The organism is Mesorhizobium sp. A556, assembly GCF_054489545.1.
In genome coordinates this window covers 227444-282189 of record NZ_JBTMXA010000005.1, presented here as the reverse complement: position 1 = coordinate 282189, position 54746 = coordinate 227444, and the positions used below count along the sequence as shown (strand labels likewise).

Sequence of the window (54746 nt, the reverse complement as noted above, 5' to 3'; positions counted from 1 at the left end):
TCATGTTCTGGGGTGACCGCTGGGGTTCGCTGCGCGATCCGTTCGGCGTCGACTGGGCCATGAACGCCCCCCTGAATGCCGCCTGAAACCCAACCGAAGGAGACAACAATGGCCTATGTCGATGGTTTCGTCGTTCCCGTTTCGAAGGCAAAGCTCGATGCCTACAAGGATCTCGCCCATCTGGCCGGCACGGTCTGGAAGGAACATGGCGCACTGGCTTATGTGGAATGCATCGGCGACGATGTTCCCTATGGCGAACTGACCTCGTTTCCGCGTTCCGTGCAGGCCAAGGACGACGAGGTCGTCGCCTTTTCCTGGATCGTCTACGAATCGCGTGAGAGCCGCGACGCCGTCATGGCCAAGGTCATGGCCGATCCCCGCATGCAGCCCGGCATGGAAAACATGCCGTTCGACGGCAAGCGCATGATCTTCGGCGGCTTCAAGCCGTTCATGGGGCTGTAGCGGACGGCAGCCCTCACCCCAGCCGGTCGATCAACGGTTTCAGCTTGTCGCCATAGCGTTTCCAGAGATCGACCGAGCCCTGATACATCGGCTGGCGCACTTGCGCCGCCGACGCGGTGCGTACCGCGCGATCGCTTTCGTGGAAATTCAGGCAGGCATCGCTCCACGGCAGGCCGAGATAGGCGATCAGCGCGCGCGTCTGCCCTTCCTGGTCGGCAACGAAATCCTCGTAGCGCACATCGTGCACCACGCCCGGCAGCACGGCATGCCAATGCGCCATCATGTCCGCATAGATATTGTGGAAATCGGCCAGTTCGCCAAGATCGTAGCTGTAGAGATGGCCGTCGCCACGGAAGAACGTCTTGTAGATCGACAGGCACGTCGCCACCGGGTTACGCGCGCAATGGACGATCCTGGCCTTGGGCAGCATCATATGAAGGAAGCCGATCAGCAGGAAGTTGCCCGGCATCTTGTCGGTCACGTGCCTGTAGCCGGGATAGCGCTTGTGCAGCATGTCGAGATAGTCATGGCCCGCGTCCGAGAAGACCTTGTCGGGCAGGTCTCGGATGCCGGCCGGGAAGCCGCCCTTCATGTCGAGCGGAAATCCCTTGCCCACCGCCGTCTTCAGGATGGTCAACTCGCCCGCGCCGAACACCTGCGGATGGCTGGCGATGATCTGCTCGACCAGCGTCGTGCCTGAACGCGGCATGCCGACGACAAAGATCGGCGTATCGTCGCTGATCGCGCTCGGCTGGTGCTTTTCGAAGAACGCGGCGTCGAAGGTTTTTTTCATCGCGGCAAATTCGGCGCGCGTCCTGTCGCCGTCATAGGTTATGCCCTGGCGGCGGATCGTATTGGCCTCGGCGAAATAATCGAAAGCGCGCTCATAGGCCTTCAGATCGTCGTTGCGCTTGCCCAGCCCGAAGGAAAGCTGCATCCGGTCGAAACTGCCGGTCTCGACCTGCCCATGCAGCGCCTGGACGGCGGCAAGTTCGGCATCGGCTTCGCGCTGGCGGCTAACCTGGCTCAACATCAGCCACGACTTGGCCTGCTTTGGCGCAACCGCCAGCGCGCGCCGCAACATTTCCGCCGCCTCTGTCAGGTCGCCCTTCTCCATCAGCCCGACGCCAAGCCCGTGCAGCACTTCGGCATCATTCGGGCGGATCGACAGCGCCTCGCGAAAGACGGCGATAGCCTCGCCCAGCCGGCCAAGTTCCTGCAACGTCTCGGCCAACCCGACGCGCGCGCGCATATAAAAGGGATTGCGCCCCATCGTGCCGCGAAACGTCTCTTCCGCCGCTAAAAACTGCCCCATGTCCTTTTGCAGGAAGCCGAGATTGTCACGCCCCGCCGCATGGTCCGGCTTGAGCGCCACCGCCTTGCGGAAATGCTCGAGCGCCGCCTGGCCGTGGCCGAGATCGCGAAGCACGGTGCCGAAATTGTTCAGGAAATCGGGACTCTTCGGCTCCGCCCTGATTGACCTCTCGATCAGCGGAAGACCTTCCTGGCTCCGGCCGCCCTGATGCAGCAGAAGGCCGAGGAAATGCAGCGCCGCCGCATGATCACCCTTGGCCGAAAGCACCTGCCGGTAGAGCGCCTCGGCCTCCTGTACCCTGCCTGCCTGATGGTGCATCAGGGCCTGGCGGACATGCTGATCCAGATTGCCGCGCGGCGGCTGGCCGGAACCCGATCCGCCGCCTGCCTTGGCCCCGTCCCGTCGTCTCAATGCCCTGTTGATGATGAACCTGCCATTTCTTGCCGTTTGCCAAGCGTAATAATGGGCCGGTCCCTTCAGCGCAACCACACCGGCGCGATCACGACACTGTCACAAGTCGATCCCAATCGGTTCTTTCCAACCGTGGCCATATGTCGGAAAAGGAGTGCACAGGTCGCTCGCGGCCGTGCTCCCACCAACAGACAGGGACAAAACCATGCAAATCGGAATGATCGGGCTTGGCAGGATGGGCGCGAACATGGTGCGCCGGCTGCTGCGCGACGGCCATGAATGCGTCGTCTACGACATCAATGCGGCCGCCGTGGCGGCACTCGCCAAGGAAGGCGCGGTTGCCGCCGCCTCGATGGAAGAGTTCGTGCAGAAGCTGAAAAAGCCGCGCAGCGCCTGGCTGATGCTGCCGGCCGCCATCACCGGGCAGAATGTCGATCGCCTCGCCGCCTTGATGGAGAAGGGCGACATCATCGTCGACGGCGGCAACTCGAACTACCGCGACGCCGTCGACCAGGCGGCAAAGCTGGACCCCAAGGGCATCAATTATGTCGATGTCGGCACCAGCGGCGGCGTCTGGGGTCTGGATCGCGGCTACTGCCTGATGATCGGCGGGCCGAAAACGGCGGTACAGCATCTGGATCCGGTATTCGCCACCCTCGCCCCTGATCCGGACACGGCGGCTGGCTCGGCTGGAACCGGTGCAGGCACCGCCCCGCTCGGCTATCTGCATTGCGGCCCGAGCGGTGCCGGCCACTTCGTGAAAATGGTCCATAACGGCATCGAATATGGCGTCATGGCCGCTTATGCGGAAGGCCTGAACATCCTGAAATCCGCCAATGCCGGCGCTGAAACGCGCACCGCCGATGCCGAAACGACGCCGCTGGAAGAGCCGCAATACTACAAGTTCGACATCGACCTCGCTGCCGTCGCCGAAGTCTGGCGGCATGGCAGCGTCATCGGCTCATGGCTGCTCGACCTGACGGCGGGCGCGCTGAAGGAAGATTCCGCCCTGACGAAATTCGGCGGGCGGGTGTCGGATTCGGGCGAAGGCCGCTGGACGCTGAAGGCCGCGATCGACACCGGCGTACCCGCGCCGGTGCTGGCGTCGGCCCTGTTCGACCGTTTCGCCTCGCGCGGCGAATCCGAATTCGCCGACAAGATGCTGTCGGCCATGCGCTTCGCCTTCGGCGGGCATGTGGAAAAGCCAAAGGACGCAAAATAGGCACGGGTGCCGGCCCCTCGGTGTTTGCCTGCACCCATGCTTTGGCGCCAGTTGGCCGATGACCTTTCGGCCAGCCGGCTATAGAGGTAGCTTGCGGGCATTCGTCCCGATGCACGCCACAGGTGCGCGCTATCTTGCAAGTCTCACATTTCCGTGTCATAAATTTCGCGTTCGGGCATTTGCGGACCCGGAGACTGGAACGTTTGGCGCGACCTTTCCCCGATATTGTGAATCTCTGACGGCCCCGTTTTTTGGCGGGGGGTTTTAACGTGCGCGAATGCATGACCGCCAATGCAACTACCGGAACCTGCTACCGGCGACAGGCGGCGGCAGGAGCAATGACTGAACGGGTGAAGGAGTTTCCCCAAATGGCCCAGACCGGCACCGTTAAATTCTTCAACGCCACAAAAGGCTTCGGATTCATCACGCCAGACGACGGCGCCAAGGATGTGTTCGTCCACATCTCGGCAATCGAAGCCTCCGGCCTGCGCACGCTGGTCGACGGCCAGAAGGTAACCTTCGACGTCGAGCCCGATCGCATGGGCAAGGGTCCGAAGGCGGTAAATCTGCGCGCGGAATAATCGATCGTCCCGATTGCGATCCCACGAATTTGAAGGCGCGATGGCCCTCCATCGCGCCTTTTTCGTTGGAGCGCCGTGCGTCCGATTGGACGCATAAAGGACGCTCCAGCACGATGATGGAGCATCGGAACAATCCGAAAACCGTCGCCACTTTTCGGTCCGATGCTCTGGAGCGTTTCATGCCGGACGCCCAAAGATTTTGCTTGCCGATAGCCGGAAAATAAAGGACAAATTTCCGCATAGGGCATGAGATTGCCCAAGATGGACCTGTCGGGATCAGAGGAGATTCCCATGCCGCAGACCGGCACCGTCAAATTCTTCAATCACGCCAAAGGCTTCGGCTTCATCACGCCGGATGACGGGGAAAAGGACGTATTCGTCCACATATCTGCCGTGCAGGCATCGGGGCTTCCCGGACTTGAGGACGGACAAAAGGTGACGTTCGACACCGAGCCGGACAAGCGCGGCAAAGGCCCCAAGGCGGTCAACCTCACCATCGGCTGACGAGCCATTTTAAAGTTGGATACCTTTTTGGGCCGATGCCCTTTGCGATCGGGTGTTTTGGCGCAAGCGCCGGTCTGTTCAGCCACCGTTCAGCCACGGAATTGTAGTTATCTGCTTCAGAACGGCCCCGCGACCCTCGACCGCGACCGAGCCGACACGAAGGAGATCGTCATGAACAGGATTTTCAAGACCACGATTTTGTCCGCCGCCGTTGCCGCAATGACGCTGGCGGCCCTGCCCGCGGCCAATGCCAGCGACTGGCGGCATCGGCATAACCACCGTTCCGGCGACGCCGTTGCGGCCGGCGTGCTAGGCCTTGCAGCCGGCGCCCTGATCGGCGGCGCGCTCGCCAATCCCGGCCCTGCCTATGATGACGGCTATTACGGCGACGACTATTACGAACAGCGCCGTTACGTGCGAGTGCGCCCACGGGTCATTTACCGGAGCGACTATGCCGGGGAGCCGTGGACGCGCGAATGGGTGCGCTATTGCTCGAACCGCTATCGCAGCTTCGACGCGCGCAGCGGCACCTTCGTCGGCTATGACGGGCAGGAACATTTCTGCACCGCCAACTGACAGCGTCCCGGCACAGGCTTCATCTCGATAAAGCGCCGTCGTGTCCCCACGGCAGCGCGCACCTTGCCGGTAAGACGCCGCCGGCCCACCGCCGTCATCCTCGGTCTTGTGCCGAGGATCTGCAGCTCCTACTCAAATGGCTGAAAATAAATAATTATTCTGCGACGTGCGCAGATGCTTGGGACAAGCCCAAGCATGACGGGAAGGAGGTCGCCGCTCCACCTGATGGTGGCGCTTTTCGCCCTCTAAAGTGTGTAAACTCTCACACCAGAAAAGGATTCATACGCCGTTCGTCACCAAAACGGCCACCCGGCCCATGGCCGCACAGGAAGCCGATGTCGTCGCCGAGTGGCAGCAGCTTTTCCTTGATCGAGTGGATGAGCGCGGCGTGGTCGCCGCCCGGCAGATCGGTGCGCCCGACCGAGCCGCGAAACAGCACGTCGCCGACATGGGCGAATTTGGCGGCACGGTTATAGAAAACCACATGGCCCGGCGCATGGCCCGGACAATGAAGCACCTCGAACACATGCTGGCCGAAAGAAACGACATCCCCTTCGGCAAGGAACCGGGCAGGCACGCAATTGCGCACCGCTCCGGTCAGGCCAAAGCGCTGCGCCTGGGCTTCGAGATTGGACAGCAGCGGCAGGTCGGCCTCGTGCGGACCGACGATGTCGACGCCGAGCGCATCCTTCAACGCCATGGCGCCGCCCGCATGATCGATATGGCCATGCGTGATCCAGATGGCCTCCGCCGTGATGCCGTTCTCCTTGAGCGCCGCAAGGATGTTCTCCACGTCGCCGCCGGGATCGACCACGACGCCGACCTTGTCGTCTGAATCGAACAGGATCGCACAATTCTGCTGGAAGGGCGTCACCGGGACGATGATGGCGTTGAGTTGGCCCATGGCTTTTCTTCCGTCGTCATTTTCAACAAAATGGGCGGCCGAAGCCGCCCATCAAGGTTTGAACGTAAAGCGTCCTAAAAATCTACTTCTTCATCGCATTCATGACGGCACCGACGATACCGGTCAGGATCGCGCCGCCGCCAACGCCGCCAACGATATTGTTGAGGTTGAGCGCGCTGCCCACCCCTTCCACGGCTGCAGAAGCCGCAGCAGGATCGATGCCGCCACCAAGCAGGCTGCCGAGAATAGCCGCGCCGCCGACGCCGCCGATCGCGCCGCTAAGAAGTTTGGGAAGCTGGCCCATCGCCGCCTGCTTGACCGCCGCTCCGACGGCCTGCCCGCCTATGATACCTGTAACTACCTGAACAATGATCGGAAGAAGTGTTTCCATAATTGTTAGTCCCTCTCTAGCCAGCCTCAAGGCCACCGCATCATCAGGCGCGAATTCGGCGAAAGTCAAATGCACAAATGCTGAAATAAAAGGGGCGGCTCGAAAACCGCCCCTGTTGCACAGAAAACTGGCGTTTCAGCTATTCCGCGGCAATCGCATGCTTGGGCTGTACGGCCGCCGAATAGGCCTCCATCAACGATTTGGCGATCTCGCCGACCTCGAATCGGTACGGGCCGATCTCGGCAACTGGCGTCACTTCGGCCGCCGTCCCGGTCAGGAAGCACTGCTCGAAACCTTCCAGTTCCTCCGGCAGGATGGCGCGTTCGATCACTTCCAGGCCGCGGTCTTTGGCCAGGCCGATGACGGTGCGGCGCGTGATGCCGTCGAGGAAACAGTCGGGCGTCGGCGTATGGATCTTGCCGTCCTTGACGAAGAAGATGTTGGCGCCCGTCGCTTCCGCGACCCGGCCGCGCCAGTCGAGCATCATCGCGTCGGCATAGCCCTTGGCCTCGGCGGCGTGCTTGGAGATGGTGCAGATCATGTAGAGACCGGCAGCCTTGGCTTTCGAGGGAATGGTGCGCGGATCGGGCCGGCAATATTCGGCGATGTCGAGGCGGATGCCCTTCAGCTTCTGCGCCGGATCGAAATAGCTCGGCCATTGCCAGATAGCGATGGCCAGGTTGATGCGGCTGTTTTGTGCGGCAACGCCCATCTGCTCGCTCCCACGCCAGGCGATCGGGCGGACATAGCCGTCCTTGAAACCCTGCTTCTTCAGCAGCGCCCGGCAGGCGTCGTCGATCTCGGCGACCGAGTAAGGGATTTTGAAGCCGAGGATGCGCGCCGATTCATGCAGCCGCTCGGTGTGCTCCGTCAGCTTGAAGATTTCGCCGCCGTAAGCCCGTTCGCCCTCGAACACGGAACTGGCATAGTGAAGACCGTGGGTCAGCACATGAACCTTCGCGTCGGCCCATTTGACGAATTCACCATTCATCCAGATATAGCCGTCAAGCTGGTCGAAGGGAACGGATGCCATGCTAACCTCCTGCGGGCGCTGCCCGCCTTCCTCTTAGGGTTGAAACTCTCTTTTTCGTCCGCGATAAGCGCCGAAACCATGAAATTAGGCCGATAACCGAAGTGTGGCAAACTCAGGAAGTTTCGGAAAAACCGCCTTACTATGTCTTTTCGTTCGCTATCGGCCCAAAAGCTTGCCAAAAATTATCAGCCGCCTAAAACTATGTCAATAGTGCTGACATATTTATGGGACCCAACTCAGGACAGCCATGCCCGAAACCAGCCACCCCAGTTCCGCAGCGATCAAGGCCGCGATCGGTAACGAGGACGGCATCGACTTCGCCCTCATCGAGCTGTTCTTTTTCGCCTATCGCGATTTCACGTCGGACCCGGACGTGATCCTGGCCGACTACGATTTCGGCCGCGCCCATCACCGGGTGCTGCATTTCGTCAATCGCCGACCGGGCCTGACGGTCGCGGAATTGCTCGACGTCCTGAAAATCACCAAGCAGTCGCTGGCGCGCGTGCTCAAGCAGTTGATCGACACCGACCATATCGTGCAGGTGCAGGGGCCGCGCGACCGCCGCCAGCGCGAACTCTATCCGACCGAGAAGGGGCGCAAGCTGGCCTTGGCCTTGGCAAGACCACAGTCAAGCCGTATCCATGCAGCACTGGAAGGACTGGGACAATCCGATCGCGCTTCGATCGAGCATTTCCTGAAGGGAATGGTCAATCCGGAACTCCGGGCGCAGATCGACATTGTGCCCGCAAACACGTCAGGATGCAGCCATGGAGACGAATGACACCCTGGATCGATCGGCGGCGCCCGATGACGATGCACCGCATCTGCTGGTGATCGACGACGATACCCGCATCCGCAACCTGCTGAAGCAATTTTTGAGCGAAAACGGCTTCCGCGTCACGGTCGCCGGCAATGCGGACGAAGCCAGGCGCAAATTGCGCGGGCTGGATTTCGACCTCCTGGTGCTGGATGTGATGATGCCGGGCGAAAACGGCGTCGAACTCACGAAATCGCTGCGGGCGGAAAAGGACGTGCCTATCCTGATGCTGACCGCGCTGTCGGAGACCGACAGCCGCGTAACCGGCCTTTCCGCCGGCGCGGACGACTATCTGCCAAAGCCGTTCGACCCGCGCGAATTGATCCTGCGCGTCAACAACATCCTGCGGCGTGGCGGGCCGCCTTCCTCGACCAAGCTCGAGCAACTGGTCTTCGGCCCCTACACGTTCCAGCTCGCCAAGCGCGAATTGAAGCGCGGCGGCGAGGTTCTCAAGCTGACCGACCGCGAACAGGAAATCCTGGCCATATTCGCCGCGCGCGCCGGCGAAACCATTCCGCGCCATGAACTGGTCGGCGACGATTCGGAGGTCGGCGAGCGCACGATCGACGTCCAGATCAACCGCCTGCGCCGCAAGATCGAGCGTGACCCCGCCAATCCTGTCTGGCTGCAGACCGTTCGCGGTATCGGCTATCGCCTGAGTGTGGAATAGAATGCAGCCGGCCGGCCTTTCCCCGACGGCCGAAGGCGAGTCGTAGCCCATGGCGACCAGTGAGTTGGAGCGGCCGGGAAACAGCACGCCGCCCACGCATCACCGACGGCTTCCAAGACCGTTCCGCCGCGGCTGGCACCGCTTCTGGCGGCTTGTCTCGCTCTACATGCCCAAGCGGCTCTATGCCCGCTCGCTGATCATCGTCATCGCGCCGATGTTCCTGCTGCAATCGGTCGTCGCCTTCGTCTTCATGGAGCGCAACTGGCAGACCGTGACGCTGCTTTTGTCGCAATCGGTCGTGCGTGACATCGCCGCCATCGTCGACCTGGTCGAGACCTATCCGCACGACCTCGACTATGCCAACATCATCCGCATCGCGCAGGACCGGATGCAGTTGAAAGTCGATCTCCTGCCGCCGGACCCGCTGCCGCCGCCCGGGCCAAAACCGTTCTTTTCCATCCTGGACGAGCCGCTGTCGTCGGAAATAACCCGCCAGATCAACCGGCCCTTCTGGATCGACACGGTCGGCAACTCCAACATCATCGAAGTCCGCGTCCAACTGGAAAACAAGGTGTTGCGCGTCTTCGTGCGCCGCAGCCAGGCCTATGCCTCGAACATGCAGGTCTTCCTGCTGTGGATGGTCGGCACCTCAGTCGTGCTGCTGATGATCGCCATTCCCTTCCTGCGCAACCAGATCAGGCCGATCCTGACGCTGGCCGCCGCCGCCGAAAGTTTCGGCAAAGGGCAGCCGATGCCGCGCGATTTCCGGCCGCGCGGCGCCGAGGAGGTACGCCGGGCCGGGTTTGCCTTCATCCAGATGCGCGAGCGCATCGAGCGGCAGATCGAGCAGCGCACAGCCATGCTGACCGGCGTAAGCCACGATTTGAGAACCATTCTCACCCGTTTCAAGCTTCAACTGGCGCTGGCCGGCGGCAGGAAGGCCGACATCGAGGCGCTGAACCAGGATATCGACGACATGCAGTCGATGCTGGAAGGCTATCTGGCGTTCGCGCGCGGCGAAGCAGCCGAAGACACCGGGCATTTCGATCTCAACGCCTGTTTCCAGAAACTGGCCGAGGAAGCAGCGCTTCGCCGCCGCAAGCTTTCAACGAAGATGGAGGGCAACAGCGACGTGCAGGTGCGGCCAAACGCTTTCGCGCGCCTTTTGTCCAATGTCGTGGGCAACGCCTTCCGCTATGCCAAGGCAGTCGAGATTTACGCCGTCCATCGGCGCGGCATGCTGACCATCACCATCGATGACGACGGCCCCGGCATTCCGCTGGCCAAGCGCGAGGAGGTGTTCAAGCCCTTCGTGCGTCTGGACGAGGCCCGAAACCTCGATGCCAGCGGCACCGGGCTTGGCCTGGCCATTGCCCGCGACATTGCCCGCAGCCATGGCGGCGACGTGACGCTGGACGAAAGCCCGCTCGGCGGTCTGCGCGCCGTGATCAAGATACCGGCCTGACGACAATCAGAGCATCGGACCGAAAAGTGGATCCGGTTTTCGGGTTATTCCGATGCTCAATCAAAGTGCTTGGAAACTTAGAACAGCCGGCCGCCGTCCGGCACTTTACGCTCGATGGCGCCGAGCACGACGGCCCCCTCATCATCGGGAAAGCCCAGCGTCAGCACTTCCGACATGAACGGCCCGATCTGGCGCGGGGGGAAATTCACCACGGCAAACACTTGTCTGCCGACCAGCGTCTCGGGCGCATAATATTTGGTGATCTGCGCCGACGACTTCTTCACCCCGATAACCGGGCCGAAATCGATCTTCAGCTTGATCGCCGGCTTGCGGGCTTCGGGAAACGGTTCGGCTTCCACGATCGTGCCGGCGCGGATATCGACCTTGTCGAAATCCGAAAAACCGATCTCGGGCTTGCGGGCGCTGTTCGAACTCATCGTGTTTCAGGCATTGCCGAGTGTTTCGAACAGAACGCCGGCCAGCGCATCCTTGGCGGACGTTCCCGACCAGACGACGAACTGGAACGCCTGGAAATAGCACTCGCAGGCTTCCAGCGCCGACGACAGCAGCACCTCGACCTGCTGGCTCGACGGCTCGACGCCGCCGGCAAGCAGCAGCGACTGCCGGAACATGATCGCGCCTTCCTGCTCCCACAGGTCGAAATGGCCAAACAGCATCTGCTCGTTGATCAGCGACAATAGCCGCATCACTTCCAGCGCACGGCTCTCGGGAACCTTGATGTCGAAGGCGCAGGCCAGGTGCAGCGCCTCGAAATCCTCCATCCACGAAAAGGAGACCTGATATTCGGCCCAGCTTCCGACAACCGATATGGAAATCTCGTCGTCGCCGGCGCGCTCGAACGACCAGTCGTTGTTGTGCGCCACCTGCTCGATCACGTCGACCGGATGGATGTCGCGCGAGACTTCGAGTTCGAGAAGTTCCATGAATGCTTCCTGTCGTTCTTGAACGTCACCGCGCGCTCCGCGCAACGCACACGAACAAATCTTGTCTTGAACCCAGACGATCAGGATTGCTCGACACAAAACCCCGGCCCCATCGCCCGCTGCCTGACTCGTTTCCGAATCATGCAACAAATTCAGTCTATTGATCGGGAGTCGCGTGACCAGCCTATTTTTTCACACCGCGTCATTCGCATGTGGAAAGTCGCTGTCACGCAGATTCATGCAATGCCGGTAAGGGATTCACGGCAAAGCGCTTTTTCAAGGTCTGGCTTTGTGGAAAAGTTTAACGTTTATTTTTTGGCAGGACGCTTCGGCGAAGCCTCCGGGGCATCAGAAACGGCTGCAAGCCGTGCCTCAAGCGCCTCGATGCGGGCGCTAAGCCGCGCATTTTCGTCGCGCGCCTTCGCCGCCATGTCGCGTGCGGCCTCGAATTCCTCGCGCTGAACGACATCCATCGTGTTCAAAATGCGCTCCGCCTGCCCGCGAAAAGCCGTCTCGACCTCGCGCCGCACCCCTTGCGCGGCACCGGCGGCATCGGTCATCAACTTGGCGAATTCATCAAGAATGCGGTTCGGTCCGTTCGACATGGCATCACCTCGCTTGGTCCGATTGACGTAGTTGCCTGCGAGATGGATTGCAAGAACTCCTCGCCTTGACCATGCCGAATCCCTGCCGCATGTTCCGGCGCGAAACAAGATCGCAATCCGGAGAACCCTGTTGAGCGACTATCTGCTCCTGCCGCTTGCGGCCCTGCCCTTTCCCAATATCGACCCCGTCATCGTCCATCTCGGGCCGCTGGCGATCCACTGGTATGGTGTCGGCTACATCGTCGGCATCCTGTTCGCATGGTGGTACGCAAAGCGCCTCGTCACCAATCCGAAATTGTGGGCGAACGGCGTCCTGCCGATGAAACCCATGGACCTTGACGATTTCATCGTCTGGGCGGCCATCGGCGTGGTGCTGGGCGGGCGCACCGGCTACGTGCTTTTCTATGATCTGCCGCGCTACATCGCCAACCCGCTCGACATCTTCGCGGTCTGGCAGGGCGGCATGTCGTTCCACGGCGGTCTTTTGGGCACCGTCTTGGCCATGGTGCTGTTTGCGCGGTCGCGAAAAATCCACACATGGTCGCTGCTCGACGTCGTCGCCGCCGGCGTGCCGGTCGGGCTTGGCCTGGTGCGGCTGGCCAACTTCATCAACTCCGAGCTTTGGGGAAGGCTTTCCGATGCCCCCTGGGCGGTGGTCTTTCCCAATGGCGGGCCTTTTGCGCGCCACCCCAGCCAGATCTACGAAGCCTTGCTCGAAGGGTTGGTGCTGTTTCTGGTGCTGCGCTTCCTTACCCATTCTCGCCTGAAGCTGAAGACGCCGCGCTTCGTCGGCGGTGCCTTCATCTGTGGCTACGGTCTGTCGCGCATCTTCGTGGAATTCTTCCGCGAGCCCGACCAGCAGATCGGCTATCTGCTCGGCACCGGCTGGCTGACCATGGGCATGGTTCTGTCCCTGCCGATGGTGCTGTTCGGCATCTGGTGCATGACCACCGCCAAGCCTGCGGCTGCCCCCCGGCAGGCATGACGCGTCTCAAGCAGCGTATCGTCGAGCTGATTTCGGCGCTGGGACCGATCCCCGTCAGCGAATACATGGCGCTTTGCCTGTTCGATCCGCGCGATGGCTACTACACCACGCGCGAACCGTTCGGCACCGAAGGGGATTTCATCACGGCCCCCGAAATCAGCCAGATGTTCGGCGAACTGGTGGCGGTATGGCTGTACCAGACATGGCAGACCATCGGCTGCCCGATGCCGGTCACCCTCGCCGAAATCGGGCCCGGACGCGGCACGCTGATGAAGGACATGCTGCGTACGCTGTCCCGGCTCGATCCCGCCTTCACCAAGGCCGCTTCTTTTGCCATGATCGAAACCAGCCCGCGCCTGACCGAAATCCAGAAGAAGACGCTGGAAGGTTCGGCCGCAACGCCCGATTGGTACGAAACCGTCGATGCCCTGCCAAAAGCGCCACTGCTCATCGTCGGCAACGAATTGTTCGACGCGGTTCCGATCCGCCAGTTCGTGCGCACGCAAAAAGGCTGGCGCGAGCGCATGATCGGCCTCGACGACGAGGAAAAGCTGGCCTTCTTCGCGGGTGCGGCCTCGCTCGACCCGTCGCTACTGCCCGATGGCGCGGCCGATGCGAGCCAAGGCGCCATCGTCGAGCTTGCACCGGCCCGCTCGGCGCTGATGACGACCATTACGCAGCGCATAGAAGACAATGGCGGCGCGGGCCTGTTCATCGACTACGGCTATCTGAACCCCGGCGTCGGCGACACACTGCAAGCCTTGCGCCAGCACCGGCATGAAGACGTTCTTGCCAGTCCGGGCGAAGCCGACCTGACCTCCCACGTCGATTTCGCCGCCCTGGCCTCCATCGCACGCACGCACGGGCTCGATGCGCACCTGACGACGCAAGGCGCATTGTTGGTCGGCATGGGCCTGCTTGAGCGAGCGGGGCGTCTCGGCGCGAAGGCCGATGCGGCGGGTCGCGAAAAGCTGGCGCAAGAGGTCGAACGCCTCGCCGGGCCGCAAGCCATGGGCGAGCTTTTCAAGGTTCTGGCAATCCTGCCGGCAGGCTCCAGCGTACCCTTCCCGTTATAATCATTGATTTTTTCCCGGCACTAGAGCGACAGCGCGCTTGCCTAGCCCAGACTGGCCGGCCAAACTTCGCTTGACGAAACAGGCGGCGGAGACAACAAAGCGGCAATGCTGAATCAGAACAAGCCGGAACCGATCCGCTCATCCCTGCTTGACGAGGCGAAGGGCCGTGGCATTCGTCACGGTTACTTCACGCGGGTTGGCGGCGTCTCCGAAGGCATCTACCAAGGCCTCAACATCGGCACAGGCTCCAGCGACGACCAAACGCTGGTGGCGGAAAACCGACGCCGCGTGGCCGAATGGATGGGCGTCGCGCCCAGCCACTTCCTGACCGCCCACCAGTTCCACTCGCCCGACGTAATCGTTGCGCGTGAACCCTTTGCCGGGCCGCGCCCCAAGGCCGACGCCATCGTCACCGACCGGCCGGGCATCGCGGTCGGCGCTTCGACCGCCGATTGCGGACCGGTGTTGTTTGCTGATGCAACAGCCCGCATCATTGGCGCCGCCCATGCCGGCTGGAAGGGCGCGTTCACCGGCGTGCTGGAAAACACCATTGCCGCCATGGAAGGCCTTGGCGCACGGCGCGACAGCATCGTTGCCGTGCTCGGCCCCTCCATCGGCCCGAAAAACTACGAGGTCGGACCGGAATTCGTCGCCCGTTTCATCGAGGCGGATGCGGAAAACGCCCGTTATTTCACCCCCTCGGCAAAACCCGGCCATTCGATGTTCGACCTCAACCTCTATACGGTCGACCGTCTGGCGAAGGCGGGCGTGCAGGCGCAGGGGCTTGGCCGCTGCACCTATGCCGAGGAAGACCTTTTTTACTCCTATCGGCGCGGGACACATCGCGGCGAGCCGGATTACGGGCGGCAGGTTTCCGTCATCGTTTTGGAGAAAGAATAATGGCCCTGCATTTCGAGCGCTCCGAATTCGACGCCCGGCGCGACCGGCTGATGATCGAAATGGCCGACAAGAAGCTCGACGCCGTGCTGCTGTTTGCGCAGGAAAGCATGTACTGGCTGACCGGCTACGACACGTTCGGCTTCTGTTTCTTCCAAAGCCTGGTGGTCAAGGCGGACGGCTCGATGGTGCTGCTCACCCGCTCGGCAGATTTGCGCCAGGCGCGCCAGACCTCGATCATCGAGAACATCGTCCTGTGGACCGACCGCGACGGCGCAAATCCGGCCATCGACCTGCGCAACCTGCTCAACGATCTCGACCTGCTCGGCAAGCGCATCGGCGTGGAATACGATACCCACGGGCTGACCGCCTTCAACGGCCGTCGCCTCGATGAGCATTTGCAGACATTCGGGCAGATCGCGGATGCTTCCGGCATCGTCAACCGGCTGCGCCTGTTCAAGAGTCCGGCCGAAGTCGCCAAGGCGGAGAAAGCGGCTAGCCTCTCCGACGACGCGCTGGACGCGGCCTTGCCGCTCATCAAGCAGGGCGGCGACGAGGCCGCCATCCTCGCCGCGTTGCAGGGCACGATCCTTGCCGGCGGCGGCGACTACCCGGCCAACGAGTTCATCGTCGGTTCGGGCGCCGACGCACTGCTCTGCCGCTACAAATCCGGCCGCCGCAAGCTCAACAAGAACGACCAGTTGACGCTGGAATGGGCCGGTGTCTTCAACCACTATCATGCCCCGATGATGCGCACGATTTTGACCGGCAAGGTCTCCAAGCGCCATCAGGAATTGTTCGACGCCGCCCGCGCCGCTTTGCTTGCGGTGGAGAAGGCAATGACGCCCGGCAACACTTTCGGCGACGTTTTCGACGCGCATGCGCGCGCGCTCGAGGCGCACGGTCTGACCAAGCACCGGCTGAACGCCTGCGGTTACTCGGTCGGAGCCCGCTTCACGCCGTCCTGGATGGACATGCCGATGTTCTACCAGGGCAATCCCGAGCCGATTGCCCCGAACATGACCCTGTTCGCGCATATGATCATCATGGACTCCGAGACGGAAACGGCAATGACGCTCGGCCGCACCTATCTGACGACGGAAACACAGCCGAAGCCGCTGTCGCGCCATGATCTCGACTTGATCGTGCAGTGAACCCGTGGGGAATTCGCGAAAGGGCAAGACAGCGCCAAGGAGTTTTCGGCCAATGAGGCGACCGCATTCGACAGCCCTGTTGTTGCTGATGGCAGCCGTCCTTTGCGGCTGCACCCGCGCCAATGAAGTCCTCGACCCGTCGGCGATCAAACCGGCGACGCAGGCAACGTCAGCCGTTCAAGGCAACGATCTTTCGGTTCCGGCCACGCCGCCGCCCACCTCGACGGTTTCGCCGGCGCAAAGCGCCGCCGCTCTCGCCAGGACCCGGCTGCAGATCGCGCCGATCGTCGGCGCGACGGTCGAGGCCGCCACCCCGCTGACGGAAAGGCTGGCCCTGCGCGCGCGCGAACGCGGCATCACGCTGGCCGGCAGCGCCGGAGGGCAAGCGCCAACCCTCATGCTCAAGGGCTATTTCTCGGTCGTGTCGGAAGGATCGGACACCACTGTCATCTATGTCTGGGACGTCTATGATCCAGCCGGCAACCGCCTGCACCGCATCAATGGCCAGCAGAAGGCGCCTTCCGTGAAGGGAGCCGAAGGCTGGCCGGCCGTTCCGCCCACAACCATGCAGGCCGTCGCCGACTCGACGGTCGAGCAGCTTGCCGCGTGGATCTCCAGCCGTGCCGGTCAGGAGACGTCTTCCAACTAATCCACCGCGAATCCCCTTGGGATAACGGTTTTTTTGAGATAGCCGGCTGAATCCGGCTCTCAACCCTTGCAATACCGGACAAGGCGACTAAAAGCCCGATAAAATCCCTTCCAGGAACGACGAATGAAACTCTTCGCGGGCAATTCCAACAGAGTGCTGGCCGAAGCAGTCGCCCGCTATCTCAACATTCCTCTCGGCAAGGCCAGTGTCCGGCGTTTCGCTGACGAGGAAATCTTCGTGGAAATCCAGGAAAACGTGCGCGGCGAGGATGTCTTCATCCTCCAGTCGACGTCTTTCCCGACCAACGATCACCTGATGGAAATGCTCATCATGATCGATGCCTTCATGCGCTCCTCGGCAAGGCGCATCACGGCGGTGATTCCCTATTTCGGCTATGCCAGGCAGGACCGCCGCGCTTCCGGCCGCACGCCCATCTCGGCCAAGCTGGTCGCCAACATGATTGCCCGCGCCGGCGCCAACCGCGTCATGACGCTCGACCTGCATGCCGGGCAGATACAGGGCTTCTTCGATATCCCGACCGACAATCTGTTTTCCGTGCCGGTCATGGCCCGCGACGTGAAGGCGAAATACAAGCAGATCCACAACGTCATGGTGGTGTCGCCCGACGTTGGCGGCGTGGTTCGCGCCCGCGCGCTGGCCAAGCGCATCGACGGCCAGCTTGCCATCGTCGACAAGCGGCGCGAACGGCCGGGCGAATCGGAAGTCATGAACGTCATCGGCGCGGTCGACGGCAAGGATTGCCTGCTGTTCGACGACATCGTCGATTCGGGCGGCACGCTGTGCAACGCCGCCGACGCGCTGCTGGAAAAGGGCGCCTCGAGCGTTACCGCTTATATCACCCATGGCGTGCTTTCGGGCGGCGCGGTCGCCCGCATCGCCGGCTCCAGATTGCAGGAACTGGTCATCACCGATTCCATTCGGCCGAGCCAGGCCGTGCTCGACGCCGCCAATATCCGCGTCGTGTCCATCTCCGACCTCCTCGGCGAAGCGATTTCACGCACGGCAACCGAAGAATCCGTCTCCAGCCTGTTCGATTGAACCGTTTCGGTCAGGCCGCATCGCGCGCTCCGCGCAGATAGCTGCGCGGCGATGTGCCCAGCATGCGCTTGAACATCGTGGTGAAGGCCGGCACGCTGTCATAGCCGAGATCGAACGCCACGCGGGTGATCGGTTCGCCGGCCGCCAGCCGCGGCAGCGCCGCGAACAGGCACGCCTGCTGACGCCAGGTCGACAGCGACAAACCCGTCTGGCGATGGAACAGCCGCGTAAACGACCGGCGGCTCATGCCAGCCATGTCCGCCCATTCGTCGATGGTCGCATGCGGCGACGGGGCCGCGATGAAGCGCCGGCACAGCGAAACCAGCCTGGCATCCGTGGGAAATGGTAGGCCCAGCGGCATTTCCGGCAGGTTCGGGATTTCATGCAGCAAGAGGCTCATCAGCAAGCCGGTCCGGCCTTCCAGCGGCTGATCGACAGGCAGCAGCACAGCCTCCGCAATGAGGCTGCGCATCAGGTCGGTTACGCCGACCACGCGCACCATGAGCGGCAGGCCGTCAACGGCGCCGGGAGCCACATAGATGGAACGCATGCTGATGGCTCCGAGCATGTCGACCGAATGCGTAGTCCCTGCCGGAATCCACATCGCATGGTCGGGAGGCACCATCCAGCGGCCAATCCGCGTCTGCACCAGGACAACGCCCGTCGGCGCATAGAGAAGCTGGCCGCGGCTGTGGCGATGCTCGGGTACATGGTAGCCGTTCGGATATTCGGTCGGCAGGGCCACGATGGGGCCGCGAATCCGCTCGAGCCATTCCAGCCTCTCGCGATGCCATCGCTCCAGATCGGCGGCGGCGATGTCCGGCATGGAATTCAGCTTAGAGTGCTTCATGGTCGCAAAGTAGCATATCGGATGGCCCACACGCGAAACTATTGGACCAAACCACGAAAGAAGTCGTCACTCAACAGGATTATAAGCGCGCTGCATCATGCCTCATTGCCATGATCGGGAGTTTGCCTTGACCGACGCCACCGCCACACCAAGCAGCCACGCCCCGGCACGGGTGACGGCGCTGTCCGTCATTCTGGCGGTGAGCCTTTGTCACGGCATCAACGACATCATGCAGTCGCTGCTGTCGGCCATCTATCCGCTGCTGAAAGACAATTACGGCCTCGACTTCTGGCAGATCGGCCTGTTGACCTTCACCTTCCAGATGACGGCGTCGATGCTGCAGCCGGTGGTCGGCATCGTGACCGACAAGAAGCCGATGCCCTATTCGTTGCCCTACGGCATGGCCTCGTCGCTGATCGGCCTGGTCGTTCTTGCCTATGCCGGGCACTATTGGCTACTTTTGGTCGGCGCTTCATTCATCGGCATCGGCTCGGCCGTGTTCCACCCCGAATCCTCGCGCATCGCGCGGCTGGCGTCGGGCGGCAAGCACGGCCTCGCCCAGTCCTTGTTCCAGGTCGGCGGCAATGCCGGCCAGGCGGCGGGGCCGCTGCTCGCCGCCTTCATCGTCGTTCCCTTCGGCCAGACCAGCATCGCCTGGTTCGCCTTCGGATCGTTGATCGGCATCCTCGTCCTGTGGCGTGTCAGCGGCTGGTACGCACGCTTGCGCACGGCCATGAAGAACAGCAAGGCCGCAGCCTTCGTCTCGCCCTTCTCAAGAAGCAGAGTGGGCTGGGCATTGGCTGTCCTGACCCTTCTGGTGCTTACCAAGAACGCCTATATCGCCAGCCTGACCAGTTACTACACCTTCTACGTCATCGAACGGTTCGGCGTCTCGATGCAGATGTCCCAGATCCTGCTGTTCGTATTCATGGGCGCTTCGGCGCTGGGCATCCTGCTCGGCGGTCCCTTCGGCGACCGCTACGGGCAAAAGGCGATGATCTGGTTTTCGATCGTCGGCGTGCTGCCGTTCACGCTGGCCCTGCCCTATGCGAATTTCGAATGGACCGTCATCCTGACCATCCTGATCGGGCTCATCATGTCGTCCGCCTTCTCCAACATCGTGGTGTTCGCGCAGGAATTGGTGCCCGGTCGCGTCGGCATGATCGGCGGCATCTTCTTCGGTCTCGCCTTCGGGGTCGGCGGCATCGCGGCGGCGCTGCTCGGCATCGTGGCCGACATGAAAGGCATCGACTTCGTCTTCCGGATCTGTTCCTACCTACCCTTCCTCGGCCTGCTGACGATCTTCCTACCCAACATGAAGGACGCAAAAACGACCGCCTGATGCACCGTGCAGGCCGCGCTTGCACCGCAACCGGCCTTCCGTTATAGAACCGCCACCCGCATAGACACCCTTGGAGGCAATGCGGGGGAATGTCGCCCGGTGCATGATCTTTCATGTGCATGATCCGTCATGCCGAACCGTGGCGGCTTTCGACGTTTCCGGCTCCGGTCCGCCGCCCGAAAACGCTCCAAATAACCTTGAAAGGAAATGCCATGAGCCAAGCCGCTTCTTATGAGCTCAAGGCCGAAGCACGCGAACAGGTCGGTAAGGGGTCCGCCCGTGCAGTTCGTCGCGACGGTAAAGTACCAGCAGTCATCTATGGCGACAAGCAGCCTCCCCTGGCGATCGCCCTGTCCTACAAGGACGTCTACTACAAGATCCACGGTGGCGCCTTCCTGACCACGATTGCCACGATCGATGTCGACGGCAAGAAGATTCAGGTTCTGCCCAAGGACTACCAGCTCGATCCTGTCCGGGACTTCCCGATGCATGTCGACTTCCTGCGCGTCGGCAAGAACACCCTCGTCAACGTCAACGTGCCGGTCCGCTTCATCAACGAAGAGAAGTCGCCCGGTATCAAGCGCGGCGGCGTGCTCAACGTGGTGCGCCACGAGGTCGAGTTCAATTGCCCGGCCGACGCTATCCCCGACTTCATCACCGTTGACCTCGATGGAACGGAGATCGGTATATCGCTGCACATTTCTTCCGTGAAGCTGCCTGCGAACATGAAGCCGGTGATTTCGGATCGCGACTTCACCATCGCGACCATTACCGGATCGTCGGCGCAGAAGTCCGGAGCGGATGAAGCAGCCGATGCGGCAGTCGCTGCCGCCGCCACTGCCGAGTCGGCAGCGGAAAAAGAAGCGAAATAACCTCGTCGCCCGGAGACGACGATGCTGCTTTTCGCAGGACTCGGCAATCCGGGCGCGCAATACGCCAACAACCGGCACAATGCCGGCTTCATGGCGGCGGACGCTATCGCCCGCCGCCATTCCTTTTCGCCCTGGTCGAAGAAATTCCGCGGCCTGATCGCCGAGGGCAATCTCGGCGGCGAAAAGATCATCCTCATCAAGCCGCAGACCTTCATGAACCTTTCCGGCCAGTCGGTCGGCGAGGCGCTGCGCTTCTACAAGCTCGACCCGTCCGCCGTGACGGTCTTTTATGACGAGATCGACCTTGCCGCCGGCAAGCTGCGCGTCAAGGTCGGCGGCGGCCCCGGCGGCCACAACGGCATCCGCTCCATCGACCAGCATATCGGCAAGGAGTACCGCCGCGTGCGCATCGGCGTCGGCCATCCGGGCGTCAAGGAAATGGTGCAGGGCCATGTGCTCGGCGATTTCGCCAAGGCCGACCGCGAATGGCTGGAGGTGCTGCTCGACGCCATCGCAGACGACGCCCCGCTGCTCGCCAAGGGCGACGACAACGGCTACATGAACCGCGTGACGCTCGCGCTCCGCGACAAGCTCCAGCCGACCGGCACGCACGACACGCCGCCGCCGAAGGCGCCGAAACCGGCCAAGCCCGCCGGCGCTCAAAGCCATATCCGTCAGGCGCGCCCTTCGCAGCCGCCGGCCAAGCTGCCGGAAAGCGGACCGATGGCCGCCATGCTGAAAAAACTGTTCGGCAACAAGGAATGACCGGGCGGGTCGAAGGGGTTGACGATGGTCGGCCCTTTCGCCCATAGCCTGATCCAAATTATCGCTTTCCGTTAGGACCATAGACCATGGGTTTCAAATGCGGCATCGTTGGGTTGCCCAACGTCGGCAAGTCCACGCTGTTCAATGCGCTGACCAGGACGGCGGCGGCGCAGGCCGCCAACTATCCTTTCTGCACTATCGAGCCGAACACCGGCGAGGTCGCGGTGCCCGATCCGCGCCTGAAGAAGCTGGCTGAAACCGGCAAGTCGAAAGAAATCATCCCGACCCGCATCTCCTTCGTCGATATCGCCGGGCTGGTGCGCGGCGCTTCCAAGGGCGAAGGGCTGGGCAACCAGTTCCTCGCCAACATCCGCGAAGTGGACGCCATCGTCCACGTGCTGCGCTGCTTCGAGGATGACGACATCACCCATGTCGAGGGCAAGATCGATCCGGTCGCCGACGCCGAGACCGTCGAGACCGAACTGATGCTGTCCGATCTCGAAAGCCTGGAGCGGCGCATCGTGCAGTTCCGCAAGCGCGCCGCCAGCAAGGACAAGGAAGCGCTGACCGTCCTGCCGGTCATGGAGCAGGCCCTGGCGCTGCTGAACGACGGCAAGCCGGCCCGCGTCATGCTGAAGGACATCGCGCCGGAAGACCTCGCGATCCTGCGCGAGCTGAACCTCCTGACCTCGCATCCCGTTCTCTATGTCTGCAACGTCTCGGAGGCGGACGCCGCCACCGGCAACGAGCACACGCGCGCCGTCGAGCAGATGGCGACGGCACAGGGCGCCGGCACCGTGATCATCTCGGCCGCCATCGAGGCCGAAGTGGCGCAGCTTCCCGACGATGAGGCGCAGGAATTCCTGGCCGATCTCGGCCTGGAAGAACCGGGCCTCGACAGGCTGATCCGAGAGGGCTACGCCCTGCTCCATTTGATCACCTATTTCACCGTCGGTCCCAAGGAAACGCGCGCCTGGACAATCGAGCGCGGCACCAAGGCGCCACAGGCGGCGGGCGTCATCCACACCGATTTCGAGCGCGGCTTCATCCGCGCCCAGACCATCGCCTATGACGACTTCACCACGCTCGGCGGCGAAGTCGCCGCAAAGGAGGCCGGAAAGGCGCGCGACGAAGGCAAGGAATATGTCGTGCAGGATGGCGACGTGCTGCTGTTCAGGTTCAACACCTGATTTTTTCGCGTTTTCTCGCCGAAAGGCCCGAAAACGGTAAGGCCGGCGCGCTGGCCGGCCTCGGTGCCTCACCCTGCGCGTACATCCGGCGTCAGGGGAAGCAGATACGCCATCATGAACGATTTGCCAGAGAAGGCAAGCCGGGGCCGTTTCACCAAAAGACGTAGAACATTGCCTTCGCCAGAAAGACGATCAGCACCACATGGCAGAACACGCTTACGTGGATGAATTTGACATGCCGTGATTTGAGCTTGCCGCGCGCGCCGAGCGTCACGGCGGTGATGAAGTGGACGAGCACGCTAAGCGCCAGGACAATTTTGATCGAGAGCAGCGTCGCAAAGCTGCTGTCGAAGGGATGCGCCAGAACATCACGGTACTGCCATGCCATTCCGATGCCGGCGCCATAGAGCGCCAGGATGACAAACGGCATCAGGCGTCGGGCACGCTTGCCGATCGCGGTCTCCACCGTACGCATCACGTCGCGCCCAACCGGTTTGCGGACACTTTCGAGGATCAGAATCTCGAAAAAGACGGTGCCGGCAAACATGATGGCGGCGAACAGGTGCAGGGTGACAAGGAGAAATTGGCTCATGGCGATCGACTCTTTCAGCCATGACAATGCACCGCTGCGATGCAGCACCCTTTGCGAATCCGCAATGTAGAACCAGGGTCGACACAATGACGGGCGCGCAATGAGCGCGCCCGTCATCCGCTTAGACTGACAAACATGCCAGCATGATCGCCTGGAGCCGTGAAGGCAACCCGTTACGCGGCACGGACGGCCACCGGTTGCGGTGCGAACTCTTTGCCCTCGCTACGTCCCACCAGTCCGGCAATCGCCGGCAGGGGCAGCGGTCGCCCGAAGAGAAAGCCCTGAACTTCGGTACAGCCTTCGGCCAGCAGGAAATCGGCCTGCTCCTGGCGTTCGACACCTTCCGCCAGCACCGCCATCTTGAGGCTGGACGCAAGCAGAATGGTCGCCTTGACGATGGCCGTCGCAGTCGGGTCACTGATCAGTCCGTCGATGAACGAGCGGTCGATCTTGACCTTGTCGAAGGGAAACACCTGCAAGGTCGACAGGGACGAATAGCCCGTTCCGTAATCGTCCATGGCGATGGTCACGCCAAGCGCCTTGAGCTGATGGATGACATGCAGCGTCCGCTCGCGATCCTCTATGATGCTGGCCTCGGTGATTTCGAGTTCCAGCCTTGAAGCGTGCAATCCGGTCGCCAGCAGCGTCTCATGCACGATTTTCGGCAAATTGGCCTGGGTAAGCTGCGCCGACGCGATATTGACGGCGATCCTGTAAGGTTTCGCCCAGCCCGCCACTTCCGCGCAAGCGGTCTTCAGCACCCACTCCCCGATGGGAATGATCAGGCCGGTTTCTTCAGCGATAGGAATGAATTCGGCGGGCGAGATGATGCCGCGCTTGCGATGGTGCCAGCGAAGCAACGCTTCGTAGCCGCTCACCAGGCCCGACTGAACGTCGAGTTGGGGTTGGTAATAAAGTTCCAGTTCGTCGCGCTCGATCGCGTGGCGCAGTTCCATGGCAAGGGCGCTGCGCTCGCGCCGGCCTTCGTCCATCGACGGCTCGTAGTAGCGCACCTTGTCGCCGAGCGCGCGCTTGGCCCGGTACATGGCAAGGTCGGCAGCGCCTATCAGTTCTTCCGCATCGCGAGAATCGCCCGGAGACAGGCTGACGCCGATGCTGGCGCCGACGGTCAAGGTGCTGGCGTTGTGGAGCAGGGGCTCGAGCACACAGGCGGCAAGGCGCCGCGCAAACTGGTCCACCTCCGCCTTCGTCCGGACCTGCCGCTTGACGGCGATGAACTCGTCGCCACCGACGCGGGCGATCATTTCGCCCTTGCCCAGAAGCCGCGTGAAACGCTCGGCAAGATCCTGCAACAGGAAATCGCCGGTATGGTGCCCATGGACGTCGTTGATTTCCTTGAAGCGATCCAGGTCGAGGACGAGCACGGCCGTCTGCATGCCGCTCGCGTGGTCCTGCTCCAGAATACCGGGCAGGTGGGCCGACAGAAAGACGCGGTTGGGCAGCCCGGTCAGCGCATCGTGCAGCGCCGCGTGCCGGAAACCGTCGATGAGTTCGCGCTGCGAACGCGAATCTATGATGTAGAGCGCGAGGCCGGCAATGATCGCCATTGCGGCAAGCACGAGCACGGCGAGGAACTCACTGGATATCGTGCGGGCTTCCACGAAAACAGAAGGGTCGGGCACCAGCGTTGCAGCGCCCATGGCCGTAAAATGCATGGTGCAGATAGCGAGCACGAGCAGGCCCATCGCCAGTGGCCGGCTGAACCTGAAGCTGTGCCTGGCGAGAATATGGGTGGTCGCCATTCCAAAGCAGACCGCAAACACCACCGATACGGTCACCAGCGTCCAGTCCCACTGGATGCGGCCCGCCACTTCCAGTCCCGCCATCCCGGTAAAATGCATGGCGACGACGCCAAGTCCGATGACGACGCCACCGCATTCTCCCGGCACGCCCTTGGTTGCGCTGGTGGCCAGGAAAAGGCCCCCGGCGCTGAAGGCGATGGCAAACAACAGCGATGCGAATGTCAGAACCGGATCGAAGGCGTGATCCATCGGCAGCCGGTACCCCAGCATCGCCACGAAATGCGTCGTCCAGATCGCCGCGCCGCAGGCCATGGCCGACAGCATGATCCACGACAGGCGCGCCTCGTTGGACAACCGCCGGGCGCGGTCGAAAAGCCGGATGGTCATGACCGCGCTGGCGACGCATACGATCGCGGCGACCACGACGAACGAATAGTCATGCTCGTAAGCAAGACATGAAACGACTTTGAACAAATCCCGCCCTTTCAGTACAAACCCCGAATGTACGGTAACTCCGAAATATGAAACGAACTCCTAACCCGATTGAAACACCTCGGGTTGCTGGGTTCTGCTTCCCGCCTATTGTGGGTCCACCAAGGAAAAACCCGGAACGGGAAACCATAGTGCTGGCGCCCGGAAAATGGTCAGCACGGATAGGATGAGGGGTAGACGCTTGCGACGAATAGCCAAGCGAATACCGCTACTTATGCAAGCGACGGCGAATGGTTGAAAGTGCTGGAAACGATATGAATGAAGTTCAACACCTGATCTCGTCGCATTTCATCGCCAGATGACGTCGAAACAACGCTAATCTTTTCAATTCGGTGCGCCGCACGATCGACCCTCGACGACGCCGGGGATAACCCGGAACGGCAACGGAGTGCGGAGCCGCCGCCGCAAGCGGTAGCGCCGGCACATCCGGGTTGCGCGGTCCCGCTGCCCGGTCCATGGTAAACCGTACAATCTTGAACGGGATACGCGCGCATGGCGGCCAAGAGATGGGCCTATGAAGATTTCATCGAGGGCGCCTCGATCGATCTCGGCAGCAAGCTGGTCACGGCGGCCGAAATCGTCGCCTTCGCCACGGAGTTCGATCCCCAGCCGATGCATCTGGACGAGGAGGCGGGCCGAAACAGCCTCCTCGGCGGTCTTTCGGCATCCGGCTGGCATACCTGCGCCATGTTCATGCGCCTGATGTATGACGGCATTCTCGTTGATTCGACTTCGCAGGGGTCGCCCGGTATCGATCAGGTGAAGTGGAAAAGGCCGGTTCTTGCCGGCGACACGCTTAGCGGCCGCTGCATGGTGCTGGCCAAGCGTATGTCCAGATCGAAGCCTCAGTTGGGCTTCGTCAGCATGCGCGCGGAACTCTTCAACCAACGCGGCGAAGGTGTTTTCGAACTTGAAAACGCCGGCATGTTTCTGACGCGAGAGGCGGCCTTGTCATGAGCCTCGACGACTTCTTCGGCATCGGCGTCACCACGACGCTTGGCTCGCATAAATTCGAGCCAGACGAGATCAAGGCATTCGCCAGGAAATACGACCCGCACATATTCCACCTCGACGAGGAAGCCGCCAAGGGAACCGTTCTCGGCGGCCTGTGCGCTTCCGGCTGGCACACCGCCGCAACCTGGATGCGGCACAACCTGGCAACGCCTGCCGCCACCGACGGCGGGCGCTGGGCGGGACCCGGCGCACGGCCCGAATTTGGCCCCTCGCCCGGCTTCAGGAACCTGAAATGGCTAAAGCCGGTCTATGCGGGCGAAACCGTGACCTTCATCCGCACCGGGCTTGCCCACCGTGCCCTCGCCTCGCGTCCCGGCTGGCGGCTCTTGACCATCCGCGCCGAAGCCTTCGATTCCACCGGCGACAAGGTGATCGAATTCGAGAGCGCGGTGCTGGTCAAGGCGCGGTAGGCGCGACCGTTCGCGGCCTCCGCGCTTGCCGGCAGCAATAGCGGCCAAAGCCACATCCCCTGACGCCACGATGTCAGCAGGCATCTGTTATCGGGTGGCGTGCGCCATCCGTGGTGTGCATTCCTCACGACACACCACTCACAGGAACGGCAATGGACCCTACCGCGCTCTGGCTTTATCTCCTCCTGCTGGTCGGCATCATCGCCGTGCCGGGAATGGACATGTTCTTCGTGATGGCCAATGCGCTGACCGGCGGGCGACAGGCAGGCGTGGCCGCAACGGCCGGCATTGCGCTGGGAGGTCTGTGCCACACGATATTCGGCACGATTTTCGTGGTGGGCCTGTCCAGCCTGGTGCCGTCGATCTCGACCGTGATGATGATCGTGGGCTCGCTCTATATGGCGTGGATCGGCTTCACGCTTGCGCGGTCGACCATCGAGGTCCATGCGATAGGCCCGGCGGCGCGCAAGCCTCTGGGCAGCATCGCGGCTCAGGGCCTGCTGACCTGTGTCCTTAACCCGAAGGCATGGCTGTTCATCCTCGCCGTCTTTCCGCAGTTCATGAAGCCGGAATACGGCCCGTTATGGCTGCAGGCTGTCATCATGGGTGCCATGACCGTCACCGTCCAGCTGGTGGTCTATGGCGGGCTGGCCCTGGCGGTAGGCACTGGTCGGGAAGCCTTGGCCGGCAATCCGACCACGACGATTTGGGTCGGGCGCGGCGCGGGAGCGCTGCTGATCGCGGTTGCGATATTCACGCTCTATGAAGCCTTACAGCGCTTCTGAGCGCTGCCGGGCAGCATTTCGTCAGTGTCCTTCGAAATCGATCAGCGTACGCACCGGCACGCCCAGGGCTTCCAGTTTCCGGCGTCCGCCAAGGTCAGGCAGGTCGATGACGAAACAGGCGGCGATAATGTCCGCGCCTATCTGCCGGAGCAGTTTGACGGCGGCTTCGGCCGTCCCGCCGGTGGCGATCAGGTCGTCGATGAGAATGACCTTCTCGCCGGGCGCGACGCCGTCCTTGTGCATCTCCATCTCGTCCAGCCCGTATTCCAGGCTGTAGGCGACACGCACCGTCTCATGCGGCAGCTTGCCCTTTTTGCGGATCGGCACGAAGCCGGCGGAAAGCTGGTGCGCAACCGCGCCCCCCAGAATGAACCCGCGCGCCTCGATACCGGCGATCTTGTCCACCTTCTGCCCGGCAAAGGGATGCACCAGTTCGTCGATGGCGCGCCGGAAGGCCTGCGCATTGCCGAGCAACGTGGTGATGTCGCGAAACAGGACACCCGGCTTCGGGTAATCCGGAATGGTCCGGATCGAGGCGAGCAGCGTGTCTTCGAGGGATGGTTTCATGAGGCAAGATTCCGTTGCCGGCTGGAGCATGCCGCCCGAAAGAGGGAACCGGTTTCGAGATAAGGACATGCGTGGGAGAGAGACCGAAAGCGCGACATCCGAATCCGAAATATCGCAACGAATTTTAATCTTGACGATTTGCTGCGCAAAAGAAAAGGGCGCCCGCCGGCGCCCTTGAACATTTATACGTGAGCCAGTTCAGTGCGCCACGCTGGTCCACACCTTGCGCTTGGTCAGGTACATCAGGCCACCGAAGAGCAGCAGGAAGACAATGACGCGGAAGCCGGTCTTCTTGCGGTCCTCCATGTGCGGCTCGGCTGCCCACATCAGGAAAGCTGCCACGTCTTCCGAATATTGCTCCACCGTCTCGGGCGACCCGTCGCTGAAGGTGACCTGGCCGTCCGAAAGAGGATTCGGCATCTTCAAGGAAATGCCCGATGCGAAGTACGGGTTGTAGTGGGTGCCCTCGGGAATGACCATGCCGGCCGGTGGCTGTTCTTCATAGCCGGTCATCAACGAATGGATATAGTCGGGCCCGCCCGCCGCATACTGCGTGAAAATATCGAAGACGAACTGCGGGAAGCCGCGTTCGACGCCGCGCGCCTTGGCCAGCAGCGACATGTCGGGCGGAGCCGCACCGCCATTGGACGCGGCGGCCGCCTCCTCGTTCGGGAACGGCGCCGGGAAATAGTCGGACGGCTTGCCGGGGCGATCGAACATGTCGCCATCGTCGTTGGGACCGTCATGGATCGTGTATTCGGCCGCGAACGCCTTTACCTGCGCCTCGGAATAACCGAGGTCCGCCAGCGTGCGGAACGCCACCAGGTCCATCGAGTGACAGGCGGAGCAGACTTCCTTGTAGACCTGCAGGCCGCGCTGCAACTGCGCCTTGTCGTAGGTGCCGAACGGGCCGGAGAAGCTCCAGTTGAACTCCTTCGGCTCATGGATCGGGAAATGCGTCGGCGCGGCTGCGCTATGCGCCTCTTCCGCGGCCACGGCGGCGGTGCTGACCGCGGCTGCGCCCGCAAGCATCAGGCCGAATGCCGCCAGCGACGTGAGAATCTTCTTCATACCAAACCCCTCATCGATTCTCTTGTCGCTCAGCCTTTGGTTTCAGGTGCGGCTGCCGCACCCGCTGGATGACCGCTGCCGCCCTTGTTCTTCTCCAGCACGGCCTCGGTGATGGAGTTGGGCAGGCGGCGCGGCGTCTCGATCAGGCCAAGCACCGGCATGACGATCAGGAAGAAGGCGAAGTAGAACAGCGTCGCCATCTGCGCCATGAACACGAAGCTGCCTTCGGCAGGCTGCGAGCCGAGCCAGCCAAGGAAGATGGCATCGGCCACGAACAGCCAGAAGAACAGCTTGTACCAGGGCCGGTAAACCGCCGAGCGCACCTTGGACGTGTCGAGCCACGGCACCAGGAACAACATGACGATGGCGCCGAACATGGCGAGCACGCCGCCGAGCTTGGAATTGATCGGCCCGATGTTGAAGGTGATGGCGCGCAGGATCGCGTAGAACGGCAGGAAGTACCACTCAGGAACGATATGCGCCGGCGTCTTCAGCGGGTTGGCGATGATGTAGTTGTCCGGATGGCCGAGATAGTTCGGGATGTAGAAGACGAAATAGGCCATCACCAGCGCGAACACCACCATGGCCATGCCATCCTTGATGGTCGCATAGGGGGTGAAGGCGACGGTATCGGTCTTCGACTTGACGTCGATGCCGGTCGGGTTGTTCTGCCCGACAACATGCAGCGCCCAGATGTGCAGCACCACCACACCGGCAATCATGAACGGCAACAGATAGTGCAGCGCAAAGAAGCGGTTGAGCGTCGGATTGTCGACGGCAAAGCCGCCCAGCAGCAATTGCTGGATCCAGTCGCCAACCAATGGGATGGCGGTAAAGAAACCGGTGATGACGGTCGCGCCCCAGAAGCTCATCTGGCCCCATGGCAGCACATAGCCCATGAAACCGGTCGCCATCATCAGGAGATAGATGATGCAGCCGAGGATCCACAGAAGCTCGCGCGGCGCCTTGTAGGAGCCGTAGTACAGGCCACGGAAGATGTGAATATAGACGGCGACGAAGAAGAACGACGCGCCGTTGGCGTGCAGGTAGCGAAGCATCCAGCCGCCATTAACGTCGCGCGTGATCTTTTCGACGGAATCGAACGCCAGCGACGTGTCTGAGACGTAATGCATGGCCAGCACGATGCCGGTCAGGATCTGCGCCACCAGCATGATGGAAAGAATGCCGCCGAACGCCCAGAAATAGTTGAGATTGCGCGGCACCGGATAGGCAACGAACGAATCATAGACCAAGCGCGGCAAAGGCAGGCGGGCGTCGAACCAGCGTCCCAGACCTGACTTCGGCGTATAGGTCGAGTGTCCCTCGCTCATGAAAATATCCCCTGCCTCAGCCAATAAGTATTTTGGTATCGGAAATGAACTTGAATTCCGGTATTGCCATGTTTTCCGGCGCCGGCCCGTGGCGGATGCGGCCCGACGTGTCGTAGACCGAGCCGTGGCAAGGGCAGAACCAGCCGCCGAACTCGCCTTCCTGGCCAAGCGGGATGCAGCCCAGATGGGTGCACACGCCAACCATGACCAGCCAGTTTTCCTTGTCCTTGCCGGCGGAGCGATCCACGTCCGTGGCCTTGGCGTCGGCCGGCAGATTGGCGTTGCGGGCCAGCGGGTCCTTGAGTTCCTCAAGCTTGACGTCCTGCGCCGACTTGATCTCCTCGGGCGTACGATTGCGTACGAAGACAGGCTTGCCGCGCCATTTGACGGTAAGCGACATGCCGGGCGTCAGCGACGCGACATCGACTTCGACCGTGGACAACGCCAGCGTCGAAGCGTCGGGCTGCATCTGGTCGATGAACGGCCAGGCGAAAGCGCCCGCACCCACCACAGCGGCCATGCCGGTGGCGACATAAAGAAAATCACGACGATTGGGATCTTCGATCTCGGTAGCGCTCACGTTGCCTGATCCTTTTGCCTCTTCCGTGCCGGTGAGTAGAGCCTTGTCCCCGCTCCATCGCACAAGCCCGGCAGCGCACGGCAAACGGGCTCGCGGATTCCTCCGGCATTTGCAGTTCGGTTTATGCGTGACGGCTCTTTTTGTCCAGTCGGGTGAAGGCCCAAGGGCAGATTGTCGCGGGGAGTAAATCCGCAAAAGCCCGATACGGGCGCTATCCGGCCCAAAACCGGGTAAAACCAGCCTGTGGAAGGTTAAAAATGCCTCAAGCCGGCCGGGTTTCCTCCAGCGCGCTTTCCTCGTGAAACAGGAAACCGCCCGACTGGCGCTTCCACAGCCGCGCATAAAGCCCATTGAGCGCGACCAGTTCGTCATGCGTGCCCTGCTCGACGATGCGGCCGGCGTCCAGCACCACCAGCCGGTCGAGCGCCGCGATGGTCGAGAGCCGGTGGGCAATGGCTATGACCGTCTTGCCCTGCATAAGCCGGGTCAGATTTTCCTGGATTGCCGCCTCGATGTCGGAATCGAGCGCCGAGGTCGCCTCGTCCAGCACCAGGATCGGCGCATCCTTGAGGAAGACGCGCGCAATGGCGATGCGCTGGCGCTGGCCGCCCGACAGTTTCACCCCGCGCTCGCCGACGAAGGCTCCGTAGCCGGTTCGGTCCCTGTTGTCGCGAAGCCCGAGGATGAAGTCGTGCGCTTCCGCCTTCTTCGCCGCCGCGATCACCTCTTCGTCGCTGGCGTCCTCCATGCCGAGTTTGATGTTGTCGCGCAGCGAACGATGGAAAAGTGCGGTATCCTGGCTGACCACGCCGATATTGGCGCGTAGCGAGTTTTGAGTCACCTTCGACACATCCTGGCCATCAATAGCGATCGATCCGCTTTCGAGGTCGTAGAGCCGCAGCAGCAGATTGACCATCGTGGTCTTGCCGGCGCCGGATGGCCCGACCAGCCCGACCTTCTCGCCCGGCCGCACGACAAGATCGATGCCATTCAGGACCCCGGAGCCCTTGCCGTAGCGGAATTCGAGGTCTTTCACGTCGATGCGTCCGCCGGCGACGACCAGTTCCTTGGCATCCGGCGCGTCGACCAGGCCGAGCGGCTGCGAAATCAGCGCCTTTGAATTCTCCAGTACGCCGAGATTCCGCAAGATGCCGTTCATCTGCATCATCAGCCGCGCCAACAGCATGTTGAGGCGCAGCACCAGCGCCAGCGTAAATGCGACGCCGCCGACGGTGATGGAACCCTCCACCCACAGATAGATGGCAAAGGCGGCAATGACGGTGATCATCGTTCCCGACAAAAGCGTCAAGGCGATGCGTATGTCGGTCAGCCGGCGGGTGAACGGGCGCAATGCACCCAGATAGATGTCGAAACCGTTGCGGATATAGCGGTCGTCGCCATCGGCCGAAAACAGCTTCAGCGTCTGAACGTTGGAATAGGAATCGACGATGCGGCCAGTGATCATCGAGCCGGCCTCGGCGGTCGCCTCCGCATTCTTGCGCACTTGCGGCAGGATGCGGCGCGCCAGCCAGCCGAACACGGAGATCCATACCACCACCAGCGCCGCCAGCCGCCAGTCGAGCCCGGCAACCAGCGCCAGCGTCGTGACCGTATAGACGATCATGAACCAGACGACCTCGATGAAGCTTTCCATCAGGTCGCCGGTCGCCTGCCCCGCCTGCCAGACTTTTGTGGCGATACGGCCGGCGAAATCGTTCTGGAAAAAGGAGTAGGACTGGCGCGAGACGTGCCGGTGCGCCTGCCAGCGCACCAGATTGTAGAAACCGGGCGTGATGGTCTGCTCGTCCAGAAGCGCCGAAAGCGCCACCACCACGGTGCGCACGACCAGTACCACCATTGCCATGAACACGAGTTCCCAGCCGGCAGCGCCCCACAGCGCCTGCCAGCTCCGTTCCGCCGGAAGCTGGTCGAGGATATCGACCAGCCGGCCGACGAAATAGAACAGGCCAGCCTCCACCAGCGGCGCGATGCCGCCGATGACCAGCATGGCGAAGAAAGCGTATTTCGCCTGGCCGACATAGTGCCAGATGAAGCCCAGGACGCTGGAAGGCGGCCTGAGATTCGCAGGCTCCCGGAACGGATAGACCCGATTCTCGAACCAGCGATAGATTGCCTGCATCATGCCGCCGCCCCCCGATCTGCGAAGCAGCCTGCACTACCATTTATTGTGGCCACAAAAATATTTGTCATCTCAGGCAATATCGTGTATACAATAACTCCGGCGTGGGCGCGCTATGCAGTTCGAGTGGGACGAGAACAAGGCAAGGTCGAACAAGACCAGACATGGGGTCGGCTTCGAGCTTGTGCTCTTGTTTGAATTCGATAACGCCATTGTCATCATCGATGACGATTTCGACTATGGCGAGGAGCGGTTGAAGGCCATCGGCGTTATCCACGGTGATATTTACGTGCTCGTCTATACGGAAGCCGAAGATATCGTGCGCGTCATTTCCCTGCGTCGGGCGAACAAAACAGAGGCGAGAGGCTATGTCGAATCCTGCTAGAATTAGCCGATCAAGCGTTATCCGAACAGAAGCTCCAACGCCGCCAGCGCGGAGTCGCGAGCAAGCCCGTGCCATTGCCAAGAAGTATCTGGAAAGTCTGACGGACGAAGAAGATGCGGCCCTTACAGCAGCAGCGCTCAGCGACCCGGATAATCCGCCGCTGGATCTGGCCAAGGCACGACGCGTCGGGCGGCCGAGGTCGGAGCACACCAAGCGCTCCGTCCATCTTCGGCTCGACCGCGACGTGATCGAAGCATTCGCAACAGGCGGTCGCGGCTGGCAAACCCGCATGAACGCCGCCCTGCGCAAGGCTGCCGGATTGAAGTAGCGTCCTACTCCGCCGGCTGCTTTTCCAAATCCAGTGCCTGCCCGGCCGCCGGGTCGCGCCTGTCGTCATCCGGCAGGAAACCACCGGACTGGCGCTGCCACAACTGGGCATAAAGCCCGCCCTTGGCGACGAGTTCCTCGTGCGTTCCTTCTTCGATGATGGCGCCCTTGTCCATCACCACCAGCCGGTCCATCGCCGCGATGGTCGAAAGCCGATGCGCGATGGCGATGACGGTCTTGCCCTGCATGAGCTTGTAGAGGTTTTCCTGGATCGCCGCTTCCACCTCTGAATCGAGCGCGGAGGTCGCCTCGTCCAGAATAAGGATCGGCGCGTCCTTCAGCATGACGCGGGCGATGGCGATACGTTGCCGCTGACCGCCAGACAATTTGACGCCGCGCTCGCCGACATGGGCGTCGAACCCCTTGCGGCCCTTGGCATCCGACAGCCCGCAGATGAAATCCGTCGCTGCGGCATGTTGGGCTGCTTCGATCATCAGCGCCTCGCCGGCGTCCGGGCGGCCATAGAGGATGTTATCGCTCACCGAGCGATGCAGCAGCGAGGTGTCCTGCGTAACCATGCCGATCTGAGCCCGCAGCGAATCCTGCTTCACCGACGCAATGTCCTGCCCGTCGATGAGGATGCGGCCTGTCTCCAGATCGTAGAAACGCAGCAACAGATTGACCAGCGTCGACTTGCCGGCGCCGGAGCGGCCGACGATGCCCACCTTCTCGCCGGGCTTCACCGTCAACGACAGATTGTCGATGATGCCCTTGCCCTTACCGTAGTGGAAGCCAATTCCGTCAAAGCTGATTTCGCCGCGATCGACGGCGATGTCGTTCGAGCCCGGCCTATCCTCGACCAGGCGCGGCAGCGAGATCGAGCCGATGCCGTCCTGTACCGTGCCGATGTTTTCGAACAGCGCCGATATTTCCCACATGATCCATTGCGACATGCCCCACAGCCGCAGCACCAGGCCGATCACCACGGCGACGGCACCGATCGACACCCTGTCGCCCAACCACAGCCAGATCGACAGCGCCGAAACGGTGAACAAAAGCAACGAGTTGATAAGGTAAAGCGCACCGTACAGGCTGGTGACGAGCCGCATCGACCGATAGACCGTTTCCATGAAGATCGCCATGCTTTCTCGCGCATAGGAAGCCTCGCGCTGTGCATGCGAAAACAGTTTTACGGTCTGGATATTGGCGTAGCTGTCGACCACACGGCCCGTCATCGTCGAGCGTGCATCGGCCTGCTCGGCCGCGACCTTGCCTAGCCGCGGGATAAAATAGCGCAGCAGCACGGCATAAGCGACGAGCCACCCCAGCAGCGGCATTGCCAGCCGCCAGTCGGACGAACCGACGATGAAAAGCATGCCGAGAAAATAGACCACGACATAGTTCAGGACGTCGATCACCTTGATAACGCATTCGCGCACGGCCAGCGCCGTCTGCATCAGTTTTGTGGCGATGCGGCCGGCAAATTCGTCCTGGTAGAAGGTCATCGACTGCCTGAGCAGATAGCGGTGCACGTCCCAGCGGATGCGCATCGGATAATTGCCCATCAGGGTCTGGTCGTGCACCAGCGATTGAAGCAGCGCCATGGCCGGCAGCAGCACCACGACCACGAAAGCCATGGCGGCCAGCTTCCAGCCTTCGGTCTGCAGGAAGGTCTCGCGGTTTTGCGCCGACAGCCAGTCGACGATGTGGCCGAGAAAGCCGAACATCCAGACTTCCGCCAGAGCGATTGCCGTGATCAGCAAGCCGGTGATCGCGATATAGGGCCACGCGCCGCGCGTATAATGCACGCAAAAAGCGATCAGCGTCTTGGGCGGCTCGACCGGTTCCTGGTGCGGAAACGGATCGAGCCTTTTTTCAAACCAGTCAAACATCGTCTGCTACTCATCCATCGGGTGGCTTTGGCATTAACCTAAGCGGCAAGCGGGCACATGGAGCCAGGCATATCGGAATCGTCCGACCGTTGGCCCTGGTCAAGCGCGAGAGTGGGGGCCGAACGGGCCGCCTGTCCAGCCTGCCCCGCCTGCGGAACCACGCGCGAAAAATCGACGTCGGGCAGAGTCCCTCGATGCGGCCGCCAACGCGGTTGCGCATGTACCGCCGAGGCATGGGTCTCGCCGATCAAAAGTGCCCAGAACGGGGCGTTAAAAGGCTGTGTGCAACCGAAATTGCGTGTCTTAAAGGGATCGAACATCGGTCCGTCTTCCATATGAAATCGTTTTGGCTCGTGAATAAATTGCGAATCGGCTCTGCCTCCCGGCATTCGACCGGCAGGCAGGCCGAAATCGGGCGTCGGTGATTCGGGCTGGAGCGTCAGCCGTGTGGGCCGTGGGAAAAACATCGCAAAAATCCTTCGAAAACCGGAACCGGGTTTCGGCGGGACAAGTGCGACAATGCTTGAAATTTCAGAAGAAGCGTCGACCCTGAACCGCCGGCGTGCGCATCAGCCACGCGAGGGGTGGATTGGTATGGATAACAATCATCATTTCCCCTCCTTCGGTTCGAGTTGACAATGCCAGCCCTATAGACGCATTCGCGCAAAAAGGCCAGATGCAAGCCGGATGAAACGCGGCCAGCGGCATCTAGTTGTGGCCGATATGTCACATTCGGAAGGCAGCCCAATGAACGCTCGTCCTGGCATCGCGCTCTACCAGCCCGATATCGCCGGCAACACCGGCACGATCCTGCGCTTTGCCGCCTGCATGGGCCTTGGCGTCGACATCATCGAACCCGCCGGCTTCGACCTGTCGGACCGAAACCTGAAGCGCGCCGGCATGGACTATCTCGAAATGGCAGCACTCACCCGCCATGTGGACTGGAGCGCCTTCGAACAATGGCGCGGCCGCGTGGGCCGGCGCCTGGTGCTGCTATCGACCAAAGCCACGCTTGCCTACACCAGCTTTTCCTTCGAACCCGGCGACATTCTGCTTTTCGGTCGAGAATCGGCGGGCGTGCCGGACCATGTCCACGACGCGGCCGACGCCAGCCTTACCATTCCGATGGTTGCCGGCCCGCGCAGCATCAACGTCGCCTTGTCCGTGGCAATGGTGGCCGGCGAGGCTCTCCACCAGATCAATCCGCAGCCGGCAGACGCCTGATCGTGAACTCGATGACGTCGCCCGGCCGCTCGAACCAGCTTTCGATCTCGGTCCAGTAGGCCTGCTTGGGAAAACGCGCGAACCACTCCTGCGCCTTGAGTCGGGCATCGGCCCGCGACAAGACGAAAGTCTCGCGCAAAAACCCGTCGCGCGGCTTGCCCGCGTTCTCGGCGCGGCTGCGATCCAGTTGCTTCTTCAGCCCGTCCAGCGGCGGCCGTGCGGGGGTGCGCATGAAAGAACTCCTTGACCCTCGGCCTTAACAGATTAGGGATCGCGCCCATAAAAGACGAGTCATTTGTCCGGCGATTCACCCGCCCGCCAAATGCCCGCCACCGGAGACTGCGATTTGGAACGCCCTGAAATACCGGCAGGACTGCCAGCCGACATCGAAGCAAAGAAGCAAACGGCGAAAGCCTGGTTCGAGGAATTGCGCGACCGCATCTGTGCAAGCTTCGAGCAGATCGAGGACGACCTGGCCGGTCCGCATGCCTCATGGGTTCCGGGCCGCTTCGAAAAGACGCCGTGGCTGCGCGACGAAGGCAAGGGCGGCGGCGGCACCATGTCGATGATGCATGGCCGCGTCTTCGAGAAAGTCGGCGTCCACACCTCGACCGTCCACGGCGAATTCTCGCCCGAGTTCCGCAAGCAGATGCCCGGCGCCGAGGAAGACCCGCGCTTCTGGGCGAGCGGCATCTCGCTGATCGCGCACCCCTGGAATCCGAACGTGCCGGCCGTGCACATGAACACGCGCATGGTGGTGACATCGCGCCAGTGGTTCGGCGGCGGCGCCGACCTGACCCCGGTGCTCGACCGGCGACGCCATCAGGAAGACCCGGACACGCAAGCCTTCCACAAGGTGATGCGGTGTGCCTGCGAGCGCAACGCGGCAGTTGCCGACTACGACAAATACAAAGCCTGGTGCGACGAGTATTTTTACCTGCCGCACCGCAGCGAACCGCGCGGAACAGGCGGCATCTTCTTCGACTGGCTGCATTCGCCGGCGGAAAACGGCGGCTGGAACGCCGATTTCAACTTCGTCCAGGAAGTCGGCCGTTCCTTCCTCGTCGTCTATCCGCATCTGGTGCGCTGCAATTTCAACGAGAACTGGACAGACGGCGACCGCGAGGAACAGTTGATCCGGCGCGGGCGCTACGTCGAATTCAACCTGCTCTACGACCGCGGCACCATCTTCGGCCTGAAGACGGGCGGCAACGTCAGCTCGATCCTGTCATCAATGCCGCCGCAGGTGAAATGGCCATAATGGAGTGCCTGTGCAGCCGACTGCGCATAAGGCACTTTATTCACACACTTTTTACCACTCGCGAACCCTCCCGCCATTCTTGGCGGATGCCGGCCGCACGCTTACCAATTCGCAACCCGTTTCCTATTTGGGTCGCCCCGATGCATGTGACGTTTCGTGCGATGGGGGTATTGAATGCTGAAACGCTTTCTGGTGGATCGCTCCGGCAACTACGTGATGTTGTTGGCGGTCATGACCCTGCCGCTGTTGCTGGCGATCGGCTTCTCCGTCGACTATGTCCGCTATGTCGCGGCCAAGCAGCATCTGCAGGATCTGGCCGACGCCGCCTCACTTGCAGTCGCCGCTTCGCCGGAACGCGACGACACCAAATTGCGGGTGCTGGCCGGCGAGATGGTCGTCGGCAACACATCCATAAACCGGATCGAGAACGTCACGGTCGCTTCGCTCGATATCAAGGACGACAAGGTCGACCTTGGTCTCGGCGGCAATATTCCAACCTATTTCATGGGACTGGCCAATATCCACAGGCTGGATGTCCAGGCATCGGCGCTGGCCGTGCGCGCGGTGACGGGCAGCGTGGAAGTCGCGCTGGTGCTGGATAATACCTGGTCGATGTCGGAAGAGGATACCAGCGGCAAGACGAAAATAGCAGCACTCAAGGACGCCGCCAAAAGCCTTGCGGATAAACTCATGACCGGAGACGGCGCGAAGAACGTCCGCATGGGGCTGGTTCCCTATGCCGACTACGTCAATGTGGGCACGCAGTACCGCTCGGCTTCGTGGCTTTCCGTGTCGGCCGATTCGGTAGGTCCCACGCCGCCGCCGCGAACATGCGAGATGAAAAAGGTCGTCTCCAAGCCATGCACGGGAAATGCCCCCTCCAAAACCTGTACAAGGTATGTCGACGGTGTTCCGGAAAAATATGAATGCGGCAAACAATGTATCAGTTGGGGGCCAGAGAAGACCGAAATAAAGGAACAATGTAGCGGTGGCGGAACCGCTACGGTCAAGAAATGGTGGGGATGCGTGGTTTCGCGCAAAACCGGAGAGGCGCGCCTCAACGACGGTAGCCCTTCCGTTCCTTACCCCGGCTATATCGAGACAAAGCAGACATGCCTCAACCCTATCGTGCCCCTGACCAACAACGTGTCTTCGCTGGACGCCGCTATCACCGGCATGATTATCAACATCGGTAATTATAAGCCCTATACCTACATCCCCGCCGGCCTTATTTGGGGTCTCAACATCCTGTCGCCATTGGAACCCTTCAGCCAGGCGATGGCCTATGATCCCGACAACAAGAACCCGCGCAAAGCCGTCGTTCTGATGACCGATGGCGAGAATTTCATGAATTTCCGCAAATCGGACGGCCGGCACACCGCCGTCGCCTATCCCGAATATGAAAGCGGCTTCGACCCGAAGAACAAGGCCCACGCAGACGCCAGGGCCGCCCAGATGAAGGCCACGAACGACGACACGCTGGCAATCTGCAACCACATCAAGGCCCAGAACATCGAAGTCTATACGGTGGCGTTCATGGTCGAAATGGACTTCTCCAAGAGGCTGCTGCAAGATTGCGCCACCGACGCCGAACACTATTTCGACGCGTCCGATTCCGCAAAATTGCTCGCTTCCTTCGAACAGATCGCAAAGTCGCTGACCCAGGTGCGGCTGGCGCGATAGTGCTTTCGCAAGGGGCACCGGAATTTCGCTGCCCTTTGCAACCGGTTCGCCCTATTCTGTGTTATGGTTACAGTTCAACGGCAACGAGGAAAGGAGGAATCCCGATGAAAGAATTTCACTGCGGCTCGCTTGTCCCCGGCTGCGAATGGCATACGCGCGCCGAGGAAGAGGCCGAGGTCATGCGCCGGGCCGTCCAGCATATGCGTGAAACGCATGGCGAGACGACCATCCGCGAAACGATGGTGGAAGCCATCCGCTCGCGCATAGACAAGGTTCGCGACGCGGCCTGACTAGAGCGCCGTGCGTCCAATTGGACGCACAAAGGACGCTCTAGGACTTTGATTGAGCATCGGAATAATCCGAAAACCGGTAGCCACTTTTCGGTCCGATGCTCTAGCCCAATGCCTTGGCGGCGCGTTCGAGCAGCGCGCTGCGGTCGAGCGTAAAGGCCGACTCGATCCAGTCGTTTTCCAGCGCCGTCAGCGTTGCGCCAAGTTCCGGCCCCTGCGCGGCGCCAAGCGCTGCAAGGTCGGCGCCCTTGATCGGGAAAACCGGCTTTTCCCATTTTTGGGCATAGGCCAGCAGCCGCGAAAAGCCGCCAGCCTCGATCATTGCGTTGTCGTCCTCGACGGCGCGCGCACGCGCGGATGCCAGCGCCAGTTGTAGCCGGTCGATGACCCCCTGCTGCACGCCGCGATAAAGCGTTCTTGCCAGTTGCGCCTCTGTCGTCTTCGGTTCGACGGCTGCGGTCAGGCTCCAGTCCTTGAGGCGATTGGCTTCGCGGGTGGAAAATTTCAGCCGCCCGGCCAGCGTTTTCATGCGCGCGGCGTCCGGCGGCACGATGGCTTCCAGCCGCGCGAGTGGATCGGCTTTCCAATCTAGATCACGCTCTGCATTGACCAGCGCGTGGATCGCGTCGATGCCCCATTTCTCGCTTTCGGGCAGCGCCTGAGTCAAAACGCCGGACTGGCGCATCCACAGCAGCGCCCGCGCAGGGTCTGGCGCGCCAAGCAGTTTCTTCAATTCCGCCCAGACGCGCTCGGCCGAAAGCCGGTCGAGCCCTTCCTTGAGCCGCGCGCAAGCTTTCAGGCCCTCCGCGTCGGGCCGGCCATCGCCATACCAGGCGAAGAAGCGGAAGAAGCGCAGGATGCGCAGATAATCTTCGCGGATGCGCTGTTCGGGATCGCCGATGAAACGCAGCCGCCGCGCCTTGATGTCCTCAAGCCCGCCGACCAGGTCGATCACCGCGCCATCGGCCTCGGCATAGAGCGCATTGATGGTAAAGTCGCGCCGCTCGGCATCCGCCTTCCAGTCGCGCCCGAACGATACTTTCGCATGCCGCCCATCGGTTTCCACGTCGGCGCGCAGCGTCGTCACCTCAAACGGCCGCCCGCCGGCAATGACGGTCACGGTGCCATGATCGATGCCGGTCGGCACGGCCTTGAACCCTGCTGCCTCGACGCGGCGCACGGTCTCCAGCGGCAAGGTCGTGGTGGCGATATCGACATCGGCGACCGGCTGGCCAATCAACGCATTGCGCACCGCGCCGCCGGCAATGCGCGCCTCCTCGCCCTCTGCGCTCAGCACGGCAAGCAGGCGCTGCAGATGTTTTTCGACCAGCCAATCGGCCTTGTCGGCAATGCTGACACTCACGCATAAAGCCTTTCGTAAAGCGTGCGGATAATGCCCGCCGTCACCCCCCACACGCGCTGGCCGCCATAGGGCATCTCGTAGAAAAACCATTCGAGGTCGTTCCACATGCGGCTGTCACGACGGTGGTTGGCCGGGTCCATCAGGAAGGACAGCGGCACCTCAAAAGCGGCGTCGACCTCGTCCGGGTTCAGCGTCAGCGTAAAGCCCGGCTGCACGACGCCGAGCACCGGAACGATGCGATAACCGCTGCCGGCAACGTAATCCGGCATGCGCCCGATTACCTCGATGAAGTTTTCGGCCAGGCCGATTTCTTCCATCGTCTCGCGCAGCGCTGTGAATTCCGGCGTCGGATCGGTCGCGTCGATGGTGCCGCCGGGAAAGGCCACCTGCCCCGAATGGTTGCGCAGCTTTTCGGCGCGCTTGGTCAAAAGCACGGTAGCTTGCGCACCATGGTCGATTACCGGGATCAGCACTGCAGCATCGCGCAGCGTCCTGTTTGACGTGATACGCGGATGACCCGGATTGAAGCGATGATCGCCATAGTCGTCGCCGGCCTTTGCCGCAGGCTGGCTTGCTACGCGCAGGCGAAAATCGGCGGCTGAGAACGGCAAGGCTGCACAAATATCCATCAGGTGCTCAGCCGTTTCAGGCTTTCCGCCGGCATGATTGGAAAAATCTGCCCGCGCGAGCGCACGGCAAATACCAGCGTGCCCTCCACCATGATCTCCTCGCCATGGCCGACGAGCTCGTACATCACCGGCCGCGCCACCAGCGCCTCCAGCCGCCCCCGTACCAGCACGTAAGGCTTCAGCCCGCCCGTATCCGCCTCGTCGACAAAGCGCAGCGGATTGTCCGGCCCGACCTCGACCACGTCGCCGACATTGGTGCGAAAGGTGATCGCCTGATCCTCGCCCGTGCCGCAAACATCGACCTCGACGGCGACGAAAGGCGCATCGACAACGCGGATGCCGACCCGCTCCACCGGCGTCACCAGATAGGTCTTGCCGTCCTCGTCCTTGCGCAACACGGTGGAAAAAAGCTGTACCAGCGGCATGCGGCCGATCGGCGTGCCCATGTAGAACCAGGTGCCGTCCTGCCTTATTTCCATGTCGATATCGCCGCAGAACTCCGGATTCCAGCGCTCTACCGGCGGCAAGCCCTTGCCGGCGCGGGCCGCGCGCGAAATCAGCGCCTCGAGGCCGCGCGCATCGGCGGCATCGGCAAGAGTTCTCTGGCTATCGGGAAAGCTATCGATCATCGTCACGAAATAGTCACTGTTGTTGCGCTTGTCAGCCTGACTTAGTGATTTAAGTTCAGCCGAGGCGCAACGCGAGCCCGAATCGCGGCTAAGGTCGTGCGGCTCGATAGTCCAAACACAAGGATCGATGCTGCATGAGCGTGATGGTCAAGGAAAGCCCGATCAGCGAAAAGGACATGATCGAACAGGCCGAAAAGGCGCTGGCCGACATTTCCCGTATCCGCGAGGGCGTCGGGCGAGTCATTTTCGGCCAGGAAAGCGTCGTCGAGCGTACGCTGGTGGCGCTTCTCGCCGGCGGGCACGCGCTGCTGGTCGGCGTGCCGGGTCTCGCCAAGACCAAGCTGGTGGAAACGCTCGGCATCGTGCTCGGCCTCGATACCAGCCGCATCCAATTCACACCCGATTTGATGCCTTCCGACATTCTCGGCTCCGAAGTGATGGAGCAGGACGAAACCGGCCGCCGCTCGTTCCGCTTCATTCAAGGGCCGATTTTCGCCCAGCTTCTGATGGCCGACGAGATCAACCGCGCTTCGCCGCGTACGCAGTCGGCCCTGCTGCAGGCAATGCAGGAATACCACGTCACCATCGCCGGCGCGCGCCACGACCTGCCAGCACCCTTCCATGTGCTGGCGACGCAGAACCCGCTGGAACAGGAAGGCACCTATCCGCTGCCCGAAGCGCAGCTCGACCGCTTTCTGATGCAGATCGATATCCTGTATCCTGCACTGGAGGCGGAGCGGCGCATCCTGTTGGAGACCACAGGCATCGAAGACGCCAAGGCGCAAAACGTGCTTGGCCCCGAACGCCTCCGCGAAATCCAGACGCTCGTGCGCCGCATGCCGGTTCCCGAAAGCGTGGTCGAGGCGATCCTCAAACTGGTGCGCTCGGCCCGTCCTGATCAGGGTAACGCCGATACGGACAAGCTCGTCGCCTGGGGTCCGGGGCCGCGCGCCAGCCAGGCCTTGATGCTGTGCGCCCGCGCTCGTGCGCTTTATGACGGACGCCTCGCGCCCTCCATCGACGATTTGCGCGCGCTGGCCGAGCCGGTGCTGCAGCACCGCATGGCGCTGACCTTTGCCGCGCGCGCCGAAGGCACCAGCGTGCGCGACGTGGTGGCAAAGCTTGTGAAAGGCATTTGATGACTCGCATCGGTGAAGCCCAGGCACCGGCACAAGCGCGCGACGCGCTTGCCCGCGGCCGCCTGCGGGCTTCGCTGATGCCGGACCTGCTGGTCGAGGCGCGCCGCATCGTCAATACGGTGATCGCCGGCTGGCATGGCCGCAAGAAGCGCGGCATCGGCGAAAATTTCTGGCAGTTCCGCCCCTATGTCGAAGGCGATTCCTCGCGCATCGACTGGCGGCGCTCCGCCCGCGACGACCACACCTATGTCCGCGACCGCGAATGGGAAGCCGCCCATACGGTCTGGCTGTGGGCCGACCCCTCGCCTTCCATGCTCTACCAATCGACCACCGCCACGGTGTCGAAGGAATCGCGCGCGCTGGTGCTGGCGCTGGCCATGGCCGAGCTTTTGTCACGCGGCGGCGAGCGGATCGCCTGGCCGGGGCTGACCGATCCGTTCACCGCCCGCAACGGTGCCGAACGCGTCGCCGCCCATATTGCCCATGCCGGCCATCTGCCGGCCCGGCCCGACCTTGTCGCCGTCCGCCGCTTTTCCGACATCGTGCTGATCAGCGACTTCCTCGATCCGGTCGAGGAGACCTTCCAATGGCTGGACGGCCTGGCCCGTCGCGGCGTGCGCGCACATCTTGTCGAAGTGTCGGACCCGGCCGAGGAAAGCTTTCCCTTCGCCGGGCGCACCGAGTTCACCGACCCGGAAACGGGTGAAAAGCTGACGGCGGGCCGCGCCGAGATGCTGGGCGACGATTACCGCCTTCTCTACACCGCGCGCCGGTCGGAACTCGCCGGCTGGTGCCGGCGGCTTGGCTGGAGCTTTACCACCAATCACACCGACCGGTTGGCGTCCGACGCGCTGACCCGCGTGCATATGGCCATGAGCGCCGATGGCTTCGGCGGGGGCATGCGGCCATGATGCGCTCTTCCTCACACCCCTCATCCGACCGCGCTCCGCGCGGCCACCTTCTCCCACAAGGGGAGAAGGGAAGGTCGCATTCCCGCCCCCGCCAATCTCAACTGCCGACGGTTGGCGGGAGGAAAGGCGCAGGCATTCCTTTCTCCCCTTGTGGGAGAAGGTGGCCGCGCGGAGCGCGGTCGGATGAGGGGTGTTGGCCAGAGCGCAACAACCTCCGAAGGCCTCTGTCATGAGCTGGCTGCCGCTCTCCTTCGGTACGCCGATGGTGCTGTGGGGCCTGTTGGCGCTGCCGGTCATCTGGTGGCTGTTGAAGCTGACGCCGCCTAAGCCGCAGGCGGAAATCTTCCCGCCGCTGAAAATTCTGGCGCGCGTGCTGAAGCGGCAGGAAACACCGCAGAAAAGCCCGTGGTGGTTGACGCTGCTTCGCCTTCTGATGGCAGCGCTGGTTATCGCGGCGCTCGCAGAACCCGTATTCAACCCGCGTGAAACGCTGCCCTCCAAAGGCAGCGCGCTTGCCCTCGTCATCGACAATGACTGGGCCGCCGCTCCCGACTGGGACAAGCGCGTCGCCACCGCCGAACGCCTGATTTCCGACGCCGGCGCGAAGGGCGAGCCGGTCATCGTCGCCTTCACTGCCGAAAAGCCCAACGCCGAGATCGGCCCGTTCGATGCGGCGACGGCCCTTGATCGGCTGCGCGCCGCCAAGCCGCGCCCGATCCCCACCGACCGCCCCGCCGTCTATGCCCGCGTTGCCGAGACGCTTTCTTCCCTGCCCGGCGCCAGCATTGCCGTGCTCGCCGATGGGCTGGCGGCGCAAGGCGACGAAGATGCGTTCAAGACGCTGCTTTCAAAAAATGCCGCCAATATCGTGTGGGTGACGCCCGAGCGGATTGCGGCAATCGCGCTCACCAGCGCCGAAAACGAGGTCGACGGGTTTGCCCTGACCGCGATCCGGGCCCAAAGCGACTCCGCGCCGCGAAAAATCACCGCCGGCGCGTTCGACGACAAGGGCCGCCGCATCGCCGACGCCACGCTGACCTTCGGGCCAGGCGAAACCAAGGGCACCGGCACGATGAAAGTGCCGTTCGAACTGCGCAACGATTTTGCGCAGGTAGCGCTGGACGGCGAACGCCATGCCGGCGCGGTGCGCGTGCTGGACGAAAGCGCCAAGCGCCGCCGTGTCGGGCTTTTGGGGCAGGCCGACGCCGATCAGGCGCAACCGCTTTTGTCGCCGCTCTACTATATCCGCCGCGCGCTCTCGCCCTTCGCCGATCTGGTTGAACCGTCGAGCGCCGACCTGGCCGACGCCATCCCGCAATTGCTCGATCAGAAGCCCGCGATGATCGTGATGGCCGATGTCGGCACCATCCCCCCCCAGGTCCGGCAAAGGCTGATCGACTGGGTCGACAATGGCGGCACGCTGGTGCGCTTCGCCGGCTCGCGCCTTGCCGCCGCCGGCAGCGACGACGATCTCCTGCCAGTGCGCCTGCGCGCCGGCGAGCGTTCGCTGGGAGGTGCCCTGTCATGGACGACGCCGCAGCCGGTCGCCGAATTTCCCAAGACCGGCCCCTTCGCCGACCTGGCTGCCCCGACCGAAGTCACCGTCAGCCGGCAGGTGCTGGCCGAGCCCGGGCCGGACATCGCGGAGCGCACATGGGCAAGCCTCGCCGACGGCACGCCGCTGGTGACCGGCCTGAAGAAAGGCAAGGGCACGCTGGTGCTTTTCCACACCACGCCGGAAGCGACATGGTCGAACCTTCCGATTTCCGGAAGCTTCGTGGAAATGCTGCGCCGCCTCGTGCAATTGTCACGCAACCAGGGCGCGGTCGCCGCCAATGCTGAGGCGTCGTCGGCAACGCTTGCGCCCTATCGCATGATTGCCGCCGACGGCGCGCTTGTCCCGCCGACCCCCGATGCGCGGCCGCTGGTTCCAAGCGCCAAGGCGCCCGTCACCCTGGAGAACCCGCCCGGCCTCTATGGCTCCGATGCCGGCGTCTTTGCCCATAATCTGCTCCATGCCGACAGCGTTTTGACCCCGCTGAAGCGGCCGCAAATTTCCGTTCCCGTCACCACCATGAACTACGCGTTCGATGAATCCCTCCACCTCAAGGGGGCGCTGGTAGCGGCGGCGCTGGTGCTGATGCTGCTCGATACGCTGGCCGTATTCTGGATGGGCGGGCTGTTTTCCAGGCGTGGTGGCGGACGCCGGCGCACTTCCGCCACCACGGCGGCGGTCATGCTGATCGCGATGGGCGCGCTGTTCGCCCATGTCGATGCGACCCGCGCCGATGATTCGAAACCCGGCGACGCTGTCGCCATCGAGGCAATCGCCAAGACCCGCATCGCCTATGTGCTGACCGGCGAGCCGGGCGTCGACGCCATCAGCCGCGCCGGCATCGAGGGGCTGAACCGCTTCCTCATCGACAAGACCGCGCTGGAGCCGGGCGACCCGGCCGGCGTCGACATCGCCAAGGACGAATTGTCCTTCTATCCGCTGATCTACTGGCCGGTCGATGCGACGGCACCGATGCCGAGCCAGGCCGCGATCGCCCGCATCGACGCCTATATGAGCCAGGGCGGCACGGTGCTGTTCGACACCCGCGACCAGTTTTCCACCGGCATCGGCGCCGATTCCACCAGCCCCGCGACCGAACGGTTGCGCGACATTCTGGGCAATCTCAATGTGCCGCCGCTGGAGCCGGTGCCGCCGGACCATGTGCTGACCAAGTCGTTTTATATCCTTGCCGAGTTTCCGGGCCGCTTCGACGGCAGCCCGCTCTGGGTCGAGGCATCGCCGGATGCCAGCAATGCCGACAACCGCCCGGTGCGCACCGGCGACGGCGTCTCGCCGATCATGATAACCGCCAACGATTACGCCGGGGCATGGGCCATCGACGCCAACGGCGACCCGCTTTTGCCGACCGTGCCGTCCGACCCGATGCAGCGGATCTACGCGCTGCGCACCGGCGTCAACATCATGATGTACATGCTGACCGGCAACTACAAATCCGACCAGGTGCACGTGCCGGCCCTGCTCGAACGGCTGGGGCAGTAGCATGAACTGGTCGCTTGCCTTCGATCCCCTGCTTTCTTGGCCATGGCTCGCGACCCTGCTGGCTCCGCTGGCCATCCTCGCGCTCGCTGGGCTGTGGTTTCGCCAGCGCGGCGCGTGGCTGCGGGCGCTGGCGCTGGTCGCGCTGGCCGCTGCCCTCGTCAATCCGGTTTTCCTTGATGAAGACCGCGAGCCGCTGAAAAGCGTCGTCGCCGTCGTCGTCGACCGCAGCCAGAGCCAGGATATCGGCGAGCGCACCGCCCAGGCCGATGCGGCCCTTGCCGGCGTCAAGGATCGCCTCGCCCGCTTCAAACAGTTCGACGTGCGCGTGGTCGAGACCGGCCAGGCCGGGGTCGCTGAAGACCGCACCGAGACGCGCCTGTTCTCGGCGCTGGACAACGCTTTCCGCGACGTGCCGCCCTCGCGCATCGGCGGCGCGATCATGATTACCGACGGCGAGGTGCATGACGCGCCGAATGGTGCGCCGGAATTCGCAGCCCCCCTGCATGCGCTGATTACCGGCAACGACCAGGAAAAAGATCGCCGCATCCGCTTCGAGCGCGCGCCGCGCTTCGGCCTCGTCGGCAAGCCGCTGGACATGACCTACCGCGTCATCGCCACCGACGGCCAATCCGGCCCGGTCGATGTGCGCGTCTCCGTCAATGGGGAGCAGGTTTCGGTCGAACGTGCTTTCGTCGGACAGGCGATGCCGCTTCAGGTGACGATCCCGAATGCCGGCCGCAATATCGTCCAGCTTGCCATCGACAAGCAGGACGGCGAATTGACCGATGCCAACAACCGCGCCATCGCGCTGGTCGATGGCATCCGCGAGAATCTGCGCGTATTGCTCGTTTCCGGCGAGCCGCATGCCGGCGAACGGACCTGGCGCAACCTTTTGAAGTCCGATGCATCGGTGGACCTCGTCCACTTCACCATCCTTCGGCCGCCGGAAAAGCAGGACGGCACCCCGATCAACGAACTGTCGCTGATCGCCTTCCCGACGCGCGAATTGTTCGTCGAGAAGATCAAGGATTTCGACCTCATCATCTTCGACCGCTACCAGCACCGCGACGTGCTGCCGATCCTCTATTACGATTACATCGCCGAATATGTGGAACAGGGCGGCGCGCTGCTGATCGCGGCGGGACCCGAATATGCCGGCGAGCAGACGATAGCCCGCACGCCGCTGATGGCGGCGCTGCCGGCGATGCCGACCGGCGAGGTGATCGACAAGGCTTTCTATCCGCGCCTGACCGATCTCGGCCAGCGTCACCCGGTAACGCGGGGCCTCGACGGCTCGGCCACCGAACCGCCGCACTGGAGCCGCTGGTTCCGCACCATCGGCGTCGAGAACCCCGAAGGCGAAGTGGTGATGAAGGGCGCCGACGACCGCCCCCTGCTGGTGCTCGACCGCAAGGGCGAAGGCCGTGTCGGCATGCTGCTTTCCGACCAGGGTTGGCTGTGGGCGCGCGGCTATGAGGGCGGCGGCCCGCATGTCCAGCTTTACCGCCGCATCGCCCATTGGCTGATGAAGGAGCCGGAACTGGAAGAAGAACGCCTGACGGCGGACGGGCGCGGCATGGTGCTTGAAATACGCCGCCAGACAATGAGCGACGACCCCGGCACCGCCCAGGTCATAACGCCGTCCGGCAAGGCGCTGGGCGTGAAGCTGCAAAAGTCAGAACCCGGCGTCTTTACCGGCAGCGTCGAGGTCAAGGAAATCGGCCTCTATCAGGTCGGCAACGGCAATCTGACTGCTCTTGCCCATGTCGGACCGGTCAACGCGCCGGAATTCACCGACGTGATCTCCACACTAGACAAGCTCAAGCCGGCAGCCGAGGCGACCGGCGGCAGCGTGCGCCGGCTGGCAACGGCGTCGGCCAATGGCGTAACCCTGCCCTCTATCGTTCCTGTTCGCTCGTCCGGCGAAGCTTCCGGCAACGACTGGATCGGCCTCAGGACCACCGACGACAGCGTGCTGAAAGCTGTCAGCCGCGTGCCCCTGTTCGGCGGCTTCCTGGGGCTCGGCCTGCTGCTGCTGGCCATGGGATCGATGTGGTACAGGGAAGGCAGGTAGGGAGTAGGGTAGAAATTCAGCACGAAGGGTAGCTTTTCTTCTTGTGAGTTGCCTCCATATTTTTCTCCCTATTCCCCTACCCCTTCTCCACACACAAAGGCCGCCCCGCGAGCAATCGCGGAGCGGCCTTGGAGTGAGATACGCAAACTTACATGGTGGTCTTGGCAGGGGCTTTCTTCGGAGCAACCTTCTTGTGGACGATCTTCTTGACCATCTTCTTGTGAATGACCTTGTGAGCAACCTTATGCACGGGCTTCTTCACCGCGGTCGTCGTGGTGGCGGTGGTGGTGGTCGTCGTGGCGGCATTTGCAGCGCTGATGGCCGGGACCGAGAAAGCGAGGGCAACGGCGACGCCGAGGGCGGAGAGCAGAGACTTGTTCATGGTGATTTTCCTTTGTTCACAGGTCGAGTTTCCGGTCACTGGTTCGGGTCTACCGGTGCCGCGCCCAGCACTTTCAGAGCGTTTGCAAGCGTCCGTATGCCCTGTGCCTGATGCTTGTCGGCACAGAACCGGTGCGCTTTCCTCTGAAGCACCTTTGCCTCGGTGACCTGCATCCCCTTGGCATGGTTTTGGATGGCTTCGTCGACCTGACGACTAAGCCGGCTGCAACGTTCGCTCCGGGTAATCAGGGTTTTCTGGCCCATGCCCTTTGCATCCGAATTTCCGACCGTGGCTGTAACGAGCAGGAGGGGAAGCAACGTACTCACCAATCGGATCGAGATTCTTTGCATGGCTGGGTCCTGAAACCCCGGAACGAGTGCGCGGTCGATCTCCTGACCGCCACGAATGCCGTTATCGCACCGGTTTTTTTCGCCAGTTTGTCTGGAATGTTGAATGTTGTTTCCGGATTGTTTCCGGCAATTTTGGCACGTTGCCAAAGGCTTAGTTTTGCCATCAATCGCGCTCTAAGACGATGGTCGAGCGACCCGATGCTGGCAGGCCCGTGAAAACAGATCCGCATATATTGATCGTCGATGACGACAGGGATATTCGCGAACTCCTGCAGGAGTTCTTCCACAAGCGCGGCCTGCGCGCGTCGGTCGCCGCCGACGGCATCGAGATGGAGGCGGCCATGCGCCGTGCGCCGGTCGATCTCATCGTTCTCGACGTGATGCTGCCCGGCAAGAGCGGGCTGGAACTGTGCCGCGAGCTTCGCGCCCGCCACCCCACGCCGATCATCATGTTGACCGCCGTGACCGAGACGACGGACCGCGTGGTCGGGCTGGAGATGGGCGCCGACGACTATGTGCCGAAGCCGTTTGACCCGCGCGAATTGCTGGCGAGGGTACGCGCCGTGCTGCGCCGCAATGCGCCCGAGGCGCGCAAGGAGCCCCAGCGGCAGATTTACCGCTTCGCCGGCTGGACCATGGACGTATCGCGCCGCAGGCTGCTGGCGCCAGGAGAGGTGCTTGTCGAACTGACGGGGGCGGAATTCAACCTGCTCCACACCTTCGCCAGAAGCGCACAGCGCATCTTGACGCGCGAACAGCTCATCGACCTGTCCGGCGGCGAGGAAGGCGCGAGCTACGACCGCTCGATCGATATTCTGGTGAGCCGGCTGCGGCGCAAGATGGAAGACGATCCGCGCGCGCCAAGTCTCATCCAGACGGTGCGCAGCGGCGGCTACCAGTTCATGCCGGAAACGATAGCGGAATGAAACGCTTCCTGCCGCAGACGCTGCCGGCCTGGGTGCTGCTGGTCGTCATCGCCGGCCTGCTCGTCAGCCAGGTCACGACGTTCTATCTGGTCCAGCGCGACCGCAGGACGGGTAACGATGTGGTCGAACTCTATCGCCTCAACGAGCGCGCCTTCTCCTTCGTGCAATTGATGAACAAGGCCTCGCCGCAGGACCGCCGGACGCTTGCCGCCGGCCTTTCCAACAGCGGCAATGCGCTGACCGTCTCGGACACGCCTGTCGTGACGTCGCCGATCGCAACCGACGACGCATTGGCCGAACTGGAGGACATTCTGGTCGGCCGCCTGTCGAAATTCGGGGTCGTCGACGCACGCGTTCGCCGCGACGCTGCGGAGCGGCATGCCTCGGCGCCGGGCGAGCCGGACGACGACAGCAAAATCGGCGAGGTCGAGCGCGACCTGCTGGCGCTGTCGACCACCTTTGCCCGAGCCAAGAAGCTCACCGCATCCATCGAATTCGCCGATGGCCAGTGGTTGAACTTCACCATGCCGGTCACGCCGGTCGCGCCCATACTCAGCCTCGACAGCACGCCGCTATCGGCCATCGTCGCGGCGCTGGTCGTCATCATGTCGATCTGGTCGCTGCGCCGGCTGACGGCTCCGTACCGGGCGCTGGAGCGTGCGGTCGGCGCCATCTCCGCCGACTTGAGAAGCCCGCCGCTGGCCGAGAACGGAAGCCGCGAATACCGGTCAGCCGCCAGGGCACTGAACGCCATGCAATCGCGGCTGCGCGACTATGTCGAGGATCGCGAACAATTGGCCGCGGCGCTCGCGCATGATTTGCGCACGCCGTTGACGCGGATGCGTCTGCGGCTGGAACTTCTGGGCCGGTCCAAGGCGCGCGAAGCGTTGGCGCACGACCTTTCCGACATCGACCAGATCGCCCGCTCGGTCATCGACTTCGCCACCTTCGAGATCGCCGAAGAAGTACCGGAGCGGGTAGATTTGTGGTCGCTGGTCGATTCCATCGCCGACAACTACGACGCGGTATCGTTCGAACCGGATTCGAAAGCCACACGCGGCATGGTCTGCCTGGCGCGGCCGGTTGCGCTGCGGCGCTGCATCACCAACCTCGTCAACAATGCCGTCCTTTACGGCAAGAAGGTCCATCTCGGCCTGCATAGCTTGGACGAAACCCTCGTCCTGACCATCCGCGACGAAGGCCACGGCCTGGCACCCGAGCAGTTCGAGCAGGTCTTCAGGCCATTCGTGCGCGGGGAGACATCGCGCAGCCGCGAAACCGGCGGCTCCGGCCTTGGCCTGACGATTGCGCGCAACATCGCCCGCAGCATGGGCGGGGACATCCGGTTGAGCAATCACGCCAGCGGCGGGCTTTGCGCCGAACTGACGCTGCCCAAGGTCGCCGTCGCTGCGGTGCAAGCCTAGGCTACTCCCTTAGCAGGGGAGCGCCTTCGACAATTTCGGGTCAAAACCGGCTGCCGGCCACAAATAATTCGATTCTAAATCAGGCCGTTGGAGCCATATCCTGATTCACTTTGTCAATTACCGCCTCAGTACGGCCGAAAGCACATCCCTAATGCCGATCGAGCCGACGAAGCGCGACTGGTCGTCGAACAGCGCCACGGGTGCGGTCTGCGAGCGGTGCATGGCAAGCATCACCGTCTTGAGCGACGTGCCGGGCGTCGCCCAGAACACCTGGGTCGCCTCCTCCGGCTGCCCCTCCACGTCGGCGCACGACACCCATATGGCAGGCTCGCCATTGCGCTCGGCGGCGATCACCAGCCCTTGCTCGTCAATCTTGAATCGCGTCGTGGCACGCCGATCGAGCCAAACCCAGCCGTCCTCGCCCTGCTCCAATTCGCGCTTGTCGCGCATCACGTTCCAGGCGGTCAGCACCGACAACGGATTCACATTGGCGATGAAGTCGCGGACATAATCGTTGGCGGGATTTAGAATGATGTCTTCGGGCGTGCCGGTCTGGACGATGCGACCGCCTTCCATGATGGAGATATGGCTGCCGATCTTGAGCGCCTCTTCCAGATCGTGCGACACGAAGATGATGGTTTTCTTGAGTTCCGCCTGAAGCTGCAGCAATTCGTCCTGAAGCTTGGTCCGGATCAGCGGATCGAGTGCGGAGAACGGCTCGTCCATCAAGAGGATGGGCGCTTCGGTCGCAAAGGCGCGCGCCAGACCGACACGTTGCTGCATGCCGCCGGACAGCTCATGCGCGTATTTCTGGGCCCATTGTTCCAGGTTCACCAGCTTCAACTGCCTGTGTACGCGCTCCTTTCGCTCCGCTTCCGGCACGCCGGCGAGTTCAAGGCCGAAGCCGACATTTTCCTCCACGGTGCGCCATGGCAGCAACCCGAACTGCTGGAACACCATCGCCACCTGCTTCTGGCGAATGGCGCGTAGCGTGGCTGTACTGCAATTGACGACATCGACCGCTTTGTCGCCCTGCTTGACGAAGACATGGCCGCGCGAGGGAACGTTGAGCATGTTGACGGCGCGAAGCAGGGTCGACTTTCCCGACCCGGAAAGCCCCATCAGCACCGAAATGTCGCCCTCCTTGACGGTAAGATTGCAGCCGGCGCAACCGAGCACAGCCCCGGTTTGCGCCAGTATTTCCTGGCGGGTCGCGCCCGTGTCGATCATCGCCAGCGCTCGCGGCTTCTCCGTGCCGAAGACGATATCGACGTTCTTGAAATCAACCGCGACGTTCATTTCTTGCCTCCGGTGGTAA

Annotated in this window: 58 protein-coding genes (2 of these 58 running past the window's edge); 35 read left to right on the top strand and 23 right to left on the bottom strand. The window is 62.4% G+C overall.

The window, feature by feature from the left end; translation table 11 throughout:
- Both ACX3P0_RS13540 and ACX3P0_RS13535 read left to right on the top strand, forming a co-directional pair.
- On the top strand, positions 1–86 hold the 3' end of the coding sequence (locus tag ACX3P0_RS13540) for a VOC family protein (RefSeq protein ID WP_459089162.1). 352 nt of this gene lie to the left of the window's left edge; 86 of the gene's 438 nt are visible here — the last part of the coding sequence; its start codon lies beyond the left edge, outside the window; the stop codon is at positions 84–86.
- A 22-nt stretch (positions 87–108) separates the two neighbouring features.
- Positions 109–462, top strand: coding sequence for a DUF1428 domain-containing protein (locus ACX3P0_RS13535; RefSeq protein ID WP_459078144.1), 354 nt, complete (start codon positions 109–111; stop codon positions 460–462).
- A 13-nt stretch (positions 463–475) separates the two neighbouring features.
- Here ACX3P0_RS13535 and ACX3P0_RS13530 read toward each other — a convergent pair whose 3' ends face one another.
- The gene (locus ACX3P0_RS13530) at positions 476–2095 is read right to left on the bottom strand and encodes a tetratricopeptide repeat-containing sulfotransferase family protein (protein ID WP_459089270.1); all 1620 of its coding nucleotides are present in this window, start codon (positions 2093–2095) and stop codon (positions 476–478) included.
- 298 nt (positions 2096–2393) lie between these two features.
- Here ACX3P0_RS13530 and gnd point away from each other — a divergent pair, with 298 nt between their 5' ends.
- From gnd to ACX3P0_RS13510, 4 genes are all read left to right on the top strand, one after another.
- Positions 2394–3410 carry a phosphogluconate dehydrogenase (NAD(+)-dependent, decarboxylating) gene (gene gnd, locus ACX3P0_RS13525; RefSeq protein ID WP_459089160.1) on the top strand — a complete coding sequence of 339 codons (1017 nt, stop codon included), beginning with the start codon at positions 2394–2396 and terminating at the stop codon, positions 3408–3410.
- 368 nt (positions 3411–3778) lie between these two features.
- Entirely contained in the window at positions 3779–3991 is a 213-nt protein-coding gene (locus tag ACX3P0_RS13520) for a cold-shock protein (RefSeq protein WP_459078142.1), read from the top strand.
- A 291-nt stretch (positions 3992–4282) separates the two neighbouring features.
- Entirely contained in the window at positions 4283–4495 is a 213-nt protein-coding gene (locus tag ACX3P0_RS13515; RefSeq protein WP_378223319.1) for a cold-shock protein, read from the top strand.
- 171 nt (positions 4496–4666) lie between these two features.
- A complete protein-coding gene (locus ACX3P0_RS13510; RefSeq protein ID WP_459089158.1) occupies positions 4667–5071 on the top strand; it encodes a BA14K family protein in 405 nt (134 codons plus the stop codon).
- 262 nt (positions 5072–5333) lie between these two features.
- Here the strand turns inward: ACX3P0_RS13510 and ACX3P0_RS13505 are convergent, their stop codons facing one another.
- The 3 genes from ACX3P0_RS13505 to ACX3P0_RS13495 all read right to left on the bottom strand — a co-directional run bounded on the left by ACX3P0_RS13505 (position 5334) and on the right by ACX3P0_RS13495 (position 7399).
- A complete protein-coding gene (locus ACX3P0_RS13505) occupies positions 5334–5975 on the bottom strand; it encodes an MBL fold metallo-hydrolase (protein WP_459089157.1) in 642 nt (213 codons plus the stop codon).
- 82 nt (positions 5976–6057) lie between these two features.
- The gene (locus tag ACX3P0_RS13500) at positions 6058–6366 is read right to left on the bottom strand and encodes a hypothetical protein (protein ID WP_459078139.1); all 309 of its coding nucleotides are present in this window, start codon (positions 6364–6366) and stop codon (positions 6058–6060) included.
- Positions 6367–6505: 139 nt separating this feature from the next.
- Positions 6506–7399, bottom strand: a complete 894-nt coding sequence (locus ACX3P0_RS13495) for a branched-chain amino acid aminotransferase (protein ID WP_459089155.1) — start codon at positions 7397–7399, stop codon at positions 6506–6508.
- Positions 7400–7646: 247 nt separating this feature from the next.
- Here ACX3P0_RS13495 and ACX3P0_RS13490 point away from each other — a divergent pair, with 247 nt between their 5' ends.
- The 3 genes from ACX3P0_RS13490 to ACX3P0_RS13480 are packed head-to-tail and all read left to right on the top strand — an operon-like array spanning position 7647 to position 10351.
- Positions 7647–8180: a MarR family winged helix-turn-helix transcriptional regulator gene (locus ACX3P0_RS13490; protein ID WP_459089153.1), complete on the top strand. Its 534-nt coding sequence runs from the start codon at positions 7647–7649 to the stop codon at positions 8178–8180.
- Positions 8167–8886, top strand: a complete 720-nt coding sequence (locus ACX3P0_RS13485; protein WP_459089151.1) for a response regulator — start codon at positions 8167–8169, stop codon at positions 8884–8886. Before ACX3P0_RS13490 ends, ACX3P0_RS13485 begins: the two co-directional genes overlap by 14 nt.
- Positions 8887–8935: 49 nt before the next feature.
- Complete coding sequence (locus ACX3P0_RS13480; protein ID WP_459089149.1) at positions 8936–10351, top strand: ATP-binding protein; 1416 nt, start codon at positions 8936–8938, stop codon at positions 10349–10351.
- A 77-nt stretch (positions 10352–10428) separates the two neighbouring features.
- On the opposite strand, the gene ACX3P0_RS13475 is transcribed toward ACX3P0_RS13480, so the two are convergent.
- The 3 genes from ACX3P0_RS13475 to ACX3P0_RS13465 all read right to left on the bottom strand — a co-directional run bounded on the left by ACX3P0_RS13475 (position 10429) and on the right by ACX3P0_RS13465 (position 11900).
- On the bottom strand, positions 10429–10788 hold the full coding sequence (locus ACX3P0_RS13475; protein ID WP_459078133.1) for a tRNA-binding protein: 360 nt from the start codon (positions 10786–10788) through the stop codon (positions 10429–10431).
- 6 nt (positions 10789–10794) lie between these two features.
- The gene (locus ACX3P0_RS13470) at positions 10795–11295 is read right to left on the bottom strand and encodes a type III secretion system chaperone family protein (protein ID WP_459078132.1); all 501 of its coding nucleotides are present in this window, start codon (positions 11293–11295) and stop codon (positions 10795–10797) included.
- Positions 11296–11603: 308 nt separating this feature from the next.
- Complete coding sequence (locus tag ACX3P0_RS13465) at positions 11604–11900, bottom strand: accessory factor UbiK family protein (protein ID WP_459089147.1); 297 nt, start codon at positions 11898–11900, stop codon at positions 11604–11606.
- Positions 11901–12030: 130 nt separating this feature from the next.
- Here ACX3P0_RS13465 and lgt point away from each other — a divergent pair, with 130 nt between their 5' ends.
- From lgt to ACX3P0_RS13435, 6 genes are all read left to right on the top strand, one after another.
- Positions 12031–12885 (top strand): prolipoprotein diacylglyceryl transferase, encoded by an 855-nt coding sequence (lgt, locus tag ACX3P0_RS13460; protein ID WP_459089145.1) that lies wholly within the window; start codon positions 12031–12033, stop codon positions 12883–12885.
- Positions 12882–13961: a class I SAM-dependent methyltransferase gene (locus ACX3P0_RS13455; protein ID WP_459089143.1), complete on the top strand. Its 1080-nt coding sequence runs from the start codon at positions 12882–12884 to the stop codon at positions 13959–13961. The genes lgt and ACX3P0_RS13455 overlap by 4 nt, the downstream gene beginning before the upstream one ends.
- A 105-nt stretch (positions 13962–14066) precedes the next feature.
- On the top strand, positions 14067–14861 hold the full coding sequence (gene pgeF, locus ACX3P0_RS13450; RefSeq protein WP_459078128.1) for a peptidoglycan editing factor PgeF: 795 nt from the start codon (positions 14067–14069) through the stop codon (positions 14859–14861).
- Positions 14861–16012: a M24 family metallopeptidase gene (locus ACX3P0_RS13445; protein WP_459089141.1), complete on the top strand. Its 1152-nt coding sequence runs from the start codon at positions 14861–14863 to the stop codon at positions 16010–16012. Before pgeF ends, ACX3P0_RS13445 begins: the two co-directional genes overlap by 1 nt.
- Before the next feature lie 52 nt (positions 16013–16064).
- Positions 16065–16661 (top strand): hypothetical protein, encoded by a 597-nt coding sequence (locus tag ACX3P0_RS13440; RefSeq protein ID WP_459089139.1) that lies wholly within the window; start codon positions 16065–16067, stop codon positions 16659–16661.
- A 123-nt stretch (positions 16662–16784) separates the two neighbouring features.
- Positions 16785–17720, top strand: coding sequence for a ribose-phosphate pyrophosphokinase (locus tag ACX3P0_RS13435; protein ID WP_459078125.1), 936 nt, complete (start codon positions 16785–16787; stop codon positions 17718–17720).
- 10 nt (positions 17721–17730) lie between these two features.
- Here the strand turns inward: ACX3P0_RS13435 and ACX3P0_RS13430 are convergent, their stop codons facing one another.
- On the bottom strand, positions 17731–18546 hold the full coding sequence (locus tag ACX3P0_RS13430) for an AraC family transcriptional regulator (RefSeq protein WP_459089268.1): 816 nt from the start codon (positions 18544–18546) through the stop codon (positions 17731–17733).
- Between the two features lie 121 nt (positions 18547–18667).
- On the opposite strand from ACX3P0_RS13430, the gene ACX3P0_RS13425 reads away from it, so the two are divergent.
- The 4 genes from ACX3P0_RS13425 (at position 18668) to ychF (ending at position 22739) form a co-directional block, all read left to right on the top strand.
- Positions 18668–19912, top strand: coding sequence for an MFS transporter (locus tag ACX3P0_RS13425; RefSeq protein ID WP_459089137.1), 1245 nt, complete (start codon positions 18668–18670; stop codon positions 19910–19912).
- 212 nt (positions 19913–20124) lie between these two features.
- A complete protein-coding gene (locus ACX3P0_RS13420) occupies positions 20125–20784 on the top strand; it encodes a 50S ribosomal protein L25/general stress protein Ctc (protein ID WP_459078122.1) in 660 nt (219 codons plus the stop codon).
- 21 nt (positions 20785–20805) lie between these two features.
- Positions 20806–21549 (top strand): aminoacyl-tRNA hydrolase, encoded by a 744-nt coding sequence (gene pth, locus ACX3P0_RS13415; RefSeq protein ID WP_459089135.1) that lies wholly within the window; start codon positions 20806–20808, stop codon positions 21547–21549.
- Between the two features lie 86 nt (positions 21550–21635).
- Positions 21636–22739 carry a redox-regulated ATPase YchF gene (ychF, locus tag ACX3P0_RS13410; protein ID WP_459089133.1) on the top strand — a complete coding sequence of 368 codons (1104 nt, stop codon included), beginning with the start codon at positions 21636–21638 and terminating at the stop codon, positions 22737–22739.
- 151 nt (positions 22740–22890) lie between these two features.
- Here the strand turns inward: ychF and ACX3P0_RS13405 are convergent, their stop codons facing one another.
- Together ACX3P0_RS13405 and ACX3P0_RS13400 are read right to left on the bottom strand one after the other, a co-directional pair.
- Complete coding sequence (locus ACX3P0_RS13405; protein ID WP_459089131.1) at positions 22891–23448, bottom strand: CopD family copper resistance protein; 558 nt, start codon at positions 23446–23448, stop codon at positions 22891–22893.
- 56 nt (positions 23449–23504) lie between these two features.
- Positions 23505–25568, bottom strand: coding sequence for a putative bifunctional diguanylate cyclase/phosphodiesterase (locus ACX3P0_RS13400; protein ID WP_459089129.1), 2064 nt, complete (start codon positions 25566–25568; stop codon positions 23505–23507).
- A 510-nt stretch (positions 25569–26078) separates the two neighbouring features.
- On the opposite strand from ACX3P0_RS13400, the gene ACX3P0_RS13395 reads away from it, so the two are divergent.
- From ACX3P0_RS13395 to ACX3P0_RS13385, 3 genes are all read left to right on the top strand, one after another.
- Positions 26079–26543, top strand: coding sequence for a MaoC family dehydratase (locus ACX3P0_RS13395; RefSeq protein WP_459089127.1), 465 nt, complete (start codon positions 26079–26081; stop codon positions 26541–26543).
- Positions 26540–27010: a MaoC family dehydratase gene (locus tag ACX3P0_RS13390; RefSeq protein ID WP_459089125.1), complete on the top strand. Its 471-nt coding sequence runs from the start codon at positions 26540–26542 to the stop codon at positions 27008–27010. Before ACX3P0_RS13395 ends, ACX3P0_RS13390 begins: the two co-directional genes overlap by 4 nt.
- 152 nt (positions 27011–27162) lie before the next feature.
- Complete coding sequence (locus ACX3P0_RS13385) at positions 27163–27795, top strand: LysE family translocator (RefSeq protein ID WP_459089123.1); 633 nt, start codon at positions 27163–27165, stop codon at positions 27793–27795.
- A 21-nt stretch (positions 27796–27816) separates the two neighbouring features.
- On the opposite strand, the gene ACX3P0_RS13380 is transcribed toward ACX3P0_RS13385, so the two are convergent.
- The 5 genes from ACX3P0_RS13380 to ACX3P0_RS13360 all read right to left on the bottom strand — a co-directional run bounded on the left by ACX3P0_RS13380 (position 27817) and on the right by ACX3P0_RS13360 (position 33487).
- Positions 27817–28362: an adenine phosphoribosyltransferase gene (locus ACX3P0_RS13380; protein WP_459089121.1), complete on the bottom strand. Its 546-nt coding sequence runs from the start codon at positions 28360–28362 to the stop codon at positions 27817–27819.
- A 198-nt stretch (positions 28363–28560) separates the two neighbouring features.
- Positions 28561–29433, bottom strand: a complete 873-nt coding sequence (locus ACX3P0_RS13375) for a cytochrome c1 (RefSeq protein ID WP_459089119.1) — start codon at positions 29431–29433, stop codon at positions 28561–28563.
- A gap of 29 nt (positions 29434–29462) precedes the next feature.
- Complete coding sequence (locus ACX3P0_RS13370) at positions 29463–30764, bottom strand: cytochrome b (RefSeq protein ID WP_459078112.1); 1302 nt, start codon at positions 30762–30764, stop codon at positions 29463–29465.
- Between the two features lie 16 nt (positions 30765–30780).
- The gene (gene petA / locus ACX3P0_RS13365; protein ID WP_459078111.1) at positions 30781–31344 is read right to left on the bottom strand and encodes a ubiquinol-cytochrome c reductase iron-sulfur subunit; all 564 of its coding nucleotides are present in this window, start codon (positions 31342–31344) and stop codon (positions 30781–30783) included.
- A gap of 262 nt (positions 31345–31606) precedes the next feature.
- Entirely contained in the window at positions 31607–33487 is a 1881-nt protein-coding gene (locus tag ACX3P0_RS13360; protein WP_459089117.1) for an ABC transporter ATP-binding protein, read from the bottom strand.
- Positions 33488–33599: 112 nt separating this feature from the next.
- Between ACX3P0_RS13360 and ACX3P0_RS13355 the strand changes: the two genes are divergently transcribed.
- Both ACX3P0_RS13355 and ACX3P0_RS13350 read left to right on the top strand, forming a co-directional pair.
- A complete protein-coding gene (locus tag ACX3P0_RS13355; protein WP_459078109.1) occupies positions 33600–33869 on the top strand; it encodes a BrnT family toxin in 270 nt (89 codons plus the stop codon).
- Positions 33853–34197 carry a BrnA antitoxin family protein gene (locus tag ACX3P0_RS13350; protein WP_459078108.1) on the top strand — a complete coding sequence of 115 codons (345 nt, stop codon included), beginning with the start codon at positions 33853–33855 and terminating at the stop codon, positions 34195–34197. Before ACX3P0_RS13355 ends, ACX3P0_RS13350 begins: the two co-directional genes overlap by 17 nt.
- Positions 34198–34201: 4 nt before the next feature.
- Here the strand turns inward: ACX3P0_RS13350 and ACX3P0_RS13345 are convergent, their stop codons facing one another.
- Complete coding sequence (locus ACX3P0_RS13345) at positions 34202–36088, bottom strand: ABC transporter ATP-binding protein (RefSeq protein ID WP_459089115.1); 1887 nt, start codon at positions 36086–36088, stop codon at positions 34202–34204.
- 747 nt (positions 36089–36835) lie between these two features.
- Here ACX3P0_RS13345 and ACX3P0_RS13340 point away from each other — a divergent pair.
- The gene (locus ACX3P0_RS13340) at positions 36836–37312 is read left to right on the top strand and encodes a tRNA (cytidine(34)-2'-O)-methyltransferase (RefSeq protein ID WP_459089113.1); all 477 of its coding nucleotides are present in this window, start codon (positions 36836–36838) and stop codon (positions 37310–37312) included.
- Here ACX3P0_RS13340 and ACX3P0_RS13335 read toward each other — a convergent pair.
- Positions 37287–37544, bottom strand: a complete 258-nt coding sequence (locus tag ACX3P0_RS13335) for a hypothetical protein (protein WP_459078104.1) — start codon at positions 37542–37544, stop codon at positions 37287–37289. The genes ACX3P0_RS13340 and ACX3P0_RS13335 overlap by 26 nt on opposite strands.
- Positions 37545–37658: 114 nt before the next feature.
- Here ACX3P0_RS13335 and hemF point away from each other — a divergent pair, with 114 nt between their 5' ends.
- From hemF to ACX3P0_RS13320, 3 genes are all read left to right on the top strand, one after another.
- Complete coding sequence (gene hemF, locus ACX3P0_RS13330; protein WP_459089111.1) at positions 37659–38573, top strand: oxygen-dependent coproporphyrinogen oxidase; 915 nt, start codon at positions 37659–37661, stop codon at positions 38571–38573.
- Positions 38574–38747: 174 nt separating this feature from the next.
- The gene (locus tag ACX3P0_RS13325) at positions 38748–40256 is read left to right on the top strand and encodes a pilus assembly protein (protein WP_459089109.1); all 1509 of its coding nucleotides are present in this window, start codon (positions 38748–38750) and stop codon (positions 40254–40256) included.
- A gap of 104 nt (positions 40257–40360) precedes the next feature.
- Positions 40361–40546: a DUF1059 domain-containing protein gene (locus tag ACX3P0_RS13320; RefSeq protein ID WP_459078101.1), complete on the top strand. Its 186-nt coding sequence runs from the start codon at positions 40361–40363 to the stop codon at positions 40544–40546.
- Positions 40547–40649: 103 nt separating this feature from the next.
- Here the strand turns inward: ACX3P0_RS13320 and ACX3P0_RS13315 are convergent, their stop codons facing one another.
- From ACX3P0_RS13315 to ACX3P0_RS13305, 3 genes are read right to left on the bottom strand one after another with little or no spacing between them, the layout of a single operon-like run.
- Positions 40650–41909: a CCA tRNA nucleotidyltransferase gene (locus ACX3P0_RS13315; RefSeq protein WP_459089107.1), complete on the bottom strand. Its 1260-nt coding sequence runs from the start codon at positions 41907–41909 to the stop codon at positions 40650–40652.
- A complete protein-coding gene (locus tag ACX3P0_RS13310) occupies positions 41906–42538 on the bottom strand; it encodes a CoA pyrophosphatase (RefSeq protein WP_459089105.1) in 633 nt (210 codons plus the stop codon). Before ACX3P0_RS13310 ends, ACX3P0_RS13315 begins: the two co-directional genes overlap by 4 nt.
- The gene (locus ACX3P0_RS13305; RefSeq protein ID WP_459089266.1) at positions 42538–43167 is read right to left on the bottom strand and encodes a DUF1285 domain-containing protein; all 630 of its coding nucleotides are present in this window, start codon (positions 43165–43167) and stop codon (positions 42538–42540) included. The genes ACX3P0_RS13310 and ACX3P0_RS13305 overlap by 1 nt, the downstream gene beginning before the upstream one ends.
- Positions 43168–43301: 134 nt before the next feature.
- Between ACX3P0_RS13305 and ACX3P0_RS13300 the strand changes: the two genes are divergently transcribed.
- The 4 genes from ACX3P0_RS13300 to ACX3P0_RS13285 all read left to right on the top strand — a co-directional run bounded on the left by ACX3P0_RS13300 (position 43302) and on the right by ACX3P0_RS13285 (position 50346).
- Positions 43302–44306: an AAA family ATPase gene (locus tag ACX3P0_RS13300; RefSeq protein ID WP_459089103.1), complete on the top strand. Its 1005-nt coding sequence runs from the start codon at positions 43302–43304 to the stop codon at positions 44304–44306.
- Positions 44306–45217 (top strand): DUF58 domain-containing protein, encoded by a 912-nt coding sequence (locus tag ACX3P0_RS13295; protein ID WP_459089101.1) that lies wholly within the window; start codon positions 44306–44308, stop codon positions 45215–45217. The genes ACX3P0_RS13300 and ACX3P0_RS13295 overlap by 1 nt, the downstream gene beginning before the upstream one ends.
- Positions 45218–45446: 229 nt before the next feature.
- Positions 45447–48272, top strand: coding sequence for a DUF4159 domain-containing protein (locus ACX3P0_RS13290; RefSeq protein WP_459089099.1), 2826 nt, complete (start codon positions 45447–45449; stop codon positions 48270–48272).
- A gap of 1 nt (position 48273) precedes the next feature.
- Positions 48274–50346 (top strand): hypothetical protein, encoded by a 2073-nt coding sequence (locus tag ACX3P0_RS13285; RefSeq protein WP_459089097.1) that lies wholly within the window; start codon positions 48274–48276, stop codon positions 50344–50346.
- A 148-nt stretch (positions 50347–50494) separates the two neighbouring features.
- Here ACX3P0_RS13285 and ACX3P0_RS13280 read toward each other — a convergent pair whose 3' ends face one another.
- The gene (locus tag ACX3P0_RS13280; protein WP_459078094.1) at positions 50495–50728 is read right to left on the bottom strand and encodes a hypothetical protein; all 234 of its coding nucleotides are present in this window, start codon (positions 50726–50728) and stop codon (positions 50495–50497) included.
- 110 nt (positions 50729–50838) lie between these two features.
- Here ACX3P0_RS13280 and ACX3P0_RS13275 point away from each other — a divergent pair, with 110 nt between their 5' ends.
- Genes ACX3P0_RS13275 through ACX3P0_RS13265 form a run of 3 tightly spaced genes read left to right on the top strand, consistent with a single transcriptional unit; the run spans position 50839 to position 53428 of the window.
- Positions 50839–51294, top strand: a complete 456-nt coding sequence (locus ACX3P0_RS13275) for a hypothetical protein (RefSeq protein WP_459089095.1) — start codon at positions 50839–50841, stop codon at positions 51292–51294.
- Positions 51291–52004 carry a response regulator gene (locus tag ACX3P0_RS13270; protein ID WP_459078092.1) on the top strand — a complete coding sequence of 238 codons (714 nt, stop codon included), beginning with the start codon at positions 51291–51293 and terminating at the stop codon, positions 52002–52004. The genes ACX3P0_RS13275 and ACX3P0_RS13270 overlap by 4 nt, the downstream gene beginning before the upstream one ends.
- On the top strand, positions 52001–53428 hold the full coding sequence (locus ACX3P0_RS13265; protein WP_459089093.1) for an ATP-binding protein: 1428 nt from the start codon (positions 52001–52003) through the stop codon (positions 53426–53428). The genes ACX3P0_RS13270 and ACX3P0_RS13265 overlap by 4 nt, the downstream gene beginning before the upstream one ends.
- Before the next feature lie 117 nt (positions 53429–53545).
- Here the strand turns inward: ACX3P0_RS13265 and choV are convergent, their stop codons facing one another.
- Positions 53546–54727: a choline ABC transporter ATP-binding protein gene (gene choV / locus ACX3P0_RS13260; RefSeq protein ID WP_459089091.1), complete on the bottom strand. Its 1182-nt coding sequence runs from the start codon at positions 54725–54727 to the stop codon at positions 53546–53548.
- Positions 54724–54746: the 3' end of a choline ABC transporter permease subunit gene (choW, locus tag ACX3P0_RS13255; RefSeq protein ID WP_459089089.1), read on the bottom strand. Its footprint extends 832 nt past the window's final position; 23 of the gene's 855 nt are visible here — the last part of the coding sequence; the start codon falls outside the window, past its right edge — the gene reads right to left on this strand; it ends in the stop codon at positions 54724–54726. Before choW ends, choV begins: the two co-directional genes overlap by 4 nt.

Excerpts from the sequence above, each read along its gene's own strand:
- ACX3P0_RS13335 (WP_459078104.1), bottom strand. The coding sequence starts at position 37,544 with ATGCGCACCCCCGCACGGCCGCCGCTGGACGGGCTGAAGAAGCAACTG.
- pth (WP_459089135.1), top strand. The coding sequence starts at position 20,806 with ATGCTGCTTTTCGCAGGACTCGGCAATCCGGGCGCGCAATACGCCAAC.
- ACX3P0_RS13470 (WP_459078132.1), bottom strand. The coding sequence starts at position 11,295 with ATGGAACTTCTCGAACTCGAAGTCTCGCGCGACATCCATCCGGTCGAC.
- ACX3P0_RS13300 (WP_459089103.1), top strand. The coding sequence starts at position 43,302 with ATGAGCGTGATGGTCAAGGAAAGCCCGATCAGCGAAAAGGACATGATC.
- ACX3P0_RS13370 (WP_459078112.1), bottom strand. The coding sequence starts at position 30,764 with ATGAGCGAGGGACACTCGACCTATACGCCGAAGTCAGGTCTGGGACGC.
- ACX3P0_RS13490 (WP_459089153.1), top strand. The coding sequence starts at position 7,647 with ATGCCCGAAACCAGCCACCCCAGTTCCGCAGCGATCAAGGCCGCGATC.
- ACX3P0_RS13375 (WP_459089119.1), bottom strand. The coding sequence starts at position 29,433 with ATGAAGAAGATTCTCACGTCGCTGGCGGCATTCGGCCTGATGCTTGCG.
- ACX3P0_RS13285 (WP_459089097.1), top strand. The coding sequence starts at position 48,274 with ATGAACTGGTCGCTTGCCTTCGATCCCCTGCTTTCTTGGCCATGGCTC.
- ACX3P0_RS13320 (WP_459078101.1), top strand. The coding sequence starts at position 40,361 with ATGAAAGAATTTCACTGCGGCTCGCTTGTCCCCGGCTGCGAATGGCAT.
- ACX3P0_RS13530 (WP_459089270.1), bottom strand. The coding sequence starts at position 2,095 with ATGCACCATCAGGCAGGCAGGGTACAGGAGGCCGAGGCGCTCTACCGG.
- ACX3P0_RS13345 (WP_459089115.1), bottom strand. The coding sequence starts at position 36,088 with ATGTTTGACTGGTTTGAAAAAAGGCTCGATCCGTTTCCGCACCAGGAA.
- ACX3P0_RS13495 (WP_459089155.1), bottom strand. The coding sequence starts at position 7,399 with ATGGCATCCGTTCCCTTCGACCAGCTTGACGGCTATATCTGGATGAAT.
- ACX3P0_RS13340 (WP_459089113.1), top strand. The coding sequence starts at position 36,836 with ATGAACGCTCGTCCTGGCATCGCGCTCTACCAGCCCGATATCGCCGGC.
- ACX3P0_RS13380 (WP_459089121.1), bottom strand. The coding sequence starts at position 28,362 with ATGAAACCATCCCTCGAAGACACGCTGCTCGCCTCGATCCGGACCATT.
- pgeF (WP_459078128.1), top strand. The coding sequence starts at position 14,067 with ATGCTGAATCAGAACAAGCCGGAACCGATCCGCTCATCCCTGCTTGAC.
- ACX3P0_RS13445 (WP_459089141.1), top strand. The coding sequence starts at position 14,861 with ATGGCCCTGCATTTCGAGCGCTCCGAATTCGACGCCCGGCGCGACCGG.
- gnd (WP_459089160.1), top strand. The coding sequence starts at position 2,394 with ATGCAAATCGGAATGATCGGGCTTGGCAGGATGGGCGCGAACATGGTG.
- ychF (WP_459089133.1), top strand. The coding sequence starts at position 21,636 with ATGGGTTTCAAATGCGGCATCGTTGGGTTGCCCAACGTCGGCAAGTCC.
- ACX3P0_RS13500 (WP_459078139.1), bottom strand. The coding sequence starts at position 6,366 with ATGGAAACACTTCTTCCGATCATTGTTCAGGTAGTTACAGGTATCATA.
- ACX3P0_RS13480 (WP_459089149.1), top strand. The coding sequence starts at position 8,936 with ATGGCGACCAGTGAGTTGGAGCGGCCGGGAAACAGCACGCCGCCCACG.
- ACX3P0_RS13465 (WP_459089147.1), bottom strand. The coding sequence starts at position 11,900 with ATGTCGAACGGACCGAACCGCATTCTTGATGAATTCGCCAAGTTGATG.
- ACX3P0_RS13405 (WP_459089131.1), bottom strand. The coding sequence starts at position 23,448 with ATGACGGGCGCGCTCATTGCGCGCCCGTCATTGTGTCGACCCTGGTTC.
- ACX3P0_RS13395 (WP_459089127.1), top strand. The coding sequence starts at position 26,079 with ATGGCGGCCAAGAGATGGGCCTATGAAGATTTCATCGAGGGCGCCTCG.
- ACX3P0_RS13510 (WP_459089158.1), top strand. The coding sequence starts at position 4,667 with ATGAACAGGATTTTCAAGACCACGATTTTGTCCGCCGCCGTTGCCGCA.
- ACX3P0_RS13535 (WP_459078144.1), top strand. The coding sequence starts at position 109 with ATGGCCTATGTCGATGGTTTCGTCGTTCCCGTTTCGAAGGCAAAGCTC.
- ACX3P0_RS13515 (WP_378223319.1), top strand. The coding sequence starts at position 4,283 with ATGCCGCAGACCGGCACCGTCAAATTCTTCAATCACGCCAAAGGCTTC.
- choV (WP_459089091.1), bottom strand. The coding sequence starts at position 54,727 with ATGAACGTCGCGGTTGATTTCAAGAACGTCGATATCGTCTTCGGCACG.
- ACX3P0_RS13295 (WP_459089101.1), top strand. The coding sequence starts at position 44,306 with ATGACTCGCATCGGTGAAGCCCAGGCACCGGCACAAGCGCGCGACGCG.
- ACX3P0_RS13385 (WP_459089123.1), top strand. The coding sequence starts at position 27,163 with ATGGACCCTACCGCGCTCTGGCTTTATCTCCTCCTGCTGGTCGGCATC.
- ACX3P0_RS13475 (WP_459078133.1), bottom strand. The coding sequence starts at position 10,788 with ATGAGTTCGAACAGCGCCCGCAAGCCCGAGATCGGTTTTTCGGATTTC.
- ACX3P0_RS13350 (WP_459078108.1), top strand. The coding sequence starts at position 33,853 with ATGTCGAATCCTGCTAGAATTAGCCGATCAAGCGTTATCCGAACAGAA.
- ACX3P0_RS13355 (WP_459078109.1), top strand. The coding sequence starts at position 33,600 with ATGCAGTTCGAGTGGGACGAGAACAAGGCAAGGTCGAACAAGACCAGA.
- ACX3P0_RS13265 (WP_459089093.1), top strand. The coding sequence starts at position 52,001 with ATGAAACGCTTCCTGCCGCAGACGCTGCCGGCCTGGGTGCTGCTGGTC.
- ACX3P0_RS13430 (WP_459089268.1), bottom strand. The coding sequence starts at position 18,546 with ATGCCGGACATCGCCGCCGCCGATCTGGAGCGATGGCATCGCGAGAGG.
- ACX3P0_RS13435 (WP_459078125.1), top strand. The coding sequence starts at position 16,785 with ATGAAACTCTTCGCGGGCAATTCCAACAGAGTGCTGGCCGAAGCAGTC.
- ACX3P0_RS13275 (WP_459089095.1), top strand. The coding sequence starts at position 50,839 with ATGCTTGTCGGCACAGAACCGGTGCGCTTTCCTCTGAAGCACCTTTGC.
- ACX3P0_RS13325 (WP_459089109.1), top strand. The coding sequence starts at position 38,748 with ATGCTGAAACGCTTTCTGGTGGATCGCTCCGGCAACTACGTGATGTTG.
- ACX3P0_RS13520 (WP_459078142.1), top strand. The coding sequence starts at position 3,779 with ATGGCCCAGACCGGCACCGTTAAATTCTTCAACGCCACAAAAGGCTTC.
- ACX3P0_RS13455 (WP_459089143.1), top strand. The coding sequence starts at position 12,882 with ATGACGCGTCTCAAGCAGCGTATCGTCGAGCTGATTTCGGCGCTGGGA.
- ACX3P0_RS13290 (WP_459089099.1), top strand. The coding sequence starts at position 45,447 with ATGAGCTGGCTGCCGCTCTCCTTCGGTACGCCGATGGTGCTGTGGGGC.
- ACX3P0_RS13360 (WP_459089117.1), bottom strand. The coding sequence starts at position 33,487 with ATGATGCAGGCAATCTATCGCTGGTTCGAGAATCGGGTCTATCCGTTC.
- ACX3P0_RS13310 (WP_459089105.1), bottom strand. The coding sequence starts at position 42,538 with ATGGATATTTGTGCAGCCTTGCCGTTCTCAGCCGCCGATTTTCGCCTG.
- ACX3P0_RS13440 (WP_459089139.1), top strand. The coding sequence starts at position 16,065 with ATGAGGCGACCGCATTCGACAGCCCTGTTGTTGCTGATGGCAGCCGTC.
- ACX3P0_RS13305 (WP_459089266.1), bottom strand. The coding sequence starts at position 43,167 with ATGATCGATAGCTTTCCCGATAGCCAGAGAACTCTTGCCGATGCCGCC.
- ACX3P0_RS13390 (WP_459089125.1), top strand. The coding sequence starts at position 26,540 with ATGAGCCTCGACGACTTCTTCGGCATCGGCGTCACCACGACGCTTGGC.
- ACX3P0_RS13505 (WP_459089157.1), bottom strand. The coding sequence starts at position 5,975 with ATGGGCCAACTCAACGCCATCATCGTCCCGGTGACGCCCTTCCAGCAG.
- ACX3P0_RS13420 (WP_459078122.1), top strand. The coding sequence starts at position 20,125 with ATGAGCCAAGCCGCTTCTTATGAGCTCAAGGCCGAAGCACGCGAACAG.
- ACX3P0_RS13425 (WP_459089137.1), top strand. The coding sequence starts at position 18,668 with ATGCCTCATTGCCATGATCGGGAGTTTGCCTTGACCGACGCCACCGCC.
- ACX3P0_RS13280 (WP_459078094.1), bottom strand. The coding sequence starts at position 50,728 with ATGAACAAGTCTCTGCTCTCCGCCCTCGGCGTCGCCGTTGCCCTCGCT.
- ACX3P0_RS13485 (WP_459089151.1), top strand. The coding sequence starts at position 8,167 with ATGGAGACGAATGACACCCTGGATCGATCGGCGGCGCCCGATGACGAT.